This is a genomic window from Bacillus sp. 05T21 (assembly GCF_056396785.1).
On sequence record NZ_JBFTMD010000003.1, the window covers coordinates 173,015 to 228,960 of the forward strand.

Here is a 55,946-nt window from a genome sequence, read left to right on the forward strand (position 1 = left end):
AAGTCGGGAAAGTTATGCAATCGATGGAACCAGTCGTGTTAAATCGAGTGGATATGGATCTTTCATATATAAATCATGTGAAAGAAGGGTTTAGAAGAGTTTTCCAAGAGGTAGATGGGACCGGTGCTGGAACTTTTAAAGGTTTACCGTATAAACCGGCTGGGAAAACAGGAACAGCAGAAACAGTGTACGGTGGAGAAAGTGATATTGGAAGAGATGAAAACAACTATCGAAAAAAATGTTATAATTTAACTCTCGCCGGGTATGCGCCATATGATGCTGATCCGGAAGTTGCTTTTTCTGTTGTTGTGCCATGGGTAAATAATGATAAATCAGGTATTAATTCTGCAATTGGTAAAGAGGTTTTGGATGCATATTTTGATTTAAAAACGCAGAGATCGGGTGTAAGTCCAGTCCCAGTAACACAATAGCCGAGTAAGGCACAGTAAAAAATTCAAATTGTAGTATATCACTGCGCAAATGAACAGGTGCAGTGATATATTTTTGAGTTAAAAAGTGTTTTGATAAGGTGGGAATGGATATGAAAGAGGAGAATAAGAGAGGTTGGGGAAAGTACATACTATTTATATTTGTCCTAGTAGTAACGTACCAGTCTTTCACTTTATGTAAAGTGGAAGGAAAATCAATGCAGCCAACTTTACATGAAGAAGACTACGTATTTGTAAATAAAGCTGCGGTACATTTTTCTAGCTTACAGCACGGAGAAATCGTCATTATTAAGGAAGAGGATGGATCGAAATATTATGTGAAACGCGTAATAGGACTTCCTGGTGACGTAATTAACATAACGAATGGAACTGTATACGTAAATGACAAAAAGCAAGATGAACCTTATATAAATAAAGATTTATATAACAATACACAAGTATTTTATAATTTTCAAAAGACAAAGATTCCGCCAAATAAGTTATTTGTAATGGGAGACAATCGTGAACAAAGTAAGGATAGTCGAAATGGTTTAGGATATATTGAAGAAGATAATATAATAGGAAAAGTGGAATTTGTGTACTATCCTTTTTCGAAAATGAAAATACTAGACTAGTTTAGTCTAGTTATTTTATTTTCTTCAAAAAACCATTCGGATTAAATGATATGAAAAATTTATGCTTTGTCTCATCTACTATGAAATTATTATTTTTTGTTAAAAATTCTTCCACAGCTTCCATCGGACCAGGGCCCCAATCAGGAAGAATAGGATTTCCGTTAATACATGTATCCTCGACAATCATGTAGCTACCAGTAGTTACAATTGATTTATATAATTGCAGTTCTTTTAATACATGTTCTTTACTATGATCGGAATCTAAAATAACTAAAATAACATCGTCAGGTTTTCGCATACTTAAAATAGTTTGGACAGCACTTACAGAAACAGAAGAAGCTGTTAAATACGTAATCCGATTATGTGATGGGCGATTTGGTTGCGGCGTTATATCAATAGTAAGAACGTGACCTTTTCCTATTAAATCTAGAATAGAAGCTAAATAAAGTGCGCTACCACCATGGAAAGTCCCGCATTCAATAATTAAATCCGGTTGTAAGTCGTAAATAATTTCTTGATATAAGAAAAGGTCAGAGGGAAGTTTGCAAATGGGGACACCGAGCCAGTTTGTACCGTTTGGCCATACATTGCTATCATAAAAGCATTTTAAAAATTCATTTCCTATGTTATCGATGTTGAATTCTCCTTTCTCAAAAGGATTCTTTCGTTGGACGTAAAGTGTTTACGTATGAAAGTTGTACTGTATATTATGTGAGGAGCAATGACAAGGAGAGTGTTTTTACGTGGAAATGATAAGAATTCCTCATGTAGAAAATGAATTGCTTACAGAAGAGGATGTAAAAGAAAGGAAATGACGATATGTATAAGTACACAATATGCTTCATTAGAAAAGGGGATAACATACTCCTTTTAAATAGAAACAAGAAGCCAACAATGGGAATGTGGAATGGCGTTGGAGGGAAAATTGAGGATAATGAAACTCCATATGAAGGAATAATTAGAGAAACGTTTGAGGAAACGGGTATAGAGCTTCCAAGTGTAACGTATAAAGGGAATGTTATCTTTCAAGATAAAGACGATCCTCAGGGTAGTGAGGGGATGTATGTATTCCTTGCTGAGCTACCAGTAGGAGTACATATTGACACACCATTAAGTACGGCTGAAGGAATATTAGAATGGAAGTCAATTGATTGGATATTAGATGGTGATAATAGAGGTGTAGTTAGCAATTTGCAAAGATATTTACCGACATTATTAAGTGAGGACAACAATTTAGAGCATATATTCACATATGATAATCGGAATATTATTGATTGCAAAACTACACTTTTGATAGAAGATAATACGAAAAAACGATATGAAAAATATCTCGTTTCTCAATAAGAGAAGAAACGTTAAAATACGAAGAGAAAGCCAAATTCTTTATGGGAATTTGGCTTTTTACAAGGGATGCTAATTCAAATTTTACTCTTCATAATTTGCTTTAATAATAAAGCGGTGTTGCTTCACATCGAAATATCCTTTTTGCAAGATGATCTCATGTATGCGATATAATTTCTCGTTATAGCTTTCTACTGTAAAATCAGGAATTTGCCACGGAATTGCTTTTAAGTAATAGACAACAGCACCGACATCATAAAATCGCTGAAGAGGGAATTCTTCTTTCGCTTTTAAAATAGTAAATCCATTTTGTTCTAATTCACTACATGCCGTTTTGAGTGACCAACTTGAAAATTCGCTATTCAGCGGTGTGCCAAACTGCTCATTAAGTTCCGCACAATCAAGATCACCGACTTGTTGTGTAAGAAATGTTCCATTAGTGGAAAGAATTCTTTTCACTTCAGAAGCAGCGTAGGATTCATGTTGATTCACAATTAAATCAAACTGACCATCTTGAAATGGTAAAGCAGTATCATCAGTCACTTCTACAACTGTAACCCCTAAAGGCTCTAATTTCTTTCGTGCAATTGGGACATTCGGAGCATAGCCCTCAGTAGCACAAATAGTTGGCGGGAACGGTTGTAACATAGATAAAAACTCTCCGCCGCCAGTACCCATATCTAGCATTGACTTTGCGTGCTGCATAAGTTGGAAAGCAGTGCTACCGTACGACCATGGTAGGGGTTCGCTATTCATACGGCCAGTTTCTGAAATGAAAGAGAAATCCCAGCCGCTAAAGTTTGTCTTTGCACTCTCTAATAGTGCTGAAAATAATGGATCACGTTTCATATTGTTGTCCTCCTATTTCGTTAATAAATGATATAGTAAGAAAAGAAAAAGGGAGGACCTCTTATTAAAGTGGAACGGTTTTATGTTTCGTGTTCGAATAGATTCATATGAATTAGCTCCTTGCGAGAATAGTTATTTATATATTCGGGATAATTGAGTAAAAATCCTTTGAAATTATAGGGGAAGGCAGTTGTTTAATGAAAAATTGGATGGAGTTTACAGACAAAGAGTACGACCAAATTTGGGACATGATAGATAGTAAGCTTAAGTTTTCACCAAGTGATTCTACATTCCCATCATTTAAGGTGCCAAGTCCTTTTGTAACATATGATATTTCTCATTACTTCGGAGAATCGGTAGATTTAAATTTATATGACGATTTGGAAGAAAAAGCATTACTAGTTTTTAAAGAGAATACAGTATCGGATGAATATATAATGGCACTTGATTGGCAACATGAATGTTACTGGGTAAATCCACATTTAAAGTTCGATAGAAATGAATTTGATGAGTGGACAATCCCGATTTTTCCAAATGGAGATTACTATTTCTTTATTCAGAAGGACTTTAAGTGGGGGTATTTAGGTCACCCTTGGGAGAAGAGTATAACGATATTTGGAAAAGGACTGATAGAGAGCTTTGAACAAAATAAGCCAAAAATGTTTCAAAATATTTCACGGCAGGGATAATGTTTTAAAGAGAAAAAATGCTTATACTTCATTTTTGAAGCATAAGCGTTTTTGTTTAAAATACTTAAAAACAAAAATCTTTTGGTAAAGTGCCATTTTTTATCATCGTTCTTAATCCATGTTTCATAATCCAAGGATTAACAGGATGATTTTTATCGAGTAATTGTTGCAACCATTGAAAAACGAGTTCGCTATCTTCTTTCGTAATATCATTAATGTGATTGGCTACAGATTTTTGAACATACTTAGAAGGGTCATTCATTAATGGCTCAAGAAGCTTTAAATTATTTCTGAAGTCACCTTTCAGAGCTCCTATTTTTTTTGCCCAAGGAAGTCTTGGTCTAGTACCTTCTGAAACTAATCTCCTAATGTGGCTGTTTTCATCACGTAACCATTGCTGCAATATGTCCAAGGTTCCTTCATGGTATTTTTCAAGATAAGGACGAATGGCATATTCAGCAGTATTTCTCTTTGTTATTTCATACATTGCGTGGAACGAGGATTCAAAATCGTTAAGCCCATATTTTTCAACGTATTTTGCAATAGGCATGTACATGTATCCGTTTGTAAATGTACCTACTTCTGTTGTATTTTCTGGTCCCAATGTTTTCAGTAATATATGTATTGCTTCATTAAAATCTTTTTGTAATGCATTGTGTAATTCATCTGCTATTACTTCTACACGTTGTTTTAACTCTAAATTTTCAACTTTACATGTTACAGAATCTACAAAGCTTTTTTTAGAGAAATTAGGATCATGTTTAGAAATAGAATCAGCCATTTTTTCTGCTAATTCTTCGTTAAATAAAAATTTTAATGGAACGTATTTACCCATTTTTTCACCTCAGTGGTCAAATAAAAACAATTTTTATTTTTTAACCGACAAGCCATAAACTAGAGTCTCACTAGGAGTCGTAATACTAAAACCAGTCGTCTTATAATCAAGTTTTAATGTACCACCAGTGTAGTCTTTCGTGAATGAGTCCATTTGTACAATAAGCATTTCATCTTCATATACAACATCATCCGCATTATATGTATCCCAAATTAAATCAACATCAACGAAAATGCTGCAAGAGTTTGTCATTGTTCCTCTAATGCGAATGATCTTTTTGTCTTCACGTTCTAGTCTATGTATAGCTGCTATTGCTTCATCAGTAATACGAATGTTCATGTAATCCCAACCTTTAAGTGTATTTACTTTATTATTGCAAAAACAGAAGGAATAGGGAAGTAAAGAGGATTGTAATAAAAAACGAGCAAACAAATTTGTTTGCTCGTTTTGCTATACTCTATTTCAGTTCACATTTATCAAGTGGAATGACTTTCGTTTTCTTAGTAAATTTATATCCTAACCATAGTACTAAGAAGAGTGGTAAACCGATGTAAGAAACAAGTACACCGTTCCAGTCGATAGATGCTCCCGTAAATGCTCCGTAGTTTTGACCTAAAATAACGATAACACAAAGTGTAAATGCAAAGATTGGACCGAACGGGAACCATTTTGCTCTGTATGGTAAATCTTTTAAATCTTTTCCTTGGGCAACATAAGCTTTTCGGAAACGGTAATGACTAATAGCAATCCCTACCCAAGCAATAAATCCTGACATCCCAGAAGCATTTAATAACCAAATGTATACAACACCGTCACCGAATAAAGAAGCGATGAAAGCGACGCTACCAACTACTGATGTTGCGATTAATGCGTTAACAGGGACACCACGGCTATCTAATTTGCCTAAGAATTTAGGTGCTTTTCCTTGGCGAGCTAAATCCCAAAGCATACGAGTTGATGCATACATTCCAGAGTTACCAGCAGAAAGTACTGCAGTTAAAATAACAGCGTTCATAACAGAAGCAGCGAAGGCAACGCCCGCTTTTTCAAATACTAGTGTAAATGGACTTACTGTAACATCACTTGCTGCAAGGCTTTCAGTCGTATAAGGAATTAATAAACCGATAACGAGAATTGCTAAAATGTAGAATAATAAAATGCGCCAAAAGATAGAACGAATTGCTTTCGGAATATTACGTTCTGGATCAGCAGTTTCACCAGCAGCTACTCCTAATAATTCAGTTCCTTGGAATGAGAAACCAGCAGCCATAAATACACCGATAATTGCCATGATGCCGCCATTAAATGGTGCATCTGCAACAGTGAAGTTTTTAAAGCCGACAGATTCGCCGCCCATAATTCCAAAAATCATCATAAAACCGACAATTAAAAAGATAATAATAGTAACTACTTTAATAAGTGCGAACCAATATTCAGATTCACCAAAACCTTTAACAGATAAATAGTTTAAGAGAAAAATAATAGCTAAACAAAGTCCACTCCAAATAAGAGAAGGGGTATCTGGGAACCAAAATTTCATAATTAATGTTACGGCCGCTAGTTCAGCTGCAATCGTAATCGCCCAGTTATACCAATAGTTCCATCCAAGTGCAAAGCCAAGTGATGGATCAACAAATTTTGTTGCATAAGTGCTAAAAGATCCAGTAACAGGCATGTAAGCTGCGAGTTCGGCTAAGCTTGTCATTAAAAAATAAACCATAATTCCAATTGCGGCATATGCGACTAATGCACCGCCAGGACCAGCTGAATGGATAACACCACCACTGGCAAGAAATAATCCGGTACCGATTGTACCACCGAGAGAAATCATCGTAAGGTGACGAGATTTTAATCCGCGTTTTAATTCACCTTGTCCTTGTGTAGTTTGCGTTTTAGAGGTAGATTGATTTGTTGCGCTATTCATGTTCAACACTCCTTTTCTTGTAGGTTAGGAAGGAGCGGGGGAGAAAAATACAAAAAACCGCCAAAGGAATTAGGCGGAACGTTTCACAAATAACCACCCCATCATACCCTTCCGTTAAGATAGCACACCACGTTTACACGGTAATTTTGTAAACGTGACAGTTCTGTTCCTTTCGGAGACAGCCCCAGCTCATATTTCCAGAGAAGAAATATAAACTTCGGCAACTTTTCCTTTCAAACGGAGTCAGTGACATTCGCTGTGTCTCGTCCATTTTACTTTTAAAAGTCGCAACCTCTACCTCATCGGATTGATGAGGATTTATATATTGCTAAGATATTTAATATATGGCAATTGTAATGACTTTCTGAATATATTGCAAGGAATTTTGTTAGGAAAAGTCAAAAAATATCGGTTATTGTATAGGAAACGCTTGCATAACTCCACCCGAACCTACTATTATGTAGCAATAAGCAAAGAAAAAATTGTTATACAAATGTTTCGCAAAAAATATTGAAAAATCCTTTAAAATTAAAAGAAAATTCAGAAAATATAATTCGACATAACTATTAAAAGGGGATTATTCCTTAAATTCGTTTCAAAGAATAAGTATAAATCTGATAAATAGAATGAATATTCTTTTTATTTCTGATAAAATTGAGGTATTGTTTAATTGAAAAGGGGATATCATTATGAAATTAGAAACGGAAAGATTATATATAGTACCGTGTACAGAAGAATGGATTCAAATTGCGGATAATCAAGGATACAATAGTGGTCCGCATATTGTAGGACATATAGAAAATATGAAACGAGATGCGGCTTCATTACCGTGGGGACCGTGGTATGTTATTCGGAAAGAGGATGATGTTGTTCTAGGTGATATAGGATTTAAAGGGAAACCGAATGAGCAACATACGGTAGAAATTGGTTACGGATTTATTGAGAAATATTGGAATAAAGGGTATGCAACAGAAGCAGTTAGTGAATTAATGAAATGGGCTTTTCAAACAGGGGAAGTGGAAACGATTATAGCGGAGACACTCCTTGATAATTATAGCTCTATTCGTGTCTTAGAGAAATTACATATGAAAAGAGTAAATAGTACTGAAACGATGGTCAATTGGAAAATAGAAAAATAAAAAATACCGCTCGAAGTAAATCGGGCGGTATTATTATTAATTATGGTAGCATTTGTTTTTGATCTTTCGGATAGCCGGCTGTCGATACGTTAGAACGATTGGAATGATTACGAACAGCAATAAAAATAGATATAATAACGACAAGACCAACTGCAACGTAAGAAAGTGAAATAATAGTTGGATCTACTTTAAATGTAGTAAGCAGTGTACGTATATTCGTAAAGATAATAAGTCCGCCAACGAGTACGCCAAGTAAATGAGAAGGAACGATGCGTACTAACCATGCGGCGATTGGTGCGGCAACAATACCACCAAGCATGAGGGCAAATACCCAAACCCAGCTTACTTGTTCCCAGCCAAGTGAAATGAAAAAGCCAATCGTTGCAGCGAGTGAAACAGGAAATTCACTCGTATCTACAGATCCAATAACTTTTCTAGCTTCATTTCCTCTTGCAAGAAGAACAGGTGTCGTAATCGGCCCCCAACCACCGCCGCCAGTTGAATCGACGAATCCAGCGAATAAGCCAAGTGGTACAAGTTGTTTAGCAGACATACGCTTATTTGAAGAAACAATTTGTTTTTGAATGATGAATCGTAATAAAATATAAACCCCTAAAGTAAATAAAAATATGGAAATGTACGGTTTAATTACATCACCAGGTAAATTGCTTAAAAAACATGCCCCAATAAATGCGCCAATTGCTCCTGGTAATGTAAGTCTGGAAACTGTATATTTATCAACGTTTCCAAATTTGATATGAGATGCACCAGAAGCGGCGGTTGTAACGACTTCAGCTAAATGAACTGATGCGGAAGCTACAGCTGGTGCGATACCAAACATTAATAATAGTGAGGTAGACGTTACCCCGTACGCCATACCAAGTGCGCCATCAATCAATTGAGCGAAAAATCCAATAATAGCAAAGACAATTAATTTCTGCATAAATAATCCCCCTGTAATAATAAATGAAAAAGACACTTTTCCCGTATGAGAAAAGTGCCTTTGGTTTTTCCAATCAGCAATAATTAAATTTGTTTCATTATAATACACATTAATCGTATAAAACAACTGGGTTTTAAAGTTTTTTGAATTGAACGAAAGAAAAATAAAATATACAATAAAAGGATGGAGAGAAAGAGGAGAAAGACTATGTTAGCATTTGATCATCTCGTTCACGCAGTGCATTGTACACCGGGGGAAGCGGCAAAACAAATGCRGGAGCATGGATTTCATACTGCATTAGGCGGTGAGCATACGACTTGGGGTACTTGGAATAGTTTATGTTATTTTGATTTATCATATATAGAATTTTTAGCAGTTCAGCATGAAGAAAAAGCGAAAGAAGCAGAAAATCCATTAGTACAAGAAACAGTGGTGAAATTAAAAAATGGAGAAGGGATGCTACAAATCGCAATTCGAACAGATGCAATTGAAGAACTAGCAGTTAAATTTAGTAAGCACGGCTTACATACGATAGGACCATTTGAAGGGAAACGGATGAGAAAAGATGGCCGGCTTTTAGAATGGAAAATGTTATTTGTAAAGCAAGAAGAGAATGGACCGAAATTACCATTCTTTATACAGTGGAATGAAACGGATGAAGAAAGAAGAAACGATTTACGTAAAATAGGGACGATCACTGAACATAAAAATAAAGTACAAGAAATTGAAACGATTCATTATACAGTGAAAAATGTTCGAGAAACAGTGCGGAAATGGAAAGAAGTAATGGAGCTAACTGCAAATTCAATCATACAAAATGAAGAATGGAATGCTGAGTGTCAAAGTGTATCGTTTGGTGATGTTCATGTGCAGTTTTGTGAACCAGTTGGAGAAGGGCTAGTACTAGAACGTTTGAAGCATCATGGCGAATATCCATTTGCAGTGGAGTTTAAAGGGGAAAATAAACGAGAGTATGAAGTGTTAGGTAGTTTGTTCGTATATTAATAGAGGTGAGTTTTGTGGAAGAAATGTTAAGAGAGATAGAAAGAAAACTAGAGTGGTCACGTATTGTAAAATGTACAGCTATTACAAAAGGTTTTTCACACGAAGAGAAGTATAAAATTGACCTAGAGAATCGAGAAACTTATTTTGTAAAAGTGTGTGATTCTGCTAATTATGAACGAAAACAAGAAGAATATATGTATATGAAACAATTGGAGTTATTACATATTCCAACGCCGAAGTTAATTCATTTCATAAAACTTGAGGGATTAAATAAATGTGTTCAAGTATTTGAATGGACCCAAGGTGTAAATGGTGAAGAGAGCTTAAGCAAGCTATCGGTGGAAGAACAGTATAATGCAGGAAGAAAAGCAGGGGAAATATTAAAGAGAATTCACTCGATAGAAAGAGAAAGTGCAAGTAATAAATGGGAAATATTTAGGTGGAATAAGTATGAAAGGTACATAGAGGCATTAGCAGATTATGAGGTGAATTTTCTGGATTTGAAGCCAGTATTAACCTTTGTAGAAAATCATAAAGACTTATTGAAAAATCGGCCTATCACATTTTTACACGATGATTACCACCCAGCAAATAGTATGATTCACAATAAGGAGTTTATCGTTATTGATTTTGGTGGATATGATTTTGGCGATCCAATACACGATTTTTATAACGTAGCGATTTTTACTACAAGAATAAGCAAACCATTTGCGGTTGGACAAGTTCACGGTTATTGCGGAGGCGATCCGTCAATCCACTTTTGGAAACTGTATTCATTATATGCAGCGATGACATTCCCAGCGGATATCGTATGGACAAACCGAACTACACCACATTTAGTAGAGGATATGAAAGAAAGATTGAACCGAATTATAGAAGATCATAATCATTTTTCATCTTATATTCCAAAATGGTATCAATCACAACATGAGGATATAATAAACAATAAATAACGGAGGGATTCATTTGGATAAAATTGCGGTAATTTCAGATATACATGGTAATATTCCGGCATTAGAATCAGTACTGAAAGATATTAAATTAAGAGGAATTGAACGTATTATTTGTCTTGGAGATTTAGTAGGAAAAGGTCCGCATTCTAGCGAAGTAATTGAAATCGTTCGTAAAGAATGTGAAGGAACCGTAATGGGAAACTGGGATGATTTCATTACAAAACCGACTGAATTTGAATCGTTAAAATGGCATCAAAAACAATTATCAGAAGAACAAAATGACTATTTAAGAAGCTTACCATTTTCAATCGAATTTTATATGAGTGGGAAACTGATTCGTATGTTCCACGCTTCACCAAGAAGTTTATATGAAAGAATTCAACCACATGCAACAAGAGAAGAGCGTATTAGTATGTTCGAAAATAGTGAGCTCACAGAGAATATAGAAGGGGAAAGAAAACCAGATGTCGTTTGTTACGGTGACGTTCATCAGGCGTATGTGCAAAATTTTAGAGGGAAAACGTTATGTAATGCTGGTAGTGTAGGTAATCCACTTGAAATTACACAAGCTTCCTATTTAATTTTTGAAGGAACATACAATGAAAAAGAAGCAGCAAGCTTTTCGATTCAACTCGTACGTGTACCATATGATATTGAACTAGCCATCCGATTAGCTGAAGAGTTGGATATGCCAGAAATTGAGGAATACAAACAAGAGTTACGGACTGCTTTATATCGAGGTTTTAAGGGGAAATAAGGAAAATATAAATCAATAAAAATATATCTATCATAACTTAAAATATTTCAACGATTTTTTTAATATATCGATTTACCAACAAATAGCGATAAATTTAATTTACTGCAATTATATTATGTAAACAACATACAGGAGGGAATGTCATGCTCCGAAAACAATACATGAAAGAAATTGCTGATCATATTTTAACGTTAAAATTAACCCATCCAATAAGAGTTGGAGTAAATGGTATAACAGCTTCAGGAAAGACAACATTTGCAAACGAACTGGCAGAGGAAATGAAAAATCGGGGAGTGCAAGTAATACGCACCAGCATTGATGATTTTCATAACCCGAGAGTGATTCGTTATGCACAAGGAAAAGAGTCTGCAAGAGGGTATTATGAAGATGCACACGATTATACAGCTTTCAAAGAAAGGCTATTAAAACCTTTAGGACCTAACGGGAATTTACAGTATGAAACGATTTCTCATAACTTAATAACGGACATGCCTGTACATAATACGCCGCTAGTGGCCTCGCCAACTATGGTGCTAATAGTAGATGGAACATTTTTATTGAAAAAAGAAATTGAGTATCTATTTGACTATAAAATTTTCGTAGATACAGATTTTGAGACTGCGAGAAACCGTGGTGCAGAGCGCGAGACTGAGGCTTTTGGAAGTTATGAAGAAGCAGAGAAAATGTTTATAAACAGATATCATGCGGCTTGTAAGATGTATATAGATGAGCATAATCCGAAAGAATGTGCAAATGTTATATTTCAGAATAGTAATTTTGATGATCCGGTAGTTGTATTTAAATGAATTTAAAATCGTTTATATAGCAAAAAGTTCGTGAAAGGGGATGTGTTGGGTGGATAAAAAAGATAATCCGAACGATTGGCCTGTATGGGCGAATGAGTCAGTAGAGATAGTTAATGCAAATCCTGATTGGCAAGATAAAGGACGATGTGAAGAACAGCAACTTTATGAACTGCTTACTCCTCTCGGTATTAGCAAAGTAATACATATAGGAAGTACATCCATACCTGGTTTACCTGCAAAACCTATCATTGATCTAATGGCTGAAACAGACTCATTTGATAGAGTACTCGATATTTCAGCAAAATTGTCTATATATGATTGGCATTATGTAGGCCCGGAATTAGATGAAAGACCTTGGAGAAGGTTCTTTGTGAAAGTGAAGAATAATAGGCGTGTAGCTCACCTGCATTTAATGGTTAAAGGAACTGAGCGATGGGAGCAACAACTTTTATTTCGTAACCGCTTACGAGAAAATCCACAATTAGTTTATGATTATTCAAATCTGAAACAAGATTTAGCTAAAAGATATAACCAAGATAGAGAAGCATACACAAAAGCTAAAACAGAGTTTATTAAACAAGTTCTAAAATGATTTAATTTTTGATTGTAAATACGTTTGAATACAAATGAAAAAAATACTTTATTTTATAACTTAAACTTACATGAAATGCATGCAAACAAAGTGAGAAGCTTTGGTGTTCCAATGTATTTCCTTTTATTTCTCGGGAGAAATTTATATAATTGAATCAAGTTCATAGAAAGATAGGGACTAAAACTATATTAAAAGTCGACTTAATTTTATGAGGGAAATTACAGGGGATAAGGCGAAAAGAAGTTAAAAAACGTAAAAAGGGGACAGGAAATATAATGACAGAAGTACTAGAACTAAAAGAAGAATTACAACAAATTCAAAATAATAATTATGCTGTGCCAGAAGATGTAGATGCATATCCATATGCACAGTGGATGCTAGATTATATCGGATCACCTGATGCTGAATTACGTGATGATTTGATTTATAGTACGCTTCACAAATGGATTACAAATGATGTATTTAGACAAAAAGAATTACGAGGATTAATGTTACAAGCGATTAGTCCTGATTATTTATTTTATAAAATTGGTGAAAAGGGCACAGATTCTGTATTTAAACGTGCGTTCTCCGTATTAATTCCGCCGCTTATTTTATCTGTTCATGAAAGAGAACCACTGTTATCTGAAGAACAACTGTATAGTGTGGCAGAACAAGTTCTGGAATATGTCTATTTAGAAGAAGATGTAAGAGGTTACGTAGAAGGAAAAGGCTGGGCACATTCTACTGCACATGCGGCAGATGCACTAGATGCTTTAGCACGTACAATACAAAATCGTGAGTTTTCATATGCAATACTAGCTGCTGTTCGTCAGAAGGTTCGATTGAATGACTACGTATACATACACTTTGAGGATGAGAGATTAGTAACGCCAATTATGTCGTTGCGTAACCAAAATATTTTAACTGAAGAAGAGTGGAGCAATTGGCTACATAGTATAGCAATTGTTGAAGATATCCCACATCCTCAACATGATATTTTAGTACAAAATATTAGAGCTTTCTTAAGAAGTTTATATTTCAGAGCTTTAGAGAAAGAGGGCGCTACTGCCTTTACAGATGATATATTGGAGACTTTGGAGAAATTGCGTAGATATTAAAAAAGCAGAATATCTAGTCTATCACTAGATTCCATTATAAATGAGCATGTAAGCAAAGAATAAGATTAAAAAACCGATTATACCTGTAGGTTCCCTACAAAAATAATCGGTTTTTTTTAGTTGAATTGAAATTTTAGACTTAAATATACACGAGCTTATATGTAATAACGAATGTATTAAATATGTAGTTGTGGATTTTCCTCATATAAACTATTAACATACTGTTTTAAATTCTTGATGAATAATAGAATCTCTTGACTAGGTATTCTAGCATGTTGAAGATGAAATATGTTTCCTTTTCCGATTTCTAATTCATTTGAAGTCAAAGTAATAGGGATATTCCTAAAGACATGCCATGGAAAATACAAGTGTACAAAAGTTTCTCTAAAATATATACCTGATTGACAAATTAATACTCCATCGGATCCTTTACTCAAATTACCAAGGACAGATGTATCTAAAAAAGCAATGATTTCTTCTTCTTTTGAAACAATGTATCGTGCCCCAATTTCTTTTAATTTTTTGTGTGAAATATGAGTGTCTACAAATAACCCATTATCAGGTTCTAATAATTCATTGTACGTCTCAAACAAAGAACAGGTTGATTTTATCTCATCAACTTTTATAACTGGATGTATATCATTTTGCTTTGAATTTTGGAATGAATTTGTAAGAGTTATAAGTAATTCTTTAAATAACAGTGGAGGATAATCACTTCCGTTAATATTAAAGCTTTTTTGTGCATCAAAAGATAAAAAGCTATCTTTATCAATTTCAATTTTTTGCACTTTATTTAATTGATCCCATTTTATATTTCCTTTACCTTACAGCCAATTTTTCCAGTATAAACCTGAATTTGTAAAGTAAACACCATATTTTCCTGATCCAAACAAGTTACAACTTAAAAAAGCAAAAATTTGGTCATCCGTTGGTATAGAAAAACGTTTTTTGGCAATTGATAAGAAATCTTTAGGGATTTTAGTAACATAAAATCTAGACTGCTGATACTCTAAACAAATATCAGTTAAACGATTAATATCTATATTCAACATAATCATTCTCCATTTCATATTTCTTTTCGATATAAATAAATTATAATATTATCAGGAAAATATTAACACTTAAATTAAGAGATACTCTATAGGATTCTAAAATGAATTTGTATTAGATTGAAAAAATTATGATTCGGGTTATCTTTTTGAGGGAGTGTATTTTTGTGAACTTGATGGAAGAAGTACATAAAACTAATACCTTCCAAACATACTAATAAAATGTGTTGGAGGTGAAATTTATGGACAAAAAAGACTTTGAAAAAGTTTATAATGATTACTTACATCAAGGAGAAGAGCAAGCTCAATTTGAAGTAGACAATGAAGTCAATTCAGGAGCAGAACAAATTGTTGCCGTTCGTAAAAATGATGATGGGGATTTAATTGCTTTTAAGACAAGTAGCGGGAGAGAGTTAGATTATATTACTGCTCTTAGTGAAGCGAAATCAGGGAAGTTAGCTCATGTGGACGTATTTCATAAGTATGGTAGGGATATTATACGTAGTGAACCGGATGGTATAAAGGAAAATAATTTAGATAATTTACCTTCATTTTAAACAGGTAAACCTCAAGAAGAGAATGTTCATTTGGATATTCTCTTCTTTGTTTTGCGAAGTTTTCCTTGCAAATAGACGGTTCATTTTTTAAGTTCGATTATACTTTTAAAGAGCACTCTAAACTTCTCTTTATCTTCTGCTGTAAATGGTTTCGGTCCCTTTGTACGCTTACCGCTTTTTCGAACCATTGCACTTAAATACCGTGTTTGTAATAATTGTTCAATGTTTTCATTCGTATACTTATAGCCTTTATGGTGTAGAACGATACAGCCTTTTGCTAAAGCTAGCGAAGCAAGACCATAATCTTGCGTTACGATTAAATCTTCTTTTTTTGCTAACTGCATAATCCGGTAATCCGCAGCATCCGCTCCGGAATCAACATAAATTGTTTCTACTCCTGATGGCTGTTCCGCATTAGAATAATGAGAAAAGCTAGTAACGAGGGTAACAGGAATTTCGGCATTCGTAGCTTCATAAATAATCACATCTTTTACAGGACAAGCATCTGCATCAACATAAATCTTCATTTTATCACTCCTAAAACTAGGTTCGAGTTGATGATAATGGTAGATTTTTCTTTTGTCAAACGAGAAAGCTTTATTTAAAGTTATTTTTCACAAACTAAAATAGCCTCACGCAAACGAGAAATTCCCTCCTCAATTTTATCAATATTTACTTTTCCATAAGACAAACGTATATAACCATCTTTCGCGCCGAAAATACTGCCTGGCATAAAGGCAATTTCTTGTTTTAAGCTTTGCATAATAAGTTGTTTTTCGTTTATCGGTTCGTTTAATTTTCCCCATATGTATATACCACCGGTTGGGCTTGAGAAAGAGATTTTATCGTGAAGTTGCTCGTTTAGGGCACGAACGATAATGTCTCTTTTTTCTGCTAGTTGTTTTCGTAACGGTACGATATGCGACTGAAAGGGTACAGTTTCGAAAAATTGTTGTATAAGCCACTGCGGGAATATACTCATTCCTAATTCCATTTGGTGACGCGCATCTGATAATCGCTCTACGACAGACTGCGGAGCGACAAGCCAGCCAACTCGTAACCCTGGCGCAATCATTTTTGATAAGGAATGAACATAAATGACTGTTCCGTTTTCATCAATCGATTTTAAAGTAGGGCAAGGTTGTTTATTTTCTAACGTAAGTAAACTGGACGGGTCATCTTCAACGATCGCGATTCGTAAGTCTGCGCAAAGTGATAGCAGTTTCTTTCTACGGTTTGGATGCAGCATCGTTCCCGTAGGGTTTTGGAAATTTGGATTTAAAAAGATCATTTTAATACGATGTTTTCTATATAACTCTTGCACATCGTCTGGATTAATACCGTGTTCATCGACAGGTAATGGAAAAATACGAATACCTGCCGATTGGAATAACGGTAATGAATAACAGTGTGAAGGGCTTTCGAAAGCGACTGCGTCACCTGGATTTAATAAACATTGTACGATAAGGTGAAGTGCTTGTTGGGCGCCGGATGTAATCATAATCGATTGTTCGGTCGCTTCAACTTTTAAATATTCCTTCATATATTTTACTACCGCTTGTCTTAGCGGGAGATACCCCTGGGGATGATCGTAACTTAATGACTGCGTTAACGGTTGTTCTCGCAAAATTGTTTGTAGTTGATCGTGAGGATAGAGATTACAACCGAGCTCTCCGTTTGCGAAATCTATAATGTTCTCATTTTGTTGTACTTCTGCCCGAATATGGCGAAGTAACGGTAAGTTTGGTAAAAAAGTACCACCTTCTACGAAACCTCTCCAGTTCGGCGTTAATGTTGGAGAAACGCCCCACATATGTGTACTCACACGTGTACCTTTACCAGTCGTACTTTCTACAATTCCCATAGCACGTAGTTCATTATAAGCGGTCGTTACCGTACTTCGGTTTACATTTAACTGCGTAGCTAATTTCCGTTCTGAAGGGAGGAAGCTACCTGGAGGAAGTTCTCCGTATGTAATACGTTTTTCAATAAAGTCAACAACTTGCTGATAAATAGGGATTTTACTGTCGTTATCTAGCTTCCATTCCATACAAACGCCTCCGCAAATCTTATATACATTAAGTATAACAAATTGGCTGGGTAAAAAAACAGCCAATTGGACGGTGTTATATCCAGCCAATTTTACTATGCTAAATAGGGAAGGGGAGATTCGGATGAAACGATGGCAAATGGAGTGGCTCCTAGTATCAGTTGCATTAGTATGGGGAGCAAATTATACAATTGGAAAGTATGGCGTGGCATATATGTCATCCATTCAATTTAATAGTTTACGATTTTTAGTAGCATCACCGGTATTATTACTTATTACATTTTTAATGGAACGCTCATTACGTATTGAAAGAAAAGATTGGTTACGATTAGTAGCAGTCGGTATCGTTGGTACGGCAATGTATCAAACGATGTTTATGCTATCTGTAAAATATACTTCAGCAACGAACGCCTCATTATTAATTGCGATGTCACCTATTTTTACAGGGATATTAGCAGTATTGCACAAACAAGAACGTTTTTCGATGAAAGTACAAATTGGTTCAATAGTAGCATTTATTGGTGCAGCATTCGTTTTATTAACAGGACATACAGGAGGAGCTACTTACGAATATGCGTGGCTCGGAAATGTAATTGGGTTAGTCGCAGCGATTGCATGGGGATGGTATCCAATTTTAGCGCAACCACTTATCACAAAATACTCCGCAATGAGAGTCACATCATGGTCTACTTTAATTGGAATTGTACCTCTCGTTATATACTGTTTATTCAACGTAAATACATTAACGTGGCCAGTAGATATGCCAAGCTGGGGATCACTAGCATATTCAATCGTCTTTGCGACAATCTTCGGACTTGCAATGTGGTATGTCGGTATTAGTAAAATAGGTTCAACGAAAGTAATGGTTTATATGTATCTCGTACCATTGTTCGCAGTTATCTTTGCAGCTGTAACAATTGGAGAGCAAATTAATATGATGCAACTCGTTGGCGGACTTATTATCTTTATCGGCTTATCTGTTGTAAAAAAAGGTGGAATCAAAAAGCCAGCTCTCAATTTGAAAAAAGTAAGCTAACAGTAAAAAGGATCTCTTTCATATAGAAGGAGATCCTTTTTTATTTCGTAATAAAAGCGCTTGTTCAACGGCCCATTTTTGATGATCATGAATGAGAAACTCTACAGCAAGTAAAGGAGACATCCACTTTAAAACATGATCATCTTCACAGTTATTACTTTGCTGATGTACCATGTTTGCACTATAAAAGAACCCATCGTTTAAATAATATGTATCTTCCTTTTCTGCATAAAAATATCTTGCTGCATTACCGATATATTGATCAATTTCAATTGCCCATCCTAATTCCTCTAGTAGTTCACGATGTAAACATTCTTCTTTTGTTTCATTACCTTCCATACCGCCACCAGGTAAAAAGTAACGGTCTCCTTTTTGGATAACAGCAATCTTTGAAGAAGATGAATGAAAAATAATCGAATAACAACTTGGCCGTAATACATACTGAACAGTAGGTTCTTTATAACCAAATGTAAGTTTTGAAATCATAAAACACGACCTTTCTCTATAAAATACATAAAAGGAATATTAAGGCAAATTTAGAATTATATAAGTATAATCTTATAGGAGTGGAGTGATAACAACATGATAAATCGAAAATGTTCAAGGTGTAAAGAAATAACAGGTACAATACATGGTGGTAAAAAAATTAAGGAAGAATTTTTGTGTGAAGATTGTCTACAAAAAGGAATTGCGGGCGGGGAAATCGAATTATCACAAGTGGAAGAAGAACAAACTTCGTATCTTTCTATAAAAATATTAAAAATAATGAGTGTTATTTATTTAATAGTATCTATTATAACTGCTTTTTCTGCTGGAGCACTTATACAGGATCCAGGGCTTGGTGGAATATCATTTTCAATAACAGGTGCAGTTGGTGTTATGGTAATTGGATCGATATTCCAGTCTGTTCTTGTGTTTTCAGGTATTTGGGTATTCATTCTGTTAGTCGAAACGGTTATTAAAATATATGAAAAAATGAAGTGAGTGAGAGGGAGAAATACATGCGAGTAAGAAACATTCAAGGGGAAGATTATGTAAAGATTCATTCTGTATTAAATGATTGGTGGGGCGGAAGAGATATGGCTAGTATGTTGCCGAAGTTGTTTTTCGTCCATTTTCAAGAAACGAGTTTTATCATTGAAGAAGATGGAAAAACGTTAGGTTTCTTATGTGGATTTTTTTCGCAAACGCATAAAGATGAAGCGTACGTTCATTTTATCGGTGTAAATCCGAAGTTTAGACGAAAAGGAATCGCATCGACGTTATATTCTTATTTCTTCGATGTCGCTCGTGCAAATAACCGTAAAGTTGTAAAAGCGATAACGTCACCAGTTAATAAAAAGTCGATTGAATTTCATCAAGAAATCGGATTTCAAATTGAAGATGGGGATGATGAAATAGAAGGTGTATCCGTACATACAAATTATGATGGGAACGGCGGGAGTAGAGTTTTATTTTTAAAAAATGTGTAAAGTAGGCTGACGTAAAGTTAGCCTTTTTGTTGTGAGGAGTGATAAATATGGAGAGTTCTCAAAGTAGAAACGAGTATTTACGACGTGTTTATAAAGTGCAAGACTATATAGAATCACATATAGATGATTCACTTTCAATTGAAGATTTAGCTAATGTGGCAGGCTTTTCAAAATTTCATTTTCATAGAATTTTTAAAGGGATGATGGATGAGCCGTTATCTCGGTATGTGAATCGTTTGAAATTAGAGAGGGCAACACACCTTCTTACTTATCGTACAGATATGACGATTACAGACATTGCGTATTACTTCGGGTTCACAGATTCAGCAGTTTTCTCCCGTACATTTAAAAGTTATTACGGAGTAAGTCCGTCTCACTATAGAAATCACAATAGCAAGAATTGCAAAGACGTTAGCGAAGATTCTCAATACAATGAGTGTAAGAAGGTTCGAGGAGAGGTCGAAATTGTAACAGCGGACAAAGTAAACGTCGCATACATAAGACATGTAGGTACATATAAAGATTTAGCTATAGATTTTCCGAAAATGATAGAAAAACTATTTCATTACGCATCGGAGCAAAACTATCATGCATTCGAGGATACGAAGGTATTAACAATTTACCATGATCATCATGAGTTCACAGAAGACTATCATTTAAGAACAAGTCTATGTATAACAATTCCGAATGAGTCCGCAGTAGAAACGAGCGACATTGGAATAATGGTAATACCTTCTGGAAAGTATGCGGTAGGTCATTTTGAAATATTCCAAGATGAATATAAAGGAGCATGGGATTTCTTATACGGTGAGTGGCTTCCAAATAGCGGATATAAGCCGAGAGATTCGTACCCTTTTGAAGTATATAGAAATGATCCAAGGCAGCATCCCGAACATAAACATATAGTTGATATATATGTACCTATCGAACCTTTTAAATTGTAAATTAAGGAGGAAGAAGGATGGAAACTGTTAAAAAGTTAGATGATATTATAAAAGAAGAATATAAAAATATTAATGGTATGTTAGTAGTACAAAAAGGTAATGTTATTTTTGAAAAATATTATAACGGACACGGGCCAGATGATGCATTTCATATAGCGTCAGTCACAAAAACGATTATTTCTGCGTTAATTGGACTATGTGTAGATAAAGGGTATATAAAAAGTGTTAATCAAAGAGTAATAGAATTTTTCCCGGAATATAACGTTAATTCATCTGAAATACCAGTACGACATCTTCTTACGATGACGGCTCCACATCCTTTTGTAGACTGGCAGGAACCGTTAGAAGAACTATGTACACAAGAGGATTGGGTACAGTATACACTTAATAGAATGGGGGATAGTGGAGAAATCGGATCTTTTAAATACTCATCTGCAGGAGCTCATATACTATCAGCGATTATAACGAACGCAACAGGCAAAAGTGCGCGTGAGTTTGCGAATGAGTACTTATTTCAACCACTCGGCATGAGAGAAATTCCAAACTACAATATGAAGGCATTTGGATTCGATGATTTATTCGGAAAAGATGTAAAAGGATGGGTTCACGATCCAAATGGTATTTCGACGGGCGGCTGTGGACTAACGTTAACAGTTAGAGATATGACTAAGTTTGGACAATTGTATTTGAATGAAGGTATTCATAATGGAAAGGAAATTCTTTCAAAATCGTGGGTACAAGAATCAATAGCGATGAATTCAAATCAATATGGGTACTTATGGTGGTTACGAGAAGAAGATGGTGTCTATTCATACTGTGCAATGGGCGATGGTGGGAATGCGATTTGTTGTATACCGGAGAAGGAATTGGTGGTGGCGATTGCTTCTGAAATTGTACCGGAAGCGAAGGATAGATGGAGGTTAATCAAAGAGTGTATATTTCCTAATTTAATAGTTTTATGAAAATGACAATAAAAGGAATAGTTATGCTTTCCATGATTGAAATAAGTGTTGTGAGAACGAAGTCGTTCAATTAAGATTAGAAAACTTCAACACCTATATGATTATTGAATAATTGAAAGGTGTTGAAGTACTTTCTGAGTTAATTAAGGTACTTTAAACTGAAAGCTGAAACGCCTTTTTTCTGCAATTGTTAACTATTCTTTAACTTTTCGATGTATAAGGTACACCATGCCGAGCACAATTGCTAGCAAGATAAATTTAATAAATTCTATTAGGCTGGCATCCCACTTGTTTTGCAATCCATCTGTTAAATAAAATACATTAAACATACCATGTAAAATTGCGGGTGGTACTACAGAACGACCATACTCTCTCGTGTACGTCAAAATTATAGATAACATAAATAATAACGAGAGATAACTTAATATTCCTACAAACCATAACTCATAGTTTTTATAAAAGAGTGCTACTGGTAAATGCCATAAAGACCAAAGTGAAGCTGCAATTATTGCGGTTTGTATTAATGAATATTTTTTTCGTAAATAGTAATGAAGATTCCCGCGCCAAATAATTTCCTCTAAAAATGCAGACAAAGCTGCAATTGTAAGACCAATGAGTAAGAGAAATCCCAATTCATTGCAGTGATTAAATAAGAACTTTATATTATAAATATAAAAATAGAAATGGAGACATAGACCTAGAAGTAGTGGGAATAAAATGGAGAAAATTAGTGATTTTAATGTTGGACGTGAAATGCCAAATGTATGGAAAATTTCTTGTTTCTTATATGCTTTTTGATATAAAATAACGGCTAACAACGGAACAACCATCGTGAAACCCAAATAACTACGACCATTTTCTATGTTTAGCAAAAAGATATAAAAGAACGATGTGAGAGAATAAATGTATAATGTTGAATGATAAACTATGTTTTTATTAATATTTTTCACCTACCTAAGTACATATAATTTGTTAATCGAATATTTTAATTATATATGAAATAGAAATAGACAGAATGAATATTTTCATACTGTTGATTCTAGTAATAGGGAAGGGGATTAAATTATATCTCCTTTTTTTGCTAGTATAGTAAGAGATAGAAAGAGATTTCACTAGATGGATAAAAGACGTTGTTTGAAAGGTGAGGGTATGATGACAAAGTCTAATGTTGTAGAAATCATTTCAGCTTTAGTAGCTATTATCGGTGTGTATGTACTAATAAATGCACCAGAAATGGGGAGTAAGGCAACAAGTGAATCTGTTGCAGAGCAGGGCGGTCATATGGATACAAGTACGTATTTAGCTTTATTACAAGGATACGGAAATTCTTATACAATTCTAGGCGCGACTTGTTTATTTATGGGTTTGCTCAGTTTAATTTCGATCATTTCAATTCAAGTATATAAAAGTAAATAGAGGTTGAAAAAACAATGCTCCTGCCAAATTGACAGGAGCATTGCTCGTATAAATAAGTATTTTCGTAGATGTGTACTTATCACTATGACTTAGTTGAAATATTTTTCAACCCCCCTTTATCGTCTTCATTACTGTCGAATTCGATAAAAAGTTATGTCACAAGTTGCAAATTTGGATGACGTTATATTAACTATAGAGAAAAATGAAAAATACCCGTAACTTTTTACAAGGGAAAATCGTTAAACAAAAGAAAAGGTTTTTAATCATGCGCTTGATTGAATGGGGGAAAAGAATGAAGATTCTAATACTGGGCGGTACACGTTTTTTAGGAAGGGCTTTCGTAGAAGAGGCTTTGAATAGAGGGCATGAAGTTACATTATTCAACCGTGGAACAAATAATGAGATTTTTCCTGAAGTAGAGCAGTTAATCGGTGATAGAAATGATGATGTTTCAAGTTTAGAAAATCGAAAATGGGATTTGGCCATAGATACGTGTGGATTTTCTCCTCATCACATTAGGAATGTAGGAGAAGTACTTAAAGATAATATAAAGCATTATACATTCATCTCAAGCCTTTCCGTATATAAAGATTGGATTCCGTATCACATAAAAGAAGATTATATATTACAACCCGAACCATCAAGTGATCAAATAAAGGCTGTGGAGAATGGTGAAGTATCCCCTTATGAGTATTACGGTGCGCTTAAAGTACTATGTGAAAAAGAAGCAGAGAAGTATTGGCCGGGGCGTGTTTTACACGTAAGAGCAGGACTTCTTTCAGGAATGTTTGATTATACAGATCGGCTTCCATATTGGGTTCAGCGTGTAGCAAAGGGAGGAAAAGTGTTAGTTCCAGGAAGGAAAGACCGTCCAGTGCAGTTCGTTGATATAAAAGACGTCGCAAGCTTTGGACTAAACATGGCAGAAAACAATAAAGTAGGTACATTTAATGTAACGGGTCCGAAAGATGAATTGACGATGGAAGAGCTATTAAATACGTGTAAAAAGGTTACAAATAGCGATGCTGCATTCGTTTGGGTTGATGAATCGTTTATGCATGAGAATAAAGTACAGCCATGGACGGAAATGCCATTGTGGCTTCCCGAAACTTTTGCATTAGAAGGTGAAACAGATCCGTGGAAAGGTGGATTCTCTATTAATATAGAGAGCGCAGTTAAAGAGGGTCTTACTTTTAGAGGGTTAGAAGATACTGTTACAGACGTGTATGCGTGGATGAAGAGTATGGACGAATGGGAATTAAAAGCAGGTATTTCAGGCGAGAGGGAAAAGGATTTGTTAGAAAAGTGGTATCAATAAATTTAGAGGAGCCACATTGTATATACTGGATTGAACATAAGGGACTGCAAGGAGGAAAAAGGTTATGTGGAAAAATACCATTCGCAGTATTTCATCAAACTTAAGTTTGAAAAATCCCGCTACGAAGGATGAACTCGCTGAAGTTCAAAAAAATTTGCAGCTGGAGTTACCGAATGATTTATATCAATTATTACAGGAAACAAATGGTATAGAAGGTGAATATGGACAATTTATTTGGGATGCCTCAAAAATTAAAATTGAAAATATGAATATGAGAAATATAGTTGATTTTAAAGATTTATATATGCCTTTTGACTGTTTATTATTTTTTGCTGATGGCGGAAATGGTGATTTGTTTGGCTATTCCATTTTGAATGGAATAGTGCAAAGAGATGATATATATGTATGGAACCATGAAAATGATAGCAGAACGTGGGTTGCGCCTTCTTTAAAGATTTTTATGGTGTGGTGGGAGAGTGGAAAGATAACAATTTAAACATAGTATCAAGAAAAAACGCCTTGTTAATAAAGAAACAAGGCGTTTTTCGTATATAAATCTACCACTCAATCGGTTTTTCTCCATACATTTCCCATAGCATAGGAAACATCTTTTTCAATCTTTCCTCGTCATCTTCATACCAGTCTAACTTGATATCAACTTCCTCAGATTGTTCTTCTGTTTCAAACTCTTTTGCTTTCACACTACCAGCTGTGCCAATTTCTCCGTAAAACACAACGTAGTCTTTATACCGCATTAGATAGCAGTAAGACCTCCACCTCAAAATCGAGCAAATACGAGGAAGATCCCGTATAAATAAGTTGTATGAATTACATTTATTATTAGATTGTGTTTGCGACTATATTTCGGGAATTTTCTGTTGATTTATAATGTACGATAGTATATATTGTATATAAAGTATATATACAATATTTTAAAAAGAGGTACTTGCATGCAAATCGTTATTACGAACACTTCAAAGGAACCTATTTATGAACAAATTGGTGTCCAAATAAAAAAACTTATTTTACTAGGTGATTTAAAGCAAGGCGATGCTCTTCCTTCAATGCGTCAGTTAGCAAAAGATTTAAGAGTAAGTATTATTACAACGAAAAGAGCATATGAAGAACTGGAAAAAGACGGTTTTATTTATTCAATTGTCGGAAGGGGGTCCTTTGTAGCAGAACAAAACATTGAAACTATGAAAGAAAAAAAATTAAAGACAGTTGAAGAAAAGTTGTGTGAAGCGATTCAAAATGCTAAACAAATGGATGTTTCTTTAAATGATCTAAAAGAAATGCTTACAATTTTATACGAGGAGGAAAACTCTTGGAAAACGTAATAGAACTTCAAAATGTCAGTAAATCTTTTAAAGGATTTCAAATTAAAAATTTTTCGATGGAAGTAAAAAAAGGATTTGTTACGGGTTTTATTGGGGGAAATGGATCAGGTAAATCTACAACGATTAAAATGATTATGAATCTAATGAACCCGGATAGTGGAAATGTCTCCTTATTTGGCATGAACTATTCGACTGATGCGAAGCGAATTAAAGAAAGAATTGGTTTCGTTTATGACGATAATGTGTTTTATGATGAACTCACATTAAAGGAAATTACTAAAATTATTGCGCCTGCTTATAAAAAATGGGATTTTAACCAATTTACATATTATAAAGATCTGTTCGAATTACCATTAAATAAAAAAATGAAAACATTCTCCAAAGGAATGAAAATGAAAGCCTCTCTTGCAATTGCCCTTTCACATCATGCTGAACTAATTATTATGGATGAGCCTACTTCCGGACTCGATCCGGTATTTAGAAGAGAATTATTGGATGTTTTACAAAATATTATGCAGGATGGTGAGAAAACTATCTTTTTCTCATCTCATATTACAACGGATTTAGACCGCATTGCCGATTATATTACATTTATTCAAAATGGGAAGCATATTTTTACAAAAGATATTTATGCCATTGCAGAAGATTATATTTTGGTCAAAGGACCACTAGATATGTTAGATTTTGATACTGAGCGTGAATTTATATCTGTATGTAAGGCAAATACAGGTTTCGAGGGATTGATTGAAAATGTAAATTCTATCGAAACTTTATTTAATAAAGAAGTGGTGATTGAAAAACCAAGTTTAGAGGATATTATGTATTTCATGAAAAAGGGGGAGTCAAGATGCTTAATTTAATTAAAAAGGATTTGATTTTACAAAAAACTTTTTTACCTGCTTATCTCTTATTTCTAGTTACCTATTTGTGGGCCGGCATGGATGTAGCATATGTCATAATCATTTGTAGTGCCGTTTTTGTAATTAACACATATCAATCTGATGATAAAGATAATGCTAATATTTTAGTAAACTCATTACCGTATACTAGGAAGGAAATTATAAGTTCAAAATACGTTGGAACCTTATTTTTTACAATAGTAATCATCCCATTTTGTTTAGTTGGAAAATATTTCATTTTAGACAGCATGGAATTTCAACTTTCCTTAGAAAGTTACATCCTAGGCTTCTTGGCAGTCATGCTGATTACTGCATTGTACATCCCCTTTTTTGTTGCATTTAAAGTGAAAACACTTGTACCAGTTTTTATATTTTTATCTATTGGAGTTATATATTTAATGCGAAATACTCCATATTTATTAAATAAATATGCTAATGGCGTACTGACCTTTTTAAAAGAGATTTCAGATTTGAAATTATTTCTTATATTTGCTGTCATAGCAGTGGGGTGTTATGGGGTTTCATGGATATTATCTATTCGTATCTATCAGAACAAGGCTCTTTAATAGCAATTTCTAAAAGGAGGATCATTTAAATGACATCAAAAAAAGGGCGTCCTATTCGAATACGAAATTGGCTGAAAACTCTTGGAGCATTTTTCGTTATGCAATTAATTTTTATCATCCTTGATATGAATTCGTGGATACCGAACTTCAAGGAAGGAGGAGTTGGGGAGCGTCTCGTTAATTCAGAGTTCTTTACGGAATGGTTCGCTCCTTATAAAACAAAGCAATTTAACGTATTAACGGTAGTTATGGCTATTTTATTATTCCTAAATGTATTAACAAGTGCAATAAAAGACGCTTTTTCTAGAAAAAGAATTAATTAGCACATAAGTTGACCTTGCGTCTTTTTTAATAATGTCTTAACAATATTAAAAAACAACAGGGGAAAGATAAAAACTCCATTTATTGAAGTTTTACTTTATCTTTTATAATGATTCCTTAGAAATTATTTGATTTTTCAGTTTTATATATTGACAATGTTTCCATTCGTCCCCCATAATGCTTCTCTAATGTGTGCAGTGATTGTGACATATGTATTTATACTGGTGATGACAAATGATGCGTATTGTTTTTGGAAAATTAAAAAAATATTGAACGGAATAGAAAAATTTAGTAATTTTATTTGTACAGCACATACATAATAGTTTTGTAATGATACATTGGAGGGGTTTGTTGTGGATCTTACGTTTAAAGTAGAGGAAACATGTTTTAATTACCGAGTCGGAGCAATTTGCAAACAGGATAATAAAATACTCATCCTGCAAGATGAAGGTGAAAAGTATTGGTACGTACCAGGCGGAAGAGTGAAAATGCTAGAAAATAGTGAAGATGCGTTAAAACGAGAGCTTGCAGAAGAAGTGGGTGTTCCTATTAAAGTGAAGAGATTAATATGGTCAGTAGAAAATTTCTTCACCCTTTCTGAGCGAAAGTTCCATGAGATTAGTTTTTATTATGAAGTAGAGCTGCATGAATTACCTGCAAATGGGGCCGATCAATATATTCTTGAAGAAGAAGGTAGAAAATATTTATTTAAGTGGGTGCCGGTAGAAGAGTTACATGCATATAACTTACAGCCAGCGTTTATAAAAGATAAAGTAAAGAATGTATCAGTTCATACAGAACATATCGTTTTACAAAAGTAAGCGTGCTTGGAGGGGAAAACGGTGAAGGGGACTAAAAAAGAGATACATATAGATGATAAAGTCATTCGTTACACACATATCGAAAAAGGTTCTAATACAATTTGTTTTATGTTCTCAGGTTCAGGCTACAATTATGACAAGCCGTTATTTTATTATGCAACGATGCTTATGCTTGAAAATAAAATAGATGTAGTACATATTCATTATTCCTACGATGGACAATTAATGGAAAAACCAATGGAAGAAATAACGAAAGTAATGATGGATGATATTAATCCTGTCATTATTGAAGTGCTAAAAAGTGGGCAATATAGCACTTCGATGTTTTTAGGAAAATCACTCGGAACAATCCCGATTGCGAATGATTTAATGAAGAGAGAAGAATTTCTACGGTCAAAAATGATATTGTTTACACCATTACTAACTTTTGATTCTATTTTTGATTCGATCTTACATAGTCATCACGAAGGGCTTTTAGTAATTGGAGATAAAGATCATCAATATAATGCAAATCAAATAAATCAGTTACATAAAACGAATTTACAGATTGAAGTTGTCAAAAACGCTAACCATTCTGTAAATGTTGGAGAATTTGAAACCGAGAATTCGATCGAAGCGATAGCAAAAATAATAGAAAAACTTAAAGAAGTTGTTAGGAAAAACTAACCTATCAATACATGCAAAAAGAGGTGCGAATGGCACCTCTTTTTTATTTAATAAGCCTTCAAAACACGAAGCAAATAATCCTTCCGATTTAGCGGATTAAAGTCAACACGTTTTCGAGTAGGGAAGGGAGCCGTCAGATTTGTGAAACCAGTTGGCTTTGTTATAAAGATACCTTCTCCTTCAGTAAATGAATGGAGCATTCGTTTAAAATCCTCTATTTTTGCAACAGGTAATGATCCTGTTAAATGGTAAGAATCATTATGCAACGTAGGCTCTGCAAAAGTTGCTGGAATAGCAGCAAGCTTATACATTGCGGTACTAATTGCGTGCTCCGGTACAGTTAATTCGAACTCGTTTACTGGTTCAAATGCACATGTTTCAGCGTGCTTTAAAGCATCCATTAAAACGAGTGGTGTTAAATTTCTAAAGTCACTTGCTGTTGTAACAGGGCTTGCATAACCAGTATGTGTTAACGTGACGATAATGTCCGTAACTTCCCATCCGTACAAACCTTGTTTTAACGTTTGAAATACAGTATCTTCAATCGCTTTATGAAATGCTAAAGGCAATGATCCAAGCTCAACACCTAACTTATATGTTATGCCAGAATTCAGTTCACCACGTTCAACTTTGAAGCCGATTGTCGCGTAAAATGGATTCGTTTTTTCTCCCATTAATTCAGCAGAATTCCCAATGCCAATTGGTTTCTCAATACATACAACCCGCGTATTTGAGAAAGTAACCTGCAAATTATATTTCTCAAAAAGTGTTGTTTCAATTACTTCTTTTTGTACTTCCCCGAAAAGGCGAATATATAGTTCATTATGAATATCATCTTTCCACACTTTAATGAGCGGATCTTCTTCGCATAGCTCCATAAGTGCAGCGTATAAATCATGAATTCGCTCTTTAGGTACTGCTTCAATAGCAGCTTCCATTTGCGGTTCGGCAAATGGAATATCTTTTATATAATCCGTCCACTCACCGATAATATCACCAATTTTGATATTCGTAAGTCCCCATACTTTGCAAAACTCTCCACTATGAACAGTAGAGGCTTGAACTGCATTTCCATTATGAAATATGCACATTTTTTTAATCTTTTCCTTATGTGGTAGAGACTCACTACGCTGAATATCAACATATTTTCTAACGTGTAAACAACCAGAAAATAGTCTTACGTAAGCAATCTTTTCGCCAGAAGATTCACGTTCAATTTTAAAAACAACACCGGATAATGTTTCATCTTGTGCCGATTTAGTAGCTGGAATTAAGGATGAAATATTTTTAAGTAATTCAGTTACTCCTATACCTGTCATTGCTGAACCCAAAAAGATAGGAAACACATTTGCTTGCTGTATTTGCTTTTCGAGTTCTTTTCTTAATAGTGCATCCGGTATTATTTCGTTATTTACATATGACTCAAGCAATGATTCGTTAAATGGTGCTAATCGTTCAATACAAACGTCATAGGATTTATATTCAATAATCCGTACTTCCTTTGTACCTTCGTTTTCTACAGAGTAGAAGGGGCATGCTTCATTTGAAAGAAGCTCTTTTATTTGTTTCACAACTTTTTCAGTATTTGCGCCACTACGGTCTATTTTATTAACAAATAATATAGTAGGTATGTTTAATTTCTGTAATGTCCGCATTAAAATCTTCGTTTGTGCTTGCACACCTTCAACGGCAGATATAACTAAAATGGCACCGTCTAAAACACGGAATGATCGCTCCACTTCAGCGATAAAATCAGCATGTCCAGGTGTATCAATAACATTTACTTTTAAATCATCAATAAAGAAAGAAACGACAGATGCTTTAATCGTAATTCCGCGTTGTCTTTCTAATTCCATTGAGTCAGTTTGCGTATTGCCACTATCTACTCGGCCAACTTCTTTAATCACATTCGTTTCATAAAGAATACGCTCAGTCAAACTCGTCTTGCCAGCATCTACGTGCGCGACAATCCCTATATTTATTGTTGTCATATATAAATATCCTCATTTCATTTTCCATTTTCATTTCCTCATTTCTATTTGTGTATTGCCGCATTACAATCACTCTCCAGTCATTTGAATTATTACTATTATAATGTAATTTACATTTTTTGTAACGCGACAAAGCGCCTTAATTTGGAAAAAATAAAAATGAAAACAAAATGCTTGCATTATAAATCGATATAGATTATATTAATTGACATATCAACTATTGATACATCAAATATTTTTTGTATTGGATGTAAAGGAGGGGTAATTTGACAAGTTCATGCTCAAAAGAAGCAATAATTTTATATAAATTACACTTTCTCAACAAAGAAGTAAGTTCGAAATTTGAAGGGTGTACGGGTATGAGTCAGTCTCGATTAGAGCTTATACTTCAGTTATTTGAAGTAGATGAAATTAGTCAAAAAGYACTTCAGCAAGAAGTAAATATTGATAATGCCGCGATTACGAGGCATTTAAAACAGCTGGAAGCAAACGGAATGATTAGAAGACGTAAAAATCCAGATGATAACAGAATTACGTTAGTTTCTCTTACAGAAGAGGGACGAAATAAAATTCAAGTGTATCAAGAGGAAAAAGAGCGTTTCGCTACTTCAGCATTTAAAGGATTAAGTGAAGAAGAACGCGACAATCTTTTAACGATGTTAGACCGCATTCAAGAAAATATAAAAGAACTTTAAAAAAGGGAGAATACAACTATGACTAACTCAGTAAAAACAAATGATTTTAACGAAATTTTAACAGGACGCCGTTCAATCCGTAAGTACGATCCTTCAGTGAAAATTAGCAAAGAAGAAATGACTGAAATTCTTACAGAAGCAACACTTGCACCATCTTCAGTAAACATGCAACCATGGAGATTCTTAGTTATTGAAAGTGACGAAGCAAAAGCAACACTGGCGCCACTTGCGAAATTTAATCAATCTCAAGTAGAAACATCTTCAGCAATGATTGCTGTATTTGGTGACTTAAACAACTTTGATAACGCAGAAGAAATTTACGGTACAGCAGTAGAGCGCGGACTTATGCCAGCTGAAGTAAAAGAAGATCAAATGAAAAAACTTTCAGGTTACTTCTCAATGGTTACACCAGAAGTAATGAAAGATACTGTACTAATTGACGGTGGTCTTGTAGCGATGCAATTTATGTTAGCAGCACGTGCTCACGGCTATGATACTTGCCCAATTGGTGGATTTGAAAAAGACCAAATCGCAGAAGCTTTCGGATTAGACAAAGAGCGTCACGTACCAGTTATGTTAATTTCAATCGGAAAAGCTGCTGACAGTGGTTATCCATCAGTACGTCTTCCAATTGAAAAAGTTGCTGAGTGGAAGTAATTTTATAAAAAAACAGAAATAAGTGAGATATGAGAGGGGAAACACCATGATTATTATTCACGCAATATTTCAAGTAGATCCAGCAAAACAACAATCGTTTTTAGAAGAAATTCAGCCATTACTTCATGGTTCAAGAGAAGAAAGTGGAAATGTATCTTACGATTTATATAAAGATACTGAAAAAGAAAGTGTTTATACGATGGTAGAAGTATGGAAAGATGAAGCAGCAGTTACGAGTCATAATACGAGTGAACACTTCACATCTTTCGTTAGTAAAGCATCACAGTTTTTAAATGCTCCGCTTGATATAAAAGCTTATAATGGAACGTTAGTAAAATAATATGGTTATAGAAGATGACTTTGGCGTATGCTGAGGTCATCTTTTTTATTTACTTATATTTAATTGCATGTTAATGTATACTTAATTTTTTAATATCTCTACCAATGGAAAAAGAATATACAAGCTATATGGAACTCTTTGTAGAGTATTGCTTCTTTAATTGTTCATGAGTGTATCTTTGTTTTATTAATATAGAATGAAAAAAGGATGCATTAGAGCTAAACGATTAACGGGTAGCATGTTAATAAAAAATTACATGAGTTTAGTAAAAACTTATAATTTATTTTTAAGGGTGTGAAAATATAATGAAACCGGTATTGAAAAGCATACTTATTTCCTTTGCTTTTTCTGCAGTAGGGATGTGTTGGTTGCTGTTCATGTTATTTAGAGGAGGCGGAGACTGGTTATTGTCTTGGATAGGTGTATTAATGGCATATTTATCTTTATACACTTTAATAGATTTATATTGTAAAAATACATACGAAAAAACATTAAATATAGTGCTTATAAAATCAACAGTTACTACCTTTAGTTTTGGAGTATTAGGAATCATATTTGGTATAATACACGAGCTATTAACACCATGGAGTCTCAGTTTAATGGTTTGGTATTGGCTGCTAATTCTACTTTTATTTTTAACGACCATAATATTATTAGTTATTTTAGTATTTGTAAATCGTAAAGATCAAAATTTCCCCGGGGTATATAGATTACTTATACTTCTAAGTTTACTTCTTACGTTAGGACCAGTATTGTGGCCACTGTTTCTTACTATTATTGGAAATGGTATGAATGCTAGTGCAGGATGGTAAAACTGAATAAAGATTAGTAGTTTAAAGAAGTGAATGAAATAAAAAGTTGATATAGGATTTTAAGTATGTAAGAGAACGTGTTTTGATAAATTGAAAACACGTTCTTTTTTTATTGTTAATATTAATATGAACTCCTTAAATTTATAAGATAATTCGATTGGGAAAAAGATATGTTACTGGAACAAACATATATGTACCTTTGAAACGAACACAATTAATGAATCATCTTAAAAATAATAAAGACGAGGTGAAATGAAAATAAGGGCAGTTAAGTGGCTGTCCTTATTTTATATGTCCTTTTTATTTTCATGCATAGCTCTTTCTCAGTTTATCGTATCAAAATTTGAACGTAAGTATTTCGTAAGGAATGGATAAGAAAAAAGAGAGTTTTATCATATAGGATTAAAGTATAACTTGAATTAATCCGATATTAATAGAGGAGAGGGAGCCTTATGAAAAAATGTAATTCAATTAAGTTAGCAAGTTTGGCAGTTTTATTAGCGGGTACTACTCTATTCACACCAGGTTTTACTGTGAAAGCAGAGTCTGTTCAAAATTTATCTAGTCCGTCACAATCACATGATCAAAAGAATCGGAATGGTTGGAAACAAGTAATGCAGGAAACAGTACAGCTTGGAACCCCAGGAATATTAGCGAAGACGTCTAACAATGGAAAGATTAGTAGTTATACTGCTGGCGTCGCGGATTTAAATACAAAGAAAACAATGAAATCGGATTATCGTTTTCGGATTGGGAGTGTGACGAAGACTTTTACCGCTACGACTGTTCTTCAATTAGTAGGAGAAAATCGCGTGCAACTTGACGATCCAATTGAAAAGTGGCTACCCGGTCTCATTCAAGGAAATGGGTATGATGGCAATCAAATTACGATACGTCAACTTTTGAATCATACGAGTGGTATAGCTGAATACTTAAAGTCAAAAGACGCTGACATAATGAATTCGAGAAAAACGTATACAGCAGAAGAAATAGTGAAAATGGGACTTTCTCTACCCCCAGATTTTTCACCAGGTAAGGGATGGCTGTATTCAAACACAGGATACGTAATATTGGGAATGCTTATTGAAAAAATAACTGGAAATAGTTATGCGGAAGAAATTGAAAAGCGAATTATTGAACCTTTGGATCTGTCAAATACGTTTTTACCAGGGAATTCACCCGTTATTCCAGGAAAGGATCATGCTCGTGGGTATATGAAAATAGACGAAACAAGTGAATTGAAAGACATGACGTATTATAATCCGAGTTTAGCTAATTCAGCTGGAGATATGATTTCTAATGCGGACGATCTAAATAAATTCTTTTCATTTTTACTTGGTGGTAAGTTACTGAAAGAACGTGAGCTAAAAGAAATGCTTACTACAGTTCCTATAGAAGGAAAAGGTGTTGGTGATGGATATGGCCTTGGGATCTATGAGACTAAACTTCCAAACGGTGTTTCAGTTTGGGGTCACGGAGGGGCAATTCCTGGATTTACAACTTTTGTTGGCGGAGTAATGGGAGGCAAACATACATTAGCTGCCAATATTAACTCTTTAGGTGCGATGGATGTTTTTACACAGTTTAATAAAATGATGCAAATTGAATTTAAGAAATAGATGAAAAGAAAGCGAATGGAATACTGCTTTAAAGGACAGTATTAGCATTCATGGTATGGCAGCAATCAAGTATATGTAGAACATAAATACGGATACAAGTGTAATTCAATCTTATAGTCTAGTATAAAAAGATGTCAGTTGCATGACATCTTTTTTATTTTGGATCAAAGAGATATATTACGAATTTTGAAAATTGTTATTTTTGTAATTATTACATATAATAAAGGGTATAGGGTATATACAGGGGAGTTATGAATGGATAATACTTTAGTTAGTTAATTATTTTTTGTTTTAATAAATAAAAGTAAATTGATGTGGAGTGAAATACATTGGGACAAAATCAGTTTAGATGGAGTAACACACAATTACGAGAACATGTTGAAGTAATAGATGGCACAAGAAGCCCGCACATTTTATTCAAGAATGCAACATATTTAAATTCCTATATGCGCGAGTGGGTGCAAGCAAATATTTGGATCTATGATGACCGCATTATATATGTAGGAGAAAAACTACCAGAGCAACTACATGAATGTGAAGTGATTGATTGTGATGGAAAGTATGTAGTTCCTAGTTACATTGAACCGCATGCACATCCATATCAATTGTATAATCCAGAAACTTTAGCGAATCATGCGATGCAGTTTGGGACAACAACTTTTATTAATGATAATTTAACTTTATTTTTCACGTTACAACGTGAAGAAGCATTTCGTTTATTAGATGAATTTGAAAAGATTCCGGCAAGTATGTATTGGTGGTGTCGTTTTGATGGACAGACTGAACTACAAAATGGGGAATCTTTATTTAATAGTGAAGAAATAATGGAGTGGCTGAAGCATGAAGATGTTCTTCAGTGCGGCGAGTTAACAGCATGGCCAAAACTATTAAATGGCGATGATGAAATGTTACATTGGGTGCAGGAAACGAAACGATTACATAAAAAAGTGGAAGGGCATTTCCCAGGAGCATCTGAAACGACTTTAGCTAAGTTAAAACTGTTAGGTACAGATTGTGATCATGAAGCGATGACAGGACAAGAGGCTTTAACTCGCCTTATGCAAGGGTACACTGTTTCTCTTAGGAATTCTTCAATCCGCCCAGATTTAGAAGTTTTACTGAAAGAATTGTTGGAACTAGGAGTAAAGCAGTTTGATAGATTCATTCTCACTACAGACGGCTCACATCCTTCATTTTATGAAAATGGAATGACAAACGTTATGATTTCTACCGCGATAAAGCAAGGGATTCCGGTAATAGATGCTTACCATATGGCAAGCTATAACATTGCTCGTTATTATAATATGGAACATTTACATGGTTCAATTGCGACAGGTAGAATTGCTAATATTAATATTCTGGACAGTAAAGAAAATCCGATTCCAATAAGTGTAATTGCAAAGGGTAAGTGGATGAAGCGTGACGGAATAAACAAAAATGCATCATTACATATAGACTGGAGTAAATTCAAAGTAACTCCATTATCATTAGACTGGTCTTTAAAGAAAGAAGATATGATTTTTTCTGAAACAACAGGTATAAAATTATTAAATGATGTTATTTCAAAACCATATGTCACTAAAATCGACTTAAACGGTGAGGAACTTTCTCTAGATCATGATGAGTGTTTCCTTATGATGATTGCTCGTGACGGGACGTGGCGAGTGGATACAGTTGTAAAAGGCTTTGCAAATAAATTAGGAGGCCTTGTTAGCTCCTATTCCGGTACAGGTGACATCATCCTCATTGGAAAGAGTAAAGAAGATATGCTTACAGCTTTTCATAGGGTAAAAGAGCTTGGCGGGGGAATGGTAATAGCTGAAAAGAATGAAGTATTACACGAAATAGCATTACCATTGCTCGGGATTATGTCTAATTTAAAAATGAGTGAATTAATACAGGAAGAAAAACAGATGGTGAAATTATTGCAAGAGCGTGGCTACGCGTATGGCGATCCGGCATTTACGATTTTATTCTTTTCTGCGACGCACTTGCCTTTTATACGAGTAACGCCTATAGGATTATATGATGTGAAAAGTAGTAAGGTACTTGCTTCGCCGATGAAACTGATAAATCAATATTAAAAGCAAAGGTCCTATAAAAAGTCTATTTTATAGGACCTTTCTCATTCTTAGCATAAGAATATCCTAAGCCTCAAATAATATAGTATCTAAATCATTTGAGGTGATACTTAAATATGAAAAAACTATTGTATGTTTTAAGTGTATTTATTTTGTGCGTATCTATACAGCATGTGGTACATTCTCAGTCAAATGCACCAAGGTTATCTTCAGATTGTCTGGAAGAAAGTAAAATCCGTGATGAAAAGTATGTGAAAAACATTATGAATGACATTATATCTACATTTGATTTAAAGATTGATGAAAATAGTTTTTGGGAAATTAGTAAAAGAGACCTAGAGGCTGCGCATTTGATGTATGGCGGAAGGGAAAATGATTCTTATTATAATTCGCTAACTAAAGTTTATGATAGTGGTGGATATAGGGGAGAGCCTAGATTATTTGTGAAGGCGCAAGAAGCATTTTTACTTTATAAAGAAATAGACGATACTAATGTAATGAAACGCCTAAACCTTGAAAAAGGGGAATGGATTGTTACCGAAACGAAAAAGAAGCAAGGGAAAATCGTGGAATACAAGCCGTTACAATGTGAAAAAGATTATCTGAAAAAGAGAAATGAATATCATAATATAAAATGATGCAATGAAAATCTTGAATGGGAAAGTTTTCGTAAATAAATGTAAATTAATCGGTAGAAACCACTAGTAAGTTCGCCATAAAAAAACGTCATTTTAATCATTAAAAATGACGTTTTTTTATATTCTTAAAGCCTTTGCATCGCACTCTCAATCCTCTTTGCCAAATCATCTGACACTTCATGGAAATACCCCATAACTGCCTTTCTTATATCTCCGGATATAACTTTCAAATCATTAGCTAAATTTTCAGCGAGATGTTCTTTTTCAATATGTGATAATTTAGCATAAAATTCACCAGGCTGCCCAAAGTCGTCTTTCTTAGTTATAGAAGCTCTTTCAAGTTTTCCTTCAACGTATCTTCCGTCACCGCTAGTTGCTTGATTAGCAGGTGCCCAATTTTGCTGTTGGTTGATCGCTATTTTACGAAATTCAGGTCCAATTCTTCTTCTTTGAGAATCACTATAAATGTTAGCACGCCCTTGCAGCATTTTATCATCTGATAGTTCTGCACCGTCTAGTAAATTAGAAGGGGAGAAAGCGACCTTTTCTACTTGTTCTTTATAGTTTTCAGGATTTTTATTTAATACCATTTTGCCTACTGGTATAAGAGGATACTCCTTTTCATCCCATACTTTTGTATCATCTAAAGGGTCATAAGAAAGGTGTGTTTCATCTTTAGGATCCATGAGCTGGACATATAAACCATATTCCACTGCTTTACCAGCCTCAATTGCATCGTATAAATCTTTCCCGCTATAATCAGGATTTTCGGCGGCCAGTTTATTCGCTTCCTCACTAGTAATGAATTGTACACCTTCAAATGGGTACCAATGATACTTTACATACTTTCGATTACCGTGAGCATTTCTCCAAACATATGTATTTACACTATGTCCTGGGATGTGGCGAAGGCTTTTTACCGTACCGGCATCAGAGAATAGATGGACAACAAAATGAATGGATTCGGGTGCTCTAGCGACAAAGCTCCAAAAGCTATTAGGGTCTATTAAGTTATTTTTAGGTGAAGGTAACAACGCTTGAATTGTTTCAGGGAAACGCATTGGATCACGAACTGAAAAAACAGGAATGTGATTACATAAAAGATCGAAAATGCCTTCATTTGTATAAAATTTTGTAGCAAAACCACGTACATTTCTAGAAGTATCAGGTGTTCCTTTCGTACTAACAGCTAATGAAAATCGAACCATAACAGGAATTTTCTCGTTAGAATTTTGTAAAAAGCTTAGTTTTGTATGTTCAGACATCGGATATATCGTTTGAAAATAACCGAATGCACCAAATCCTTTTGCATGAACAGGTCTTTCTAAAATTTTTTCGTGAATAAATTCTTGTAACGCCTCGTGCAGTACATTATCTTGCTTTAAAATAGGTCCACGTGAACCAACTGTTTGAGAGTGAAGTGTAGCTTGTTCATTACGTTCTCCATTTTCATTAAAGCCTTTCCCTAGTAAAGATTGTCCCTGTTTATCATAGTTTTCATCCATCGATATAGCCTCCAAATATTTTTTCTCCATTGTTACTAAATATGATTTTATAGCCTTGATTATGTATGACACGCAAAGTTCAAAATAGTAACATACCGCTAGATGAAAAAAACGTGTATGTAGTGGACCTGTTGAAATAGAAGAAATTATGGAAAAATGAATATCGGGAAGAAAATTACTATTAAAATTACAATCTTAAAAATGAAATTATATATGACTTTATAGAGAATGAACATAAATAAACAGGGAAAATAACTAGGAGGAATTTAAAATGTCGGATTGGTTTCAATTAGATAAAGAATATATGATGCCTACGTATTGTCGTACGAAGGTTGCGATAGAAAGAGGAGAAGGATGCAAGCTTTATGATGTGGATGGTAAAGAGTATGTAGATTTATTTTCTGGTGTCGGAGTGAACGTATTAGGGTATAATCACCCGAAAATCGTGCAAACGACAATGGAACAAGTTACGAAATCTCTGCATCTCCCATTTCATTTTTTAAACCCAGTTGCGATTGAGTATGCAAAGAAATTAGTTGATTGCTCTTTAAAAAATGGAAAAGTCTTTTTTACAAACTCTGGTACGGAAGCGACAGAAACAACGTTGAAATTAATTGATAAATATAGAGCGAATACGCATGAGGAACGTGAAGGAATCGTAGTGCTGAAGAATAGCTTCCACGGGCGTACGTTAGGGGCACTTCATTTTACGAGACAAGAAAGTGTATATCAAAATTTCCCTAAAACATCGATTCCTGTATATGAAGTAGAGCGCGAGAATATAGAGCAATTAGAAGAAACAATTGTTAAAGAAAATCCGATTGCGATTATGCTAGAGCCTGTATTAGGTAGCGGGGGGATATACCCTTTATCGGGTGAATATTTACATGGTGTTCAAAACTTATGTGATAAATATAATGTCATTCTTATCGTTGATGAAGTTCAAAGTGGTATGGGGAGAACTGGTAAACTATTTGCTTATCAAAATTTCAATATTACACCGGATATTATTCAAATTGGTAAGGGGGCAGGAGGCGGGATACCGCTTGGCGGAATTATTGTAGGTGAAAAGTTATGTGATGTATTTGCACCAGGAGATCACGGCACAACGTTTGCTCATTCTTCAATGGGAACGGCTTTAGGGTTAACGGTTTTAAATACATTGATTGACGATGGTTTAATGCAAGAAGCGTATGAAACATCACACTATCTAAATGATAAATTGCAAGAAATTCAGAAAGAAAATTCTTATTATATTCAGGAAGTACGTCATGCCGGAATGATGTTTGGAATTAGTTTGAATGATACGAATGAAAATGTTAAGAAATTACAGGTGGAGCTAATGGAGAAAGGAATGTTAGTTGATGTTACACAAGGGAACATCATCCGTTTACTTCCCCCGTATATAATTACTAAAGAAGAAATTGATGCATTTATTTATGAGTTTATCTCCTGTATTCATAGCTTATCAGCTATAGCGAGTATTTAAAAAACTTTATAAAAAAGTACCTTATTTTTAATTCAAATAAGAAGAAAATAGGGGTGAAAAAAATAAATTTACGTATTAAAGTAAAAAGCTGAAAAGGGTACTCGTATAGCGCCTTCTTCAGCTTTTTAAAATAGTAAATTACTTAACCTAGAAAGCATCTAATTGGACAAATAATTAATTATGTGAAACAATAATAACAGATAAGGAGACGTTGCTTTTCCTTAAGTGCTTCGTATTGAATTTATTCTAGTAAGAGAAGGTGTGCTTAAAGAAGTTAAATTAAATAAGGAGCTGTTTTACTATATGCAACAAAATAATGATTTAAATTTTGAACCTCAAGACGTTAATATTGTCAATTCTAAACAAGCGAAAAAAGCAGTTATTGCTACTGGCATTGGGAATGCAATGGAGTGGTTTGACTTTGGATTATACGCGTATTTAGCGGTAATATTGAGTCAATTATTCTTCTCAGGTGTGGATAATAGTGGTTTGCAACTTGTACTAACATTTGGTACATTTGCGGCGGCCTTTCTCGTTCGACCAATCGGAGGTATTTTCTTTGGTAGAATAGGAGATAAATACGGCCGAAAGATTGTTTTAAGTACAACTATTATTTTAATGGCACTTTCTACATTATTCATCGCATTACTACCAACCTATGAACAAATTGGTGTATGGGCACCAATACTACTTTTAATTGCTCGAATGATTCAAGGCTTCTCTACAGGCGGCGAATATTCAGGTGCAATGGTTTATATCGCAGAATCTTCTCCAGATAAAAAGCGTGGTATACTCGGTAGTGGTCTTGAAATTGGAACACTCTCAGGTTACATTGCTGCCTCGGTAATTGTTACCATTTTAACGTTATTATTAACAGATGAGCAAATGCTCAGCTGGGGATGGCGTATTCCTTTCTTAATTGCTGCACCAATTGGTTTGGTCGGTTTATATTTACGACGTCATTTAGATGAATCTCCAATCTTTCAAGAGATGGAAAAAGCACAAGAGGAATCTGAAGACAACGAACAATTTTCATTTATGGATATATTAAAATATCACAAAAAAGACTTCTTATTAAGCACAGTAATTGTTGCCTTCTTTAACATTACAAACTATATGATCCTTTCGTATATTCCTTCTTATTTAACACAAGTACTAAAAGTCAAAGAAACAACGGGCTTATTAATTATTTCAATTACGATGGCACTTATGATTCCACTGGCACTTTATTTCGGTAAATTAAGTGATAAAGTAGGTAATAAACGCGTAGTACAAATTGGCTTACTTGGTTTAGCATTATGTTCAATTCCAGCATTTTTATTAATTGGTAACGGACATATTGTAGCCATGTTTGCGGGTATTTTCATTTTAGGTTTCTTCCTTAGTGTATATGAAGGAACATTGCCTTCGTTATTACCAGCACTCTTTTTCACCGATGTACGTTATCGTGCGCTTTCTATCTCCTTTAATATTTCTGTATCTATATTCGGTGGTACAACGCCGCTTGTATGTTCATACTTAGTTCATGCTACTGGTAATCCACTGGCACCAGCATTTTATTTAACTGGTGTAAGTGTAATTGGATTAATTGTGTTTAGTGTACTGTTTGTCACAACATCAGGACGTGCACTAAAAGGTTCTTATCCTACTGTAGAATCGAAAAAAGAAGCACATCAAATTGCTAAAGAGGATCCTGAAGAAACACTTTGGTGGCATGAAGAATCTTTAGAAATTGAAGCAGGAAAAAAAGCATAATTTGTGAAAAGCAACGTGGACTTTTACACAAAAAGACTCCTAGTTTAATAGGAGTCTTTTTGTATACATCATTTTCTCTTCTTCTTCAAACTCTTCTGATAAGCATAAAGCTTATGAACCTCTTCCTTAAATTCATGCAGAAGTACAGTGTTTTCACCATTTGAATAACGCACTGCATTATACGCGTCTATAATAATATGACTCTGAATATTTACCTCTTCTTCATCATTAATTCTCTCTAGCCAAGCTTCAACAGTTTCTCCTCGTTCACGATTTAAAGGAGGGGATAGTTTACTCTCGAGTTTGAAAATTTCTTTTCGAATTTCGTTATGTGGTGGTTTATTTCGTTTGAACCGTTTTTGGCTAATGCCTTCTTTATCAGTAATGATTGTAGATTCAAAGACAGGCATATTTGGTAAACTCAAATGTTTTCGTTTTTTTACTATTTTCCAAACGACGTAAATAGCGATGGCTGTACAGACTATTATTGTAATGCTATTTATGAGAGTTGGATCAAAAGGACGCTGCCCCAGGTCCTCTTTAATTTGAGGATCTTTTAAATTTCCTTTATTCGACCAAAAGTCGTCTGTATCTTTTAATGCAGCTGCCGAGAACAATGGATTTAAAGCATAACCAAATCCTAAGGCAACTACTTGTATGATATAAGAAAAAAGAAGCCGAATATAAGGAAATACCGGAATAAGTAAAACGCTAATTATTCCAATCGTAATAATAGAAGTGAAACGTAATAGCTGTTGATTACGATTGGAACCTGTTAACCAAAATGTAATCATAATGTGTAAAGTTAATAGTAACAATTTCCACAATGGTGGAAAGGGGGCATAAAATATAGCTGAAACGACAAACCATACAATACCGCCTAACGATTTTTGTACTGGATATCCCGGTCCAACAGAGTGTACGATAAAGAAAAACAGTGGTAATAATATTGTGCCTAAAATAGAGAAAGGTAGAAATAAAGAACAACCGATTATTTGAATAACTAACAGTAGTACAAAACCTGTCGTTTTTTTCTTCATAAATTTATGAAGAAGAAATACTCCTACATAACCGGTCACTAAAAATATAGCAATACCAACTAGTTCGTCCCTTTCTGTTAATAACGAAAGAAGGAGGAGCAGAATAAAGTCATTAACGTGATAGAGCCAAGTTTTCAAGCTTTTCCACCATCCCTTCATTATTAATGAGGAACGTAGGCTGAGATAGAAGAGGGAGCTCCTTTTTCTGCAAACCAATGTATATCATTGTAGATGAGCGTTCCCTTTTTCTCGTTACATAGTGAAGAAATCCTTGTTTCGGAAGTAGCGTACTATCATCTGAAATACGTGCTAATTCTTCTAACGCTTTGGCGTAATGTGTTTGTCCTTCGTTTAATGGTAAAAGCAAAGGGCCACCTTCTGCTAAAACGCTAATAAATAACTCAAACGGAATTTGATGCTTCGTTGCGTATTGGCAAATGTATGTTGTAAAAGAAATAAGGTCTTCTACATTCTCTTTCCAACCAAACCCACGATCAGCAGCTAAAGAAAGACAAATTGTCCAACTATAATTTTTTACAGGTTCATATTGTTTAGCTTGTAACGCCTGCATTTTAGCAGATGCTTTCCAATGAATAGAGCGGAAAGATTCACGTTCATATCGTTTAACACCGATAATGGATGTTTCATCATTGTAAAAAGAGAAATTCGTTCGATACGAACCTGTTAATAGTTGCTGAAGTTCTTGTAAACCGGCTACCTCTTTAGGAGAAGGGTACACAATAATTTCAGCCTTTAACTTATCGAAAACAGGTAAATGTACAGTTAAAAGATGAAAAGGATCTTTTAAAACACATTCGAACTGTTCAATTTGAAACACACCACGCTTCGTTGCGGTTAATGTTAAATCCCATTTTTGTGCTGAATGAGCAGGTTGTGAAAATGGGAAAGAAAATAACGTTTTCGATATTTGTTCAATCCCTTGATCCTTATGCGGTATAAGAGATGAATTTAAATGAAAATAACAAACGCCGTTAACAAGTGGTATGTTTGCACCATTTTTTAAATGAATATAAAATTGTCCAGATTCATCTGGGAAAAGCCGAGTTGTTTGTTTCTCATTTATAATTTGAAATTTTTTCTCTAAGTAAGCGACATATTTATAAATGAAAATCGCAAATAAATAGTAGAAGAAAAAGAGAAACATAATAATTCGTTGCGGCAGAAAAAACGTAAATAGTATAGCGCCTGGCACAGTTAATTGAATAATATGGAGTTGAAAAAATAAAGGCACAGTTACAACGCGCTGTCCATTCATGCTTGTTCAATCTCCACGGGTACGTCCACTTCTTTTAAAATCCTTTGCATTAATTCATTTTTTGTCGTACGTAAAGCTCCTTCCATCGATAAGACGATACGGTGATTCCAAACGGAAGGAACTAAAAATTGTATATCTTCAGGTGTGCAATATTCTCTGCCGCGTAAAAAGGCTAGTGCTTGAACGGCACGTACTAAAGCTAATGTAGCACGCGGGCTTACACCGTTAGCAATGTAATCATGATTTCTTGTAGCGTGAGCAAGCTTAATAATGTAATGTTCTAACGGTTCTGATACGAAAATTTCTTTCACTTGTTTCTGTGCTTCTAAAATGTCTTCTAAAGAAATGACAGATGTGACGCTTTCTAACGGTGCATTGTTACGAAAACGGCGCATCATTTTTAATTCATCTTCAGGAGACGGATAACCAATTGAAATCGTCATTAAAAAGCGATCAAGTTGTGCATCTGGAAGAGGGAAAGTTCCTTGTGATTCAATCGGGTTTTGCGTCGCAATAACAAAGAACGGTTTCGGAAGAGGAGTAGACTGCTTTTCAAGCGTTACTTGTCGTTCTTCCATTGCTTCTAACAAACTAGATTGTGTTCTCGGCATCGCGCGGTTAATTTCATCTGCGAGTAGTATATTTGTCATAACTGGTCCAAGTCTTAATTCGAATTCACTAGTTTTTGGATTGAAATATTCAATACCTGTTACATCACTCGGAAGTACATCAGGGGTAAATTGAACGCGAGAAAAATTACCACCAATGCTTTTAGAAATTGTTTTTGCTAGTAATGTTTTTCCAGTACCAGGTACGTCTTCAAGCAGTACATGTCCATCAGCAAGCAGTGAAACGAGGAGTAAATCAATTACATTTTCCTTACCGACAAAAACAGATCCTATGTTTTCTTTTAATTTATTTATCATATGTATCATTCCTTTCAAAATAAAAGTGGATATTTCTATATTTTAACAAATTATTCAGAAAATTGGTATGATTTTTTAATCCGAAGAAATAGATATTTAATTTTAATATTACACTTGCATATTTTGGAATATGATTATACAATATCGTTATATGATATATCGTAAGTCGATATATCATGAAGCGATGTATCGGAGGTAGTTATAATGAATGCGAAAGCGCAAAAATACATTCCATTAACTGAGGCGACATATTACATATTGTTGTCACTTGTAAAGCCAATGCATGGTTATGGAATTATGCAAATGGTAGAAGAGATGACAAATGGGGAAGTAAAGCTCGGTCCTGGTACTTTATACGGGAATACGACGAAGTTACTAAAAGAAAAGTTAATTGTTGAAGTTGCCTCTACAGACAGAAAGAAGTGCTACGAGTTAACACCATTTGGTAGAGAAGTGTTAGAGCTAGAGTATAACAGGTTACAGAGATCTGTAAGAAATGGAAACAGTATATTAGGGGAGTGAATGGAAGATGGAGACAAAGAAGGTATTTAAATTTTTCACGGCATGGAATTTAGAAAAAGAAGAAGTGTTTTTACGAAAGATGCATCAGCAAGGCTGGGCGTTACAAAAATATAATATGATGTATACGTTTAAAAAAACTGAGCCGAAAGATGTAATATATAAAGCGGATTTTAGATTGGTTTATAGAGATTCAAAAGAAAAACAACAAGAGTACTTCGAAATATATGAAATGTCTGGTTGGAAACGCGTAACGAGTTTTACAAGATGGAATTATTTTTGTAAAGAAGTAGAAGCGGAAAATGAGTTACCTGACATATATTCAGAGAAGGACACGAAGGTGCAAAAAATGAAGGAGTTATTACAATTTTTTGCATTTATTTCAATAGCTATGTTACCGTTAATGTTTAACACATTTTTAAATTCAACAGAATCAATAGTGCCAATGTGGGCGAAAGTTATGATGGGGCTTGTTAGTTGTATGTATGTTTATTTCTTTATAAGGATTTCTTGGAAAATTAAGAAATTGAAAAGCGAAATATTATAATAAAGATTGGATTTTAAAAGAAGATGATTATCGGAATCATCTTCTTTAATTTTTATGTAATTCTATTTTATTCACTCCTTTTTACACAATAAAAAACTATATATTTAAGGCATAGAACTAACAGTTACAAAGATAAATACCAGTGATAATACCTAAAAAAATCATAAATGATGAAGAAACGATTAATAATAATGAACTACCAATTAAGACTATTTTATTAGATTTTTGATGTTTAAAGTGGTAATAAAGTAAAAAGCCGTAAACAGTAGAAACAATCCATATAGCTAGACCGTAAGGAGCTGTTATCTTCTTCCAATCGAAAATCCAAAAGTAAAAAATACCTATGTGACAAGTTAATAGTAGAAATGTAGATGGAATCATTAACTTTTTATTTAAAATCATTTATTTCACCTCTCTTATGTAAATATTACTAAAAGAGTGTGGAGTTGAAAATATAATATGGAAGTGAATAAGGTTTTCACTTAAAGAAACTACGAGATGAGTAAGAGATATTTCTAAAACAATTTCCATTTTAATGGGGATTTAAATGGAAAAAGAACCATATAAAATTATGAAGGGAGGAGAGTCATAAAATGCAGAGAATGAACAATTATTTTCGTGCTCGTACGAGTATGGTATACATGATGACTAATAATGAAGTAATGAATCACATTGTTGCTTTTCATATGGATACGAATGGAATGCTCACCTTTGTGGGTTCTTACCGAACTTACGGAAGAGGTACTGGTATAAAGGAAGTTTCTACAGAAACGGCAAACGATGGTATAGATCCTCTAGCATCACAAGGTTCTCTGACTTTGTCCCGTGATGGTCGTTTCCTATTTGCAGTTAACGCAGGCAGTCATAGTATCAGTAGTTTTATCATAGCAGATAACGGGGTGCCGACTTTCGTGGATGTAGAGCCATCAGGAGGTGCTCAGCCCAATAGCATTGGTGTGTATGATAATCTTCTCTATGTCTCCAATGTAGGTAATGCTGCAAACAATTTTGCATCAAATATTACTGGATTTCACATAGATGATAAGGGAAACCTTACACCTATTCCAGGATCCACTCATGCTCTCAGTACCTTTAATGCTCAGCCCGCACAAGTTCTCTTCACCCCGGATGGTAGTAAAATTGTTGTCTCCGAGCTTACATCAAACCATCTCAGTGTCTTCCATGTAAATAAAGATGGTACGGTTACAGGACCAATTGTTAATGATTCTTACGGTAAAGGCCCATTGGGTGCTTACTTTCTATCGTCCGGAATTCTCTTAGTTACAGAAGCAGTTTCAAATGCGTTGTCATCTTATTCATTGAGCAATGACGGTACTCTTCACGTAATCAGCGGCTCTGTACAAAACGGATATAAAACTGCCTGTTGGGTTATAACAACGAAGGATGAACGTTTTGCCTACACTACGAACACTTTAAGTGGCACCATCTCCACCTACCAAATCGCCCCCAATGGAGTACTGTCAGTAGTAAGGCATATTACTAGTACACCGCCGGGGACAGCACCGGGTCTTCCGATGGATGTTGGAGTGAGTAAAGATGGAAGACATTTTTACACCCTTAATGGAAATCAGGGCACAGTGTCAGTATTTAATATTCAAAGTGATGGTAGTCTAGTAAGGTTGCAGGTTGTTACTTCATCAAATTTTCCTTACTTTGGGTCGCAAGGCTTAGCTGTTCTTTGATTCTATTGGGCCGCTATATTTGTGTGGAAAAGAAAAATATATGACGGTGTATGAATAGTAGACATGTAGATGAATTAGGAACCTTTGATTAAACAGCAATTGTCCACCTTGCTTATGTAAAATGGAAAAACCCCCTATAAAAAATTGATAGGGGGTAGGGAAAATGTTTAAGAGAAAGACTGATTTTGCGCAGGTTTAATAAATTGTTCTGGATTTTCAACAAGCCCGCATACAGCACATTGAACGCGGTAAGTAGGTCCTTGATAAGCCATATGAAAAGCGTTCATCGTTTCATTCGTGTATTCTTCTTCTACTTGACCAGTTTGCGGATTTAATTTTACTGGTTTTACTTGTTGCTCAAGAATATTAAAGCGCGTTCGGTTCGTTTTACAGCTTGGACATAGCATTGGTTCCATATGTATACACCTCCATTTGTAGCATTTCTTAAGCGGTATGATTTTATGCAAGTAAAAAAACTTTCTCAATATAAATAGGTGTTTATTATGTTTAAAATTCAGAAAAAATAAAATATAATAAATGTAAGAACTGGTTATGTCCAAACCAAATCTCCTGTTTTATGCCAATAAGCTGGGGGGCCGAGAAATCGGCCTCATTTTTTTGTGCTCATCTCAATAAGGTACAAGGTTTTTAAAAACATTTGTCGAATTTTTAGAGGTGAAGGTAAAGGGGGAATAATTATGAACTTAAAAATGAAATACATTATTTTATATGTAGAAAAGTTTGAGCAATGTCTTCAGTTTTATAAAGAAATTTTAAGATTGCCAATAAGAGCAGAGCACGGTACATATATTGAATTTGAAACAGGAGCAACAATTTTAGCGATGAATACACGAGAGGATGTTAAGGCGTTAACGGGACTACCTCTTACAGAAGGTGTACTACAATCCTCTCATTTTGAGTTAGGGTTTGTTGTAGAGGATGTAAAGGAAACGATTGAGAAATTAAAAGAACAAGGGGTGCAAGTTCTAGTTGAGCCAATCGTAAAACCGTGGGGACAAACAATTGCTTACATTGCCGATCCAGACGGTAATTATATTGAAATTTGTAGTTCATTAGAATAGAGGGAGAAAAAGAGGATGGGGTTTCCAAAATTAGAAACAGAACGTTTACTATTAAGAGAACTTACACTATTAGATGCAGAAGCGATGTTCCATTATTTTTCAAAAGAATCCGTTATTCGTTATTTCGGAATGGACTCTTTCGAAAATATTGAGCAAGCGAAAACAACTATTCAAACGTTTAGAAAGCGTAATGAAGAGGGAAGCGTATTTCGCTGGGGAATAGAGAAGAAAGGCACGGATCAATTAATTGGTACGTGTGGGTTTCATTTAATTAACAATCATCATAAACGAGCTGAAATTGGTTATGAGCTAGATGATACATATTGGGGACAAGGATACGCAACCGAAGCACTGCAAGCAATGTTAGCTTACGGATTTGAAACGTTGCAATTTATAAGAATTGCAGCTGTCGTATATATAGAAAATGAAGCTTCCCGTAATTTATTAACAAAAGTCGGATTTCAAGAAGAAGGATTACTTCGAAAATATATGATTCAAAATGATGTTGCTCATGACACGGTCGTTTATTCATTATTAAAAGAAGATTGGCAAAAGTAATGAGCACAAATGAAATAATGAAGGTTATTAAGGAACATAAAGATAAGCGATTTATAATAGGTATAGACGGACTAAGTCGTTCGGGTAAAACAACATTGGTTAAAAAATTAGAAGAAAATATGAAACGAAGTGGAATCTCGTTTCATATTTTTCATATTGATGATCACATTACCGAGCGTAACGAGCGATATAATACTGGATTTGAAGAGTGGTATGAGTACTACAACCTTCAATGGGATATCGATTGGTTGCTGCGAAACCTGTTTCAAAAGTTACAAAGCGACATTGAATTAGAATTACCTTTTTATCATGATGAAACAGATTCATGTGAAATGAAAGAAATACAGCTTCCTTTAGTAGGTGTAATAATTATAGAAGGAGTTTTTCTTCAGCGAAAAGAATGGAGAGATTTCTTTCATTATATGGTGTATTTGGATTGTTCAAGAGAGACAAGGTTTCTACGTGAAAGTCCAGAAACGCAGAAGAACCTTTCAAAATTTCAAAGTAGGTATTGGAAAGCTGAGGAGTATTATTGGGAAGCGGAATCGCCGAGGGATAGGGCGGATTTAGTAATACAAAATATATAAAAATGTAAGTAAGTACAAAATAGAAGGTGTATAAAATGAATATATTATGGGATTTTGATGGGACGTTATTTAATACGTATCCAGCATATACAATGATGCTTTCTGAAATATTAGGTGATGCAGTAGATAAACAAGAAATATACAAAAACTTAAAAATATCATATTCCCACGCAATTCAGTATTACAACATTTCAAGTGCGCAGGAAGAAAAGATTAAGGTTTTGAAGAAAAAGTTTACTCCAAAAGATATGAAACCATTTGAAGATGTCGAAGAGATTTTGAAATTTGCACATAAAAACGTGATTATGACACATAAACATAGGGCAGGAGTTATGGAAATCTTAAAATATTACGGCTGGGACAAATACTTCGTCGATATGGTTACAATTGACGATGGTTTCCCTCGAAAACCAAACTCTTTAGCTTATGATCATTTACATAAAATGCACAATATTGATTTAGCAATTGGAGATAGAGAGTTAGATTTATTACCTGCAAAGGAATTAGGCATTTCCACGTGTATGTTTCAGGGGAAGTGTGATGTAGCGGATTATTCTTTATCGCATTACTCTGAGTTTTTTAAGGTAGTTATTGATAGAGATAAGGAGCTTTCTTTATAAATAGTTTGAATAACCCTCTACTGTTTTCTCGAAAAGTAGAGGTTATTTTCTATGTTTTATAAAAAGCTAAAGCGGATTAATTCTTTCAATTATATAGAAGGAGATTGTTATAACAATTTGAATTATATAGCCATAGATGAATTTGTAGATGGGAGATTGTGTTTTTGCTATTTTTTATGTAAGTAAAAGATTTCTATAAAGCGAGTGATAATATGAGTATTTTCATTTTAGAAGATGATGTCATACAAGCGCAGCAAATGAAGCGGTTAGTTGAAGAGATTTGTGAGAAATATATGTTGCCGTACGATTTTATCGAAGTAACTAGTAAAAGTGAAACTATTATTAAAAACATTCCAAGGGCGACTCATGTACCGATATATTTTTTAGATATTGAGATTAAAAGAGAAGAACGTAAAGGGTTGCAAGTAGCACAAGAGATTCGTAAATATGATACACAAGGGATTATTGTGTTTGTAACAACGCATTCTGAATTCGCACCAATCTCGTATCAATATATGGTATCAGCGCTAACATTTATTGATAAAGGTTTACCTTATGAAGAACGCTATCAAGTTTTTGAACAATGTTTGCTTCAATATGAGGCACGTAATAAGGCTGCTATAACTACGGATGATTTTATTGTTGAAAATAGTAATGCTACTGTGCGAGTGCCATTTCATGCAGTCGAATATATTATGACCGATGAACCACATCGTTTAGCTTCAGTGATGTTAGATCGTATCGTTTATTTTTATGGAACATTAAAAGAGATTGAAATAGTAGATGAACGGTTATTTCGTTGTCATCAATCATATGTCGTGAATACGAAGCAAATGTCTTCTTACGATGCGAAGCAAAAAATGTTAGTTTTAAAAAGTGGGAAACGTATTCCAGTATCACGGCGTTTAGTGAGTAAAGTACGTAACATGTTAAAGGGTGAGATGTAATGTATATTTATGATTTATTTGCAATACTGCTTACTAGTATGAGCCATACGTTTTTATACATTCAATTAATTCGGTACAATAGATTGTCAGTTAGAATGTTAATAACTTTAAGTGCGGTATTCATTATTTTACTCGCGATTGTTGTAACAGTAACAAGATATCCAGAGTTGAATAGTACCATTGTGTTATTTCTAATAAGTTTAGGATTAATGCAAAATGAATTGAAATTTAAGCATAATTTATATTTTGCACTAGTGAGTATGGTGATTATAACGTTAGTGAAAATGTTGCTTTTCGATTTAGGAATGAAAATCTTTATGTTAACGCCATTCAATTTATATTTATGGACAGGTAGCATTATTCACCTTATCGTATCAACCCTTACTTTTATAGGTATTGTATTAGCTCGTAAACGAATTCAAAGCATTGCTCAGTACATAGTAGGAAGTCCACTATATTATATTACTTATATTTTGTTAATTGTCGGGTTTATTATTGAACTAATTTTGACTAGACCATCCACTGATTTTTTAGCAAAGTTAAATCAACAATATGGTGAATTAAGTTACATATCAGCAATTGTATTGTTTTTTATATTACTACTTATTGTATTACTAAGTTCACATTTGGCGAAAGAGAAGTTAGTGGAGGAGCATGAAAAACGTTTAGATAAAGAATTGCTCGATTATGTTGAGAAATTAGAATCGATGCATGATGAATTGGCTAGTTTCCGCCACGATTATATTAATGTGTTACTTGCGTTAGAGGCGGGAATACGTACAAAAAATGTGAATGAAATCGCGCAAGTGTATTATGGCGTTATTACTCCAACTTTAAAATTAATAAATGATCATGAACTTGATCTTGCAAAATTATCTCGCATACATATTCCTGAAGTGAGAAGTGTATTGAGAGCGAAAGTTGGCACTGCCCAGCAACAACAAATAAAAGTAATGCTTGATATACCGGAGAAAATTGAAAGTGTTTCGATGACGATCATTTCATTTATTCGCATCATTTCAGTTTTAGTAGACAATGCAATTGAAGAGGCAGTACATAGTGAGGAAAAGATATTGCAAATCGTATTTTTTGAAATGGATTCACAACAATATTTTATCGTACGTAATAGTTCAAAGAGTGAAGCGATTGATTTGCAAAAAATTTATGAGAAAAACCATTCAAGTAAAGCAGGATCGAGAGGATACGGGCTATTTTCGTTAAAACGGATTATGAATAAAACAAATAACGCGACGTTAGAAACAACTTATGTAAGTCCTTATTTCACGCAAACACTCATATTAAAAGAGATGAAATGACCATCTATGATGAAAATGAAACCGAATAGGAAAGAACTACATACTTCCTTCACTCGTTTATATACACTTTAAGTAAGAGGTGAAGCGAGATGAATGGTCTTATTTTTACAACAATGATTAGCTTTGGTTTACCGCTTGTAGCACTTTTCTATGCTGTTTGGAAGAAACGCTATATCCCGTATATGTTAGGTGTATTGGCTTTTGTTGTATCACAAATATTGATCCGCATACCAATACTGAATTATGTAAATGGAACTAGCACAGATTTTCAAATGTTTTCAGTAATGCAGCCTGTATTATTTGTACTTTTGCTTAGTTTATCAGCTGGTATTTTTGAAGAGATAGCTCGTTTTATTGCAATGCGTTATTTTATGAAACAACGAGATTGGCAGTCTGGATTTTTATTCGGAGTAGGGCACGGTGGTATTGAAGCTGTATTGATAGTCGGTATTCCAGTAGTATCTCTATTATTATCGCAAACAGTTAGCGGAAATACGGATAGTTATTTTGTCGGTGGAGTGGAACGTATCTTTGCGATGTTAATCCATGTCGGTCTGTCATTCATTGTATTGCAAGCTGTTGTCCAAAAGAAATTTCGTTATGTTGTATATGCAATTTTCATCCATGGGACTGTAAATGCACTAACAGGCATCATCCCACTATACGTACCAGCAGATAGGGCTATATTAACTGTAGAAGTTACAATAGCAATTTGTGCTTTACTTCTATTTAGTTATAGTTTCATCTTAAAAAGAAAGGGTGTATTAAAATGAGAAGAATGTTACTTATTATTATAAGTGCTATCGCGGCGTTCGCGCTTGCAGCATGTACCGGTAATAAAGTAGATGAAAGTACATCAAAAAACTTTATTCCGAAGGCGGAAGAAATTGTATCATTATTAAATGAAGCAAAGTATAAAGAAGTACATGAAAAATTTGATAGTAAAATGAAATCAGCCTTATCAGAAGAGCAAATGAAAGAACTTACTCCTATAATTGAAAAAGCTGGTACATTCGAAAAAATTGAGAAAAAATCGATTGAAGAAAAAGATGGTTTATATACTATTATTCTTGTAGCAAAGTATAGTAAAGCACAACGTACCTTTATCGTAACTTATAACGATAAAGAAGAAATAGCTGGGTTAGTAATTAGGTAGAAATGTAATGGCAGATAAGGTGGTTGTGTCCACTTTATCTGTTTTTTTGTTTTAACCAAATTATGGTTATTCATGCTAATATGAACACATAGCTATATAAAAGGGGTGGGTATTATGAAAATCGAAATAGTTCCCAAAAAGAAGTACAGTATAATAAGCTATTTATCTTTACTCATCGGAATTATGTGTTTTTTATTCGTTTTTATAACTCCGACGAGAATAGCGAATGCGGGAAATATAGTTGGAGATTATGTAACGATTGCTCTTACAGGTGTAGGTATTATACTTTCAATAATCACAATGACGAAAAAAACAGAGAAAAAGGGGATAGCTATTATTTCATTAGTACTGTCCTCATCATTTTTTATATTTTGGATCATTGCAATTATTTTAGTTTTGACGGGTCAAGTTAGCTTCGCGCCGTAATGAGCAATAAAAAGAGTCCTTCATTAATAGAAGGACTCTTTTTTATTCGGTATCTTCAGGTTGATATTCTAAAATATCCCCAGGTTGGCATTCTAATGCTTTACAAATAGCATCTAAAGTTGTAATTCTAATTGCTTTTGCTTTTCCATTTTTTAATATAGAAAGGTTAGCCATTGTAATTCCAACCTTCTCCGAAAGCTCTGTTACACTCATTTTTCTTTTAGCTAACATTACATCAATATTAATTA

At 34.3% G+C, this 55,946-nt stretch carries 65 protein-coding genes, 2 pseudogenes and 1 riboswitch (2 of these 68 running past the window's edge); of the genes and pseudogenes, 47 read left to right on the plus strand and 20 right to left on the minus strand.

The window, feature by feature from the left end:
• Positions 1-431, plus strand: partial view of a peptidoglycan D,D-transpeptidase FtsI family protein gene (locus tag AC1DKZ_RS09470; protein WP_476996082.1) — the final stretch only. It extends 1,726 nt beyond the left edge of the window; only the last 431 of its 2,157 coding nucleotides appear in the window; the start codon falls outside the window, past its left edge; it ends in the stop codon at positions 429-431.
• A gap of 110 nt (positions 432-541) precedes the next feature.
• Positions 542-1,063: a signal peptidase I gene (gene lepB / locus AC1DKZ_RS09475; protein WP_476996083.1), complete on the plus strand. Its 522-nt coding sequence runs from the start codon at positions 542-544 to the stop codon at positions 1,061-1,063.
• A 10-nt stretch (positions 1,064-1,073) separates the two neighbouring features.
• Here lepB and AC1DKZ_RS09480 read toward each other — a convergent pair whose 3' ends face one another.
• Positions 1,074-1,697, minus strand: coding sequence for a cephalosporin hydroxylase family protein (locus AC1DKZ_RS09480; protein ID WP_080220981.1), 624 nt, complete (start codon positions 1,695-1,697; stop codon positions 1,074-1,076).
• Positions 1,698-1,882: 185 nt separating this feature from the next.
• Between AC1DKZ_RS09480 and AC1DKZ_RS09485 the strand changes: the two genes are divergently transcribed.
• Complete coding sequence (locus AC1DKZ_RS09485) at positions 1,883-2,407, plus strand: NUDIX hydrolase (protein ID WP_476996084.1); 525 nt, start codon at positions 1,883-1,885, stop codon at positions 2,405-2,407.
• An 81-nt stretch (positions 2,408-2,488) separates the two neighbouring features.
• Here the strand turns inward: AC1DKZ_RS09485 and AC1DKZ_RS09490 are convergent, their stop codons facing one another.
• Positions 2,489-3,253 carry a class I SAM-dependent methyltransferase gene (locus AC1DKZ_RS09490; RefSeq protein WP_476996085.1) on the minus strand — a complete coding sequence of 255 codons (765 nt, stop codon included), beginning with the start codon at positions 3,251-3,253 and terminating at the stop codon, positions 2,489-2,491.
• Between the two features lie 197 nt (positions 3,254-3,450).
• Between AC1DKZ_RS09490 and AC1DKZ_RS09495 the strand changes: the two genes are divergently transcribed.
• Entirely contained in the window at positions 3,451-3,942 is a 492-nt protein-coding gene (locus AC1DKZ_RS09495) for a DUF2716 domain-containing protein (protein WP_476996086.1), read from the plus strand.
• 64 nt (positions 3,943-4,006) lie between these two features.
• Here the strand turns inward: AC1DKZ_RS09495 and AC1DKZ_RS09500 are convergent, their stop codons facing one another.
• The 3 genes from AC1DKZ_RS09500 to AC1DKZ_RS09510 all read right to left on the minus strand — a co-directional run bounded on the left by AC1DKZ_RS09500 (position 4,007) and on the right by AC1DKZ_RS09510 (position 6,701).
• Positions 4,007-4,777, minus strand: coding sequence for a DNA alkylation repair protein (locus tag AC1DKZ_RS09500; RefSeq protein WP_476996087.1), 771 nt, complete (start codon positions 4,775-4,777; stop codon positions 4,007-4,009).
• Between the two features lie 33 nt (positions 4,778-4,810).
• Entirely contained in the window at positions 4,811-5,116 is a 306-nt protein-coding gene (locus tag AC1DKZ_RS09505) for an iron-sulfur cluster biosynthesis family protein (RefSeq protein WP_404453258.1), read from the minus strand.
• Positions 5,117-5,234: 118 nt separating this feature from the next.
• Positions 5,235-6,701, minus strand: coding sequence for an amino acid permease (locus AC1DKZ_RS09510; RefSeq protein ID WP_476996088.1), 1,467 nt, complete (start codon positions 6,699-6,701; stop codon positions 5,235-5,237).
• 112 nt (positions 6,702-6,813) lie between these two features.
• Positions 6,814-7,006, minus strand: a riboswitch (Lysine riboswitch).
• A 384-nt stretch (positions 7,007-7,390) separates the two neighbouring features.
• Here AC1DKZ_RS09510 and AC1DKZ_RS09515 point away from each other — a divergent pair.
• Positions 7,391-7,840 (plus strand): GNAT family N-acetyltransferase, encoded by a 450-nt coding sequence (locus tag AC1DKZ_RS09515; RefSeq protein ID WP_002127978.1) that lies wholly within the window; start codon positions 7,391-7,393, stop codon positions 7,838-7,840.
• 40 nt (positions 7,841-7,880) lie between these two features.
• Here the strand turns inward: AC1DKZ_RS09515 and AC1DKZ_RS09520 are convergent, their stop codons facing one another.
• On the minus strand, positions 7,881-8,783 hold the full coding sequence (locus tag AC1DKZ_RS09520) for a sulfite exporter TauE/SafE family protein (RefSeq protein ID WP_002127976.1): 903 nt from the start codon (positions 8,781-8,783) through the stop codon (positions 7,881-7,883).
• Between the two features lie 207 nt (positions 8,784-8,990).
• Here AC1DKZ_RS09520 and AC1DKZ_RS09525 point away from each other — a divergent pair, with 207 nt between their 5' ends.
• The 6 genes from AC1DKZ_RS09525 to AC1DKZ_RS09550 all read left to right on the plus strand — a co-directional run bounded on the left by AC1DKZ_RS09525 (position 8,991) and on the right by AC1DKZ_RS09550 (position 13,996).
• The gene (locus AC1DKZ_RS09525) at positions 8,991-9,788 is read left to right on the plus strand and encodes a VOC family protein (RefSeq protein WP_476996089.1); all 798 of its coding nucleotides are present in this window, start codon (positions 8,991-8,993) and stop codon (positions 9,786-9,788) included.
• Between the two features lie 14 nt (positions 9,789-9,802).
• Entirely contained in the window at positions 9,803-10,741 is a 939-nt protein-coding gene (locus AC1DKZ_RS09530) for an aminoglycoside phosphotransferase family protein (RefSeq protein WP_476996090.1), read from the plus strand.
• A gap of 13 nt (positions 10,742-10,754) precedes the next feature.
• A complete protein-coding gene (locus AC1DKZ_RS09535) occupies positions 10,755-11,498 on the plus strand; it encodes a metallophosphoesterase family protein (RefSeq protein ID WP_476996091.1) in 744 nt (247 codons plus the stop codon).
• A gap of 143 nt (positions 11,499-11,641) precedes the next feature.
• Positions 11,642-12,304 (plus strand): AAA family ATPase, encoded by a 663-nt coding sequence (locus tag AC1DKZ_RS09540; RefSeq protein ID WP_002142335.1) that lies wholly within the window; start codon positions 11,642-11,644, stop codon positions 12,302-12,304.
• A gap of 49 nt (positions 12,305-12,353) precedes the next feature.
• Positions 12,354-12,896, plus strand: coding sequence for a GrpB family protein (locus AC1DKZ_RS09545; RefSeq protein WP_016101128.1), 543 nt, complete (start codon positions 12,354-12,356; stop codon positions 12,894-12,896).
• A gap of 275 nt (positions 12,897-13,171) precedes the next feature.
• Positions 13,172-13,996 carry a DUF2785 domain-containing protein gene (locus AC1DKZ_RS09550; protein ID WP_002013583.1) on the plus strand — a complete coding sequence of 275 codons (825 nt, stop codon included), beginning with the start codon at positions 13,172-13,174 and terminating at the stop codon, positions 13,994-13,996.
• A 176-nt stretch (positions 13,997-14,172) separates the two neighbouring features.
• Here AC1DKZ_RS09550 and AC1DKZ_RS09555 read toward each other — a convergent pair.
• Positions 14,173-15,048 (minus strand): annotated as a pseudogene (locus AC1DKZ_RS09555) (hypothetical protein).
• A gap of 239 nt (positions 15,049-15,287) precedes the next feature.
• Between AC1DKZ_RS09555 and AC1DKZ_RS09560 the strand changes: the two are divergent.
• Positions 15,288-15,602, plus strand: a complete 315-nt coding sequence (locus AC1DKZ_RS09560) for a DUF3892 domain-containing protein (protein ID WP_033715815.1) — start codon at positions 15,288-15,290, stop codon at positions 15,600-15,602.
• An 80-nt stretch (positions 15,603-15,682) separates the two neighbouring features.
• On the opposite strand, the gene AC1DKZ_RS09565 is transcribed toward AC1DKZ_RS09560, so the two are convergent.
• Positions 15,683-16,129 (minus strand): YaiI/YqxD family protein, encoded by a 447-nt coding sequence (locus AC1DKZ_RS09565; protein WP_088039668.1) that lies wholly within the window; start codon positions 16,127-16,129, stop codon positions 15,683-15,685.
• An 80-nt stretch (positions 16,130-16,209) separates the two neighbouring features.
• On the minus strand, positions 16,210-17,652 hold the full coding sequence (gene pdxR / locus AC1DKZ_RS09570) for a MocR-like pyridoxine biosynthesis transcription factor PdxR (RefSeq protein ID WP_431181894.1): 1,443 nt from the start codon (positions 17,650-17,652) through the stop codon (positions 16,210-16,212).
• Positions 17,653-17,776: 124 nt separating this feature from the next.
• On the opposite strand from pdxR, the gene AC1DKZ_RS09575 reads away from it, so the two are divergent.
• Positions 17,777-18,688 carry a DMT family transporter gene (locus AC1DKZ_RS09575; protein ID WP_476996092.1) on the plus strand — a complete coding sequence of 304 codons (912 nt, stop codon included), beginning with the start codon at positions 17,777-17,779 and terminating at the stop codon, positions 18,686-18,688.
• Positions 18,689-18,706: 18 nt separating this feature from the next.
• Here AC1DKZ_RS09575 and AC1DKZ_RS09580 read toward each other — a convergent pair whose 3' ends face one another.
• A complete protein-coding gene (locus AC1DKZ_RS09580; protein ID WP_431181893.1) occupies positions 18,707-19,174 on the minus strand; it encodes an NUDIX hydrolase in 468 nt (155 codons plus the stop codon).
• Between the two features lie 96 nt (positions 19,175-19,270).
• On the opposite strand from AC1DKZ_RS09580, the gene AC1DKZ_RS09585 reads away from it, so the two are divergent.
• From AC1DKZ_RS09585 to AC1DKZ_RS09600, 4 genes are read left to right on the plus strand one after another with little or no spacing between them, the layout of a single operon-like run.
• Positions 19,271-19,672, plus strand: coding sequence for a DUF3980 domain-containing protein (locus AC1DKZ_RS09585; protein WP_431181892.1), 402 nt, complete (start codon positions 19,271-19,273; stop codon positions 19,670-19,672).
• A gap of 17 nt (positions 19,673-19,689) precedes the next feature.
• Positions 19,690-20,160, plus strand: a complete 471-nt coding sequence (locus tag AC1DKZ_RS09590) for a GNAT family N-acetyltransferase (RefSeq protein ID WP_002032934.1) — start codon at positions 19,690-19,692, stop codon at positions 20,158-20,160.
• Between the two features lie 47 nt (positions 20,161-20,207).
• Positions 20,208-21,104 (plus strand): AraC family transcriptional regulator, encoded by an 897-nt coding sequence (locus AC1DKZ_RS09595; RefSeq protein WP_431181891.1) that lies wholly within the window; start codon positions 20,208-20,210, stop codon positions 21,102-21,104.
• A gap of 17 nt (positions 21,105-21,121) precedes the next feature.
• Entirely contained in the window at positions 21,122-22,066 is a 945-nt protein-coding gene (locus tag AC1DKZ_RS09600; RefSeq protein WP_476996093.1) for a serine hydrolase domain-containing protein, read from the plus strand.
• A 194-nt stretch (positions 22,067-22,260) separates the two neighbouring features.
• On the opposite strand, the gene AC1DKZ_RS09605 is transcribed toward AC1DKZ_RS09600, so the two are convergent.
• Positions 22,261-23,016, minus strand: coding sequence for a CPBP family intramembrane glutamic endopeptidase (locus tag AC1DKZ_RS09605; protein WP_431181889.1), 756 nt, complete (start codon positions 23,014-23,016; stop codon positions 22,261-22,263).
• A 166-nt stretch (positions 23,017-23,182) separates the two neighbouring features.
• Here AC1DKZ_RS09605 and AC1DKZ_RS09610 point away from each other — a divergent pair, with 166 nt between their 5' ends.
• The 3 genes from AC1DKZ_RS09610 (at position 23,183) to AC1DKZ_RS09620 (ending at position 25,296) form a co-directional block, all read left to right on the plus strand.
• Positions 23,183-23,482 (plus strand): hypothetical protein, encoded by a 300-nt coding sequence (locus tag AC1DKZ_RS09610; RefSeq protein WP_000361375.1) that lies wholly within the window; start codon positions 23,183-23,185, stop codon positions 23,480-23,482.
• Between the two features lie 292 nt (positions 23,483-23,774).
• Entirely contained in the window at positions 23,775-24,800 is a 1,026-nt protein-coding gene (locus AC1DKZ_RS09615; protein WP_242309605.1) for an SDR family oxidoreductase, read from the plus strand.
• Positions 24,801-24,864: 64 nt separating this feature from the next.
• Positions 24,865-25,296, plus strand: a complete 432-nt coding sequence (locus AC1DKZ_RS09620; protein ID WP_000265815.1) for an SMI1/KNR4 family protein — start codon at positions 24,865-24,867, stop codon at positions 25,294-25,296.
• Between the two features lie 61 nt (positions 25,297-25,357).
• Here AC1DKZ_RS09620 and AC1DKZ_RS09625 read toward each other — a convergent pair whose 3' ends face one another.
• Complete coding sequence (locus AC1DKZ_RS09625) at positions 25,358-25,555, minus strand: hypothetical protein (protein ID WP_242309601.1); 198 nt, start codon at positions 25,553-25,555, stop codon at positions 25,358-25,360.
• A gap of 195 nt (positions 25,556-25,750) precedes the next feature.
• On the opposite strand from AC1DKZ_RS09625, the gene AC1DKZ_RS09630 reads away from it, so the two are divergent.
• The 6 genes from AC1DKZ_RS09630 to AC1DKZ_RS09655 all read left to right on the plus strand — a co-directional run bounded on the left by AC1DKZ_RS09630 (position 25,751) and on the right by AC1DKZ_RS09655 (position 29,413).
• Positions 25,751-26,140, plus strand: a complete 390-nt coding sequence (locus AC1DKZ_RS09630) for a GntR family transcriptional regulator (RefSeq protein WP_001167593.1) — start codon at positions 25,751-25,753, stop codon at positions 26,138-26,140.
• On the plus strand, positions 26,128-27,000 hold the full coding sequence (locus AC1DKZ_RS09635) for an ABC transporter ATP-binding protein (protein ID WP_000432454.1): 873 nt from the start codon (positions 26,128-26,130) through the stop codon (positions 26,998-27,000). The genes AC1DKZ_RS09630 and AC1DKZ_RS09635 overlap by 13 nt, the downstream gene beginning before the upstream one ends.
• The gene (locus AC1DKZ_RS09640) at positions 26,988-27,605 is read left to right on the plus strand and encodes an ABC-2 transporter permease (protein ID WP_088292141.1); all 618 of its coding nucleotides are present in this window, start codon (positions 26,988-26,990) and stop codon (positions 27,603-27,605) included. Before AC1DKZ_RS09635 ends, AC1DKZ_RS09640 begins: the two co-directional genes overlap by 13 nt.
• A 29-nt stretch (positions 27,606-27,634) precedes the next feature.
• The gene (locus tag AC1DKZ_RS09645; RefSeq protein ID WP_000202089.1) at positions 27,635-27,928 is read left to right on the plus strand and encodes a YfzA family protein; all 294 of its coding nucleotides are present in this window, start codon (positions 27,635-27,637) and stop codon (positions 27,926-27,928) included.
• Between the two features lie 351 nt (positions 27,929-28,279).
• Positions 28,280-28,747 (plus strand): NUDIX hydrolase, encoded by a 468-nt coding sequence (locus AC1DKZ_RS09650; protein ID WP_476996094.1) that lies wholly within the window; start codon positions 28,280-28,282, stop codon positions 28,745-28,747.
• Positions 28,748-28,768: 21 nt separating this feature from the next.
• On the plus strand, positions 28,769-29,413 hold the full coding sequence (locus AC1DKZ_RS09655) for an alpha/beta hydrolase (protein ID WP_476996095.1): 645 nt from the start codon (positions 28,769-28,771) through the stop codon (positions 29,411-29,413).
• A 47-nt stretch (positions 29,414-29,460) separates the two neighbouring features.
• Here AC1DKZ_RS09655 and AC1DKZ_RS09660 read toward each other — a convergent pair whose 3' ends face one another.
• Positions 29,461-31,404, minus strand: a complete 1,944-nt coding sequence (locus tag AC1DKZ_RS09660; protein WP_476996096.1) for a GTP-binding protein — start codon at positions 31,402-31,404, stop codon at positions 29,461-29,463.
• Between the two features lie 266 nt (positions 31,405-31,670).
• Here AC1DKZ_RS09660 and AC1DKZ_RS09665 point away from each other — a divergent pair, with 266 nt between their 5' ends.
• The 7 genes from AC1DKZ_RS09665 (at position 31,671) to AC1DKZ_RS09695 (ending at position 38,246) form a co-directional block, all read left to right on the plus strand.
• Positions 31,671-32,099, plus strand: coding sequence for a MarR family winged helix-turn-helix transcriptional regulator (locus AC1DKZ_RS09665; protein WP_476996097.1), 429 nt, complete (start codon positions 31,671-31,673; stop codon positions 32,097-32,099).
• 18 nt (positions 32,100-32,117) lie between these two features.
• Complete coding sequence (locus tag AC1DKZ_RS09670) at positions 32,118-32,756, plus strand: nitroreductase family protein (protein ID WP_000185377.1); 639 nt, start codon at positions 32,118-32,120, stop codon at positions 32,754-32,756.
• A gap of 46 nt (positions 32,757-32,802) precedes the next feature.
• Entirely contained in the window at positions 32,803-33,096 is a 294-nt protein-coding gene (locus AC1DKZ_RS09675) for a putative quinol monooxygenase (RefSeq protein ID WP_242309591.1), read from the plus strand.
• Positions 33,097-33,401: 305 nt separating this feature from the next.
• The gene (locus AC1DKZ_RS09680) at positions 33,402-33,908 is read left to right on the plus strand and encodes a DUF3902 family protein (RefSeq protein WP_242309589.1); all 507 of its coding nucleotides are present in this window, start codon (positions 33,402-33,404) and stop codon (positions 33,906-33,908) included.
• Between the two features lie 452 nt (positions 33,909-34,360).
• A complete protein-coding gene (locus tag AC1DKZ_RS09685) occupies positions 34,361-35,527 on the plus strand; it encodes a serine hydrolase domain-containing protein (protein WP_088039654.1) in 1,167 nt (388 codons plus the stop codon).
• 329 nt (positions 35,528-35,856) lie between these two features.
• Positions 35,857-37,611: an adenine deaminase C-terminal domain-containing protein gene (locus AC1DKZ_RS09690; protein WP_476996098.1), complete on the plus strand. Its 1,755-nt coding sequence runs from the start codon at positions 35,857-35,859 to the stop codon at positions 37,609-37,611.
• Between the two features lie 113 nt (positions 37,612-37,724).
• Positions 37,725-38,246: a hypothetical protein gene (locus AC1DKZ_RS09695; protein WP_002084809.1), complete on the plus strand. Its 522-nt coding sequence runs from the start codon at positions 37,725-37,727 to the stop codon at positions 38,244-38,246.
• A gap of 125 nt (positions 38,247-38,371) precedes the next feature.
• On the opposite strand, the gene AC1DKZ_RS09700 is transcribed toward AC1DKZ_RS09695, so the two are convergent.
• Entirely contained in the window at positions 38,372-39,751 is a 1,380-nt protein-coding gene (locus AC1DKZ_RS09700) for a catalase (RefSeq protein WP_219302872.1), read from the minus strand.
• Between the two features lie 271 nt (positions 39,752-40,022).
• On the opposite strand from AC1DKZ_RS09700, the gene AC1DKZ_RS09705 reads away from it, so the two are divergent.
• Both AC1DKZ_RS09705 and AC1DKZ_RS09710 read left to right on the plus strand, forming a co-directional pair.
• The gene (locus tag AC1DKZ_RS09705; protein ID WP_431181882.1) at positions 40,023-41,240 is read left to right on the plus strand and encodes an aspartate aminotransferase family protein; all 1,218 of its coding nucleotides are present in this window, start codon (positions 40,023-40,025) and stop codon (positions 41,238-41,240) included.
• 303 nt (positions 41,241-41,543) lie between these two features.
• Complete coding sequence (locus AC1DKZ_RS09710; RefSeq protein ID WP_012261183.1) at positions 41,544-42,995, plus strand: MFS transporter; 1,452 nt, start codon at positions 41,544-41,546, stop codon at positions 42,993-42,995.
• Between the two features lie 68 nt (positions 42,996-43,063).
• On the opposite strand, the gene AC1DKZ_RS09715 is transcribed toward AC1DKZ_RS09710, so the two are convergent.
• The 3 genes from AC1DKZ_RS09715 to AC1DKZ_RS09725 are packed head-to-tail and all read right to left on the minus strand — an operon-like array spanning position 43,064 to position 46,237.
• Positions 43,064-44,173, minus strand: coding sequence for a DUF4018 domain-containing protein (locus AC1DKZ_RS09715; RefSeq protein ID WP_476996099.1), 1,110 nt, complete (start codon positions 44,171-44,173; stop codon positions 43,064-43,066).
• Complete coding sequence (locus AC1DKZ_RS09720; RefSeq protein WP_476996100.1) at positions 44,148-45,311, minus strand: DUF58 domain-containing protein; 1,164 nt, start codon at positions 45,309-45,311, stop codon at positions 44,148-44,150. The genes AC1DKZ_RS09715 and AC1DKZ_RS09720 overlap by 26 nt, the downstream gene beginning before the upstream one ends.
• On the minus strand, positions 45,308-46,237 hold the full coding sequence (locus AC1DKZ_RS09725) for an AAA family ATPase (protein ID WP_012261180.1): 930 nt from the start codon (positions 46,235-46,237) through the stop codon (positions 45,308-45,310). The genes AC1DKZ_RS09720 and AC1DKZ_RS09725 overlap by 4 nt, the downstream gene beginning before the upstream one ends.
• A gap of 204 nt (positions 46,238-46,441) precedes the next feature.
• Here AC1DKZ_RS09725 and AC1DKZ_RS09730 point away from each other — a divergent pair, with 204 nt between their 5' ends.
• On the plus strand, positions 46,442-46,759 hold the full coding sequence (locus AC1DKZ_RS09730) for a PadR family transcriptional regulator (protein WP_000991891.1): 318 nt from the start codon (positions 46,442-46,444) through the stop codon (positions 46,757-46,759).
• A 7-nt stretch (positions 46,760-46,766) separates the two neighbouring features.
• Complete coding sequence (locus AC1DKZ_RS09735) at positions 46,767-47,303, plus strand: DUF2812 domain-containing protein (RefSeq protein ID WP_476996101.1); 537 nt, start codon at positions 46,767-46,769, stop codon at positions 47,301-47,303.
• A gap of 104 nt (positions 47,304-47,407) precedes the next feature.
• Here the strand turns inward: AC1DKZ_RS09735 and AC1DKZ_RS09740 are convergent.
• Positions 47,408-47,705 (minus strand): annotated as a pseudogene (locus AC1DKZ_RS09740) (hypothetical protein).
• A gap of 191 nt (positions 47,706-47,896) precedes the next feature.
• On the opposite strand from AC1DKZ_RS09740, the gene AC1DKZ_RS09745 reads away from it, so the two are divergent.
• A complete protein-coding gene (locus AC1DKZ_RS09745; protein ID WP_476996102.1) occupies positions 47,897-49,006 on the plus strand; it encodes a lactonase family protein in 1,110 nt (369 codons plus the stop codon).
• A 167-nt stretch (positions 49,007-49,173) separates the two neighbouring features.
• On the opposite strand, the gene AC1DKZ_RS09750 is transcribed toward AC1DKZ_RS09745, so the two are convergent.
• Positions 49,174-49,422, minus strand: a complete 249-nt coding sequence (locus tag AC1DKZ_RS09750; protein WP_000433610.1) for a hypothetical protein — start codon at positions 49,420-49,422, stop codon at positions 49,174-49,176.
• Positions 49,423-49,704: 282 nt separating this feature from the next.
• Here AC1DKZ_RS09750 and AC1DKZ_RS09755 point away from each other — a divergent pair, with 282 nt between their 5' ends.
• From AC1DKZ_RS09755 to AC1DKZ_RS09795, 9 genes are all read left to right on the plus strand, one after another.
• Positions 49,705-50,088 (plus strand): VOC family protein, encoded by a 384-nt coding sequence (locus tag AC1DKZ_RS09755; protein WP_476996103.1) that lies wholly within the window; start codon positions 49,705-49,707, stop codon positions 50,086-50,088.
• A gap of 15 nt (positions 50,089-50,103) precedes the next feature.
• A complete protein-coding gene (locus AC1DKZ_RS09760; RefSeq protein ID WP_404453334.1) occupies positions 50,104-50,646 on the plus strand; it encodes a GNAT family N-acetyltransferase in 543 nt (180 codons plus the stop codon).
• Entirely contained in the window at positions 50,646-51,233 is a 588-nt protein-coding gene (locus AC1DKZ_RS09765; RefSeq protein ID WP_476996104.1) for a kinase, read from the plus strand. The genes AC1DKZ_RS09760 and AC1DKZ_RS09765 overlap by 1 nt, the downstream gene beginning before the upstream one ends.
• A gap of 35 nt (positions 51,234-51,268) precedes the next feature.
• Positions 51,269-51,853: an HAD-IA family hydrolase gene (locus AC1DKZ_RS09770; RefSeq protein ID WP_088039644.1), complete on the plus strand. Its 585-nt coding sequence runs from the start codon at positions 51,269-51,271 to the stop codon at positions 51,851-51,853.
• A 212-nt stretch (positions 51,854-52,065) separates the two neighbouring features.
• Positions 52,066-52,800 carry a response regulator transcription factor gene (locus tag AC1DKZ_RS09775; protein WP_088039643.1) on the plus strand — a complete coding sequence of 245 codons (735 nt, stop codon included), beginning with the start codon at positions 52,066-52,068 and terminating at the stop codon, positions 52,798-52,800.
• The gene (locus AC1DKZ_RS09780) at positions 52,800-54,116 is read left to right on the plus strand and encodes a GHKL domain-containing protein (RefSeq protein WP_476996105.1); all 1,317 of its coding nucleotides are present in this window, start codon (positions 52,800-52,802) and stop codon (positions 54,114-54,116) included. The genes AC1DKZ_RS09775 and AC1DKZ_RS09780 overlap by 1 nt, the downstream gene beginning before the upstream one ends.
• An 89-nt stretch (positions 54,117-54,205) precedes the next feature.
• Entirely contained in the window at positions 54,206-54,889 is a 684-nt protein-coding gene (locus tag AC1DKZ_RS09785) for a YhfC family glutamic-type intramembrane protease (RefSeq protein ID WP_088039641.1), read from the plus strand.
• Positions 54,886-55,272 carry a DUF3887 domain-containing protein gene (locus AC1DKZ_RS09790; protein WP_476996106.1) on the plus strand — a complete coding sequence of 129 codons (387 nt, stop codon included), beginning with the start codon at positions 54,886-54,888 and terminating at the stop codon, positions 55,270-55,272. The genes AC1DKZ_RS09785 and AC1DKZ_RS09790 overlap by 4 nt, the downstream gene beginning before the upstream one ends.
• A 114-nt stretch (positions 55,273-55,386) precedes the next feature.
• Complete coding sequence (locus AC1DKZ_RS09795) at positions 55,387-55,698, plus strand: hypothetical protein (protein ID WP_044438217.1); 312 nt, start codon at positions 55,387-55,389, stop codon at positions 55,696-55,698.
• 42 nt (positions 55,699-55,740) lie between these two features.
• On the opposite strand, the gene AC1DKZ_RS09800 is transcribed toward AC1DKZ_RS09795, so the two are convergent.
• Positions 55,741-55,946, minus strand: the 3' portion of a protein-coding gene (locus AC1DKZ_RS09800) for a helix-turn-helix domain-containing protein (RefSeq protein WP_000974615.1). The gene runs 10 nt beyond the window's last position; 206 of the gene's 216 nt are visible here — the last part of the coding sequence; its start codon lies beyond the right edge, outside the window; it ends in the stop codon at positions 55,741-55,743.

Excerpts from the sequence above, each read along its gene's own strand:
- lepB (WP_476996083.1), top strand. The coding sequence starts at position 542 with ATGAAAGAGGAGAATAAGAGAGGTTGGGGAAAGTACATACTATTTATA.
- AC1DKZ_RS09485 (WP_476996084.1), top strand. The coding sequence starts at position 1,883 with ATGTATAAGTACACAATATGCTTCATTAGAAAAGGGGATAACATACTC.
- AC1DKZ_RS09490 (WP_476996085.1), bottom strand. The coding sequence starts at position 3,253 with ATGAAACGTGATCCATTATTTTCAGCACTATTAGAGAGTGCAAAGACA.
- AC1DKZ_RS09495 (WP_476996086.1), top strand. The coding sequence starts at position 3,451 with ATGAAAAATTGGATGGAGTTTACAGACAAAGAGTACGACCAAATTTGG.
- AC1DKZ_RS09500 (WP_476996087.1), bottom strand. The coding sequence starts at position 4,777 with ATGGGTAAATACGTTCCATTAAAATTTTTATTTAACGAAGAATTAGCA.
- AC1DKZ_RS09505 (WP_404453258.1), bottom strand. The coding sequence starts at position 5,116 with ATGAACATTCGTATTACTGATGAAGCAATAGCAGCTATACATAGACTA.
- AC1DKZ_RS09510 (WP_476996088.1), bottom strand. The coding sequence starts at position 6,701 with ATGAATAGCGCAACAAATCAATCTACCTCTAAAACGCAAACTACACAA.
- AC1DKZ_RS09515 (WP_002127978.1), top strand. The coding sequence starts at position 7,391 with ATGAAATTAGAAACGGAAAGATTATATATAGTACCGTGTACAGAAGAA.
- AC1DKZ_RS09520 (WP_002127976.1), bottom strand. The coding sequence starts at position 8,783 with ATGCAGAAATTAATTGTCTTTGCTATTATTGGATTTTTCGCTCAATTG.
- AC1DKZ_RS09540 (WP_002142335.1), top strand. The coding sequence starts at position 11,642 with ATGCTCCGAAAACAATACATGAAAGAAATTGCTGATCATATTTTAACG.
- AC1DKZ_RS09550 (WP_002013583.1), top strand. The coding sequence starts at position 13,172 with ATGACAGAAGTACTAGAACTAAAAGAAGAATTACAACAAATTCAAAAT.
- AC1DKZ_RS09560 (WP_033715815.1), top strand. The coding sequence starts at position 15,288 with ATGGACAAAAAAGACTTTGAAAAAGTTTATAATGATTACTTACATCAA.
- AC1DKZ_RS09565 (WP_088039668.1), bottom strand. The coding sequence starts at position 16,129 with ATGAAGATTTATGTTGATGCAGATGCTTGTCCTGTAAAAGATGTGATT.
- pdxR (WP_431181894.1), bottom strand. The coding sequence starts at position 17,652 with ATGGAATGGAAGCTAGATAACGACAGTAAAATCCCTATTTATCAGCAA.
- AC1DKZ_RS09575 (WP_476996092.1), top strand. The coding sequence starts at position 17,777 with ATGAAACGATGGCAAATGGAGTGGCTCCTAGTATCAGTTGCATTAGTA.
- AC1DKZ_RS09580 (WP_431181893.1), bottom strand. The coding sequence starts at position 19,174 with ATGATTTCAAAACTTACATTTGGTTATAAAGAACCTACTGTTCAGTAT.
- AC1DKZ_RS09585 (WP_431181892.1), top strand. The coding sequence starts at position 19,271 with ATGATAAATCGAAAATGTTCAAGGTGTAAAGAAATAACAGGTACAATA.
- AC1DKZ_RS09590 (WP_002032934.1), top strand. The coding sequence starts at position 19,690 with ATGCGAGTAAGAAACATTCAAGGGGAAGATTATGTAAAGATTCATTCT.
- AC1DKZ_RS09595 (WP_431181891.1), top strand. The coding sequence starts at position 20,208 with ATGGAGAGTTCTCAAAGTAGAAACGAGTATTTACGACGTGTTTATAAA.
- AC1DKZ_RS09600 (WP_476996093.1), top strand. The coding sequence starts at position 21,122 with ATGGAAACTGTTAAAAAGTTAGATGATATTATAAAAGAAGAATATAAA.
- AC1DKZ_RS09610 (WP_000361375.1), top strand. The coding sequence starts at position 23,183 with ATGGATAAAAGACGTTGTTTGAAAGGTGAGGGTATGATGACAAAGTCT.
- AC1DKZ_RS09615 (WP_242309605.1), top strand. The coding sequence starts at position 23,775 with ATGAAGATTCTAATACTGGGCGGTACACGTTTTTTAGGAAGGGCTTTC.
- AC1DKZ_RS09620 (WP_000265815.1), top strand. The coding sequence starts at position 24,865 with ATGTGGAAAAATACCATTCGCAGTATTTCATCAAACTTAAGTTTGAAA.
- AC1DKZ_RS09625 (WP_242309601.1), bottom strand. The coding sequence starts at position 25,555 with ATGCGGTATAAAGACTACGTTGTGTTTTACGGAGAAATTGGCACAGCT.
- AC1DKZ_RS09630 (WP_001167593.1), top strand. The coding sequence starts at position 25,751 with ATGCAAATCGTTATTACGAACACTTCAAAGGAACCTATTTATGAACAA.
- AC1DKZ_RS09640 (WP_088292141.1), top strand. The coding sequence starts at position 26,988 with ATGCTTAATTTAATTAAAAAGGATTTGATTTTACAAAAAACTTTTTTA.
- AC1DKZ_RS09645 (WP_000202089.1), top strand. The coding sequence starts at position 27,635 with ATGACATCAAAAAAAGGGCGTCCTATTCGAATACGAAATTGGCTGAAA.
- AC1DKZ_RS09660 (WP_476996096.1), bottom strand. The coding sequence starts at position 31,404 with ATGACAACAATAAATATAGGGATTGTCGCGCACGTAGATGCTGGCAAG.
- AC1DKZ_RS09670 (WP_000185377.1), top strand. The coding sequence starts at position 32,118 with ATGACTAACTCAGTAAAAACAAATGATTTTAACGAAATTTTAACAGGA.
- AC1DKZ_RS09675 (WP_242309591.1), top strand. The coding sequence starts at position 32,803 with ATGATTATTATTCACGCAATATTTCAAGTAGATCCAGCAAAACAACAA.
- AC1DKZ_RS09680 (WP_242309589.1), top strand. The coding sequence starts at position 33,402 with ATGAAACCGGTATTGAAAAGCATACTTATTTCCTTTGCTTTTTCTGCA.
- AC1DKZ_RS09685 (WP_088039654.1), top strand. The coding sequence starts at position 34,361 with ATGAAAAAATGTAATTCAATTAAGTTAGCAAGTTTGGCAGTTTTATTA.
- AC1DKZ_RS09695 (WP_002084809.1), top strand. The coding sequence starts at position 37,725 with ATGAAAAAACTATTGTATGTTTTAAGTGTATTTATTTTGTGCGTATCT.
- AC1DKZ_RS09700 (WP_219302872.1), bottom strand. The coding sequence starts at position 39,751 with ATGGATGAAAACTATGATAAACAGGGACAATCTTTACTAGGGAAAGGC.
- AC1DKZ_RS09705 (WP_431181882.1), top strand. The coding sequence starts at position 40,023 with ATGTCGGATTGGTTTCAATTAGATAAAGAATATATGATGCCTACGTAT.
- AC1DKZ_RS09710 (WP_012261183.1), top strand. The coding sequence starts at position 41,544 with ATGCAACAAAATAATGATTTAAATTTTGAACCTCAAGACGTTAATATT.
- AC1DKZ_RS09720 (WP_476996100.1), bottom strand. The coding sequence starts at position 45,311 with ATGAATGGACAGCGCGTTGTAACTGTGCCTTTATTTTTTCAACTCCAT.
- AC1DKZ_RS09725 (WP_012261180.1), bottom strand. The coding sequence starts at position 46,237 with ATGATAAATAAATTAAAAGAAAACATAGGATCTGTTTTTGTCGGTAAG.
- AC1DKZ_RS09730 (WP_000991891.1), top strand. The coding sequence starts at position 46,442 with ATGAATGCGAAAGCGCAAAAATACATTCCATTAACTGAGGCGACATAT.
- AC1DKZ_RS09735 (WP_476996101.1), top strand. The coding sequence starts at position 46,767 with ATGGAGACAAAGAAGGTATTTAAATTTTTCACGGCATGGAATTTAGAA.
- AC1DKZ_RS09745 (WP_476996102.1), top strand. The coding sequence starts at position 47,897 with ATGCAGAGAATGAACAATTATTTTCGTGCTCGTACGAGTATGGTATAC.
- AC1DKZ_RS09750 (WP_000433610.1), bottom strand. The coding sequence starts at position 49,422 with ATGGAACCAATGCTATGTCCAAGCTGTAAAACGAACCGAACGCGCTTT.
- AC1DKZ_RS09755 (WP_476996103.1), top strand. The coding sequence starts at position 49,705 with ATGAACTTAAAAATGAAATACATTATTTTATATGTAGAAAAGTTTGAG.
- AC1DKZ_RS09760 (WP_404453334.1), top strand. The coding sequence starts at position 50,104 with ATGGGGTTTCCAAAATTAGAAACAGAACGTTTACTATTAAGAGAACTT.
- AC1DKZ_RS09765 (WP_476996104.1), top strand. The coding sequence starts at position 50,646 with ATGAGCACAAATGAAATAATGAAGGTTATTAAGGAACATAAAGATAAG.
- AC1DKZ_RS09770 (WP_088039644.1), top strand. The coding sequence starts at position 51,269 with ATGAATATATTATGGGATTTTGATGGGACGTTATTTAATACGTATCCA.
- AC1DKZ_RS09775 (WP_088039643.1), top strand. The coding sequence starts at position 52,066 with ATGAGTATTTTCATTTTAGAAGATGATGTCATACAAGCGCAGCAAATG.
- AC1DKZ_RS09780 (WP_476996105.1), top strand. The coding sequence starts at position 52,800 with ATGTATATTTATGATTTATTTGCAATACTGCTTACTAGTATGAGCCAT.
- AC1DKZ_RS09785 (WP_088039641.1), top strand. The coding sequence starts at position 54,206 with ATGAATGGTCTTATTTTTACAACAATGATTAGCTTTGGTTTACCGCTT.
- AC1DKZ_RS09790 (WP_476996106.1), top strand. The coding sequence starts at position 54,886 with ATGAGAAGAATGTTACTTATTATTATAAGTGCTATCGCGGCGTTCGCG.
- AC1DKZ_RS09795 (WP_044438217.1), top strand. The coding sequence starts at position 55,387 with ATGAAAATCGAAATAGTTCCCAAAAAGAAGTACAGTATAATAAGCTAT.